The sequence below is a fragment of the Nostoc piscinale CENA21 genome, from assembly GCF_001298445.1.
Taxonomy (GTDB): Bacteria; Cyanobacteriota; Cyanobacteriia; order Cyanobacteriales; family Nostocaceae; genus Nostoc_B; species Nostoc_B piscinale_A.
This window is the reverse complement of sequence record NZ_CP012036.1, coordinates 2,170,334-2,228,004: the sequence shown is the minus strand read 5'-3', so window position 1 is coordinate 2,228,004 and position 57,671 is coordinate 2,170,334. Positions and strand designations below refer to the sequence as shown.

At 40.1% G+C, this 57,671-nt stretch carries 45 protein-coding genes, 1 rRNA gene, 8 pseudogenes and 2 other annotated features (2 of these 56 running past the window's edge); of the genes and pseudogenes, 42 read left to right on the top strand and 12 right to left on the bottom strand.

The annotated features are described in order from the left end of the window. From ACX27_RS09740 to ACX27_RS09685, 13 genes and pseudogenes are all read left to right on the top strand, one after another. A protein-coding gene (locus ACX27_RS09740; RefSeq protein WP_062291452.1) for an alpha/beta hydrolase family protein crosses the window boundary here: on the top strand, positions 1 to 571 show its end. The gene continues 881 nt to the left of window position 1, outside the view; the window shows 571 of its 1,452 coding nt (coding positions 882-1,452); its start codon lies off the left edge, out of view; its stop codon occupies positions 569 to 571. Between the two features lie 99 nt (positions 572 to 670). After that, complete coding sequence (locus ACX27_RS32330) at positions 671 to 835, top strand: hypothetical protein (RefSeq protein ID WP_158507363.1); 165 nt, start codon at positions 671 to 673, stop codon at positions 833 to 835. Then, positions 771 to 1,166: a hypothetical protein gene (locus ACX27_RS09735; RefSeq protein WP_062291449.1), complete on the top strand. Its 396-nt coding sequence runs from the start codon at positions 771 to 773 to the stop codon at positions 1,164 to 1,166. The genes ACX27_RS32330 and ACX27_RS09735 overlap by 65 nt, the downstream gene beginning before the upstream one ends. A 61-nt stretch (positions 1,167 to 1,227) precedes the next feature. After that, complete coding sequence (locus ACX27_RS09730; protein WP_062291446.1) at positions 1,228 to 1,422, top strand: hypothetical protein; 195 nt, start codon at positions 1,228 to 1,230, stop codon at positions 1,420 to 1,422. 564 nt (positions 1,423 to 1,986) lie between these two features. Then, positions 1,987 to 4,500: a phosphoenolpyruvate synthase gene (gene ppsA / locus ACX27_RS09725; RefSeq protein WP_062291444.1), complete on the top strand. Its 2,514-nt coding sequence runs from the start codon at positions 1,987 to 1,989 to the stop codon at positions 4,498 to 4,500. 90 nt (positions 4,501 to 4,590) lie between these two features. After that, complete coding sequence (locus ACX27_RS09720; RefSeq protein WP_062298253.1) at positions 4,591 to 5,025, top strand: element excision factor XisH family protein; 435 nt, start codon at positions 4,591 to 4,593, stop codon at positions 5,023 to 5,025. Continuing rightward, positions 4,995 to 5,354, top strand: a complete 360-nt coding sequence (locus tag ACX27_RS09715; protein ID WP_062291441.1) for a XisI protein — start codon at positions 4,995 to 4,997, stop codon at positions 5,352 to 5,354. The genes ACX27_RS09720 and ACX27_RS09715 overlap by 31 nt, the downstream gene beginning before the upstream one ends. A 242-nt stretch (positions 5,355 to 5,596) precedes the next feature. After that, the gene (locus tag ACX27_RS09710) at positions 5,597 to 7,048 is read left to right on the top strand and encodes a dolichyl-phosphate-mannose--protein mannosyltransferase (protein ID WP_062291437.1); all 1,452 of its coding nucleotides are present in this window, start codon (positions 5,597 to 5,599) and stop codon (positions 7,046 to 7,048) included. Between the two features lie 405 nt (positions 7,049 to 7,453). Continuing rightward, positions 7,454 to 9,758: pseudogene (locus ACX27_RS09705) on the top strand (ATP-binding protein). Beyond that, positions 9,706 to 10,152, top strand: coding sequence for a response regulator (locus ACX27_RS09700; RefSeq protein WP_062291435.1), 447 nt, complete (start codon positions 9,706 to 9,708; stop codon positions 10,150 to 10,152). Before ACX27_RS09705 ends, ACX27_RS09700 begins: the two are co-directional and overlap by 53 nt. 165 nt (positions 10,153 to 10,317) lie before the next feature. Next, positions 10,318 to 11,482 (top strand): annotated as a pseudogene (locus ACX27_RS09695) (sensor histidine kinase). Between the two features lie 76 nt (positions 11,483 to 11,558). Beyond that, the gene (locus ACX27_RS09690) at positions 11,559 to 12,527 is read left to right on the top strand and encodes a glutathione S-transferase family protein (RefSeq protein ID WP_062291432.1); all 969 of its coding nucleotides are present in this window, start codon (positions 11,559 to 11,561) and stop codon (positions 12,525 to 12,527) included. Positions 12,528 to 12,645: 118 nt separating this feature from the next. Beyond that, positions 12,646 to 13,005 (top strand): DUF3592 domain-containing protein, encoded by a 360-nt coding sequence (locus tag ACX27_RS09685; protein WP_235526575.1) that lies wholly within the window; start codon positions 12,646 to 12,648, stop codon positions 13,003 to 13,005. Between the two features lie 39 nt (positions 13,006 to 13,044). Here ACX27_RS09685 and ACX27_RS09680 read toward each other — a convergent pair whose 3' ends face one another. After that, positions 13,045 to 13,563 carry a dihydrofolate reductase family protein gene (locus ACX27_RS09680; protein ID WP_062291430.1) on the bottom strand — a complete coding sequence of 173 codons (519 nt, stop codon included), beginning with the start codon at positions 13,561 to 13,563 and terminating at the stop codon, positions 13,045 to 13,047. 23 nt (positions 13,564 to 13,586) lie between these two features. Here ACX27_RS09680 and menH point away from each other — a divergent pair, with 23 nt between their 5' ends. Next, on the top strand, positions 13,587 to 14,396 hold the full coding sequence (gene menH / locus ACX27_RS09675) for a 2-succinyl-6-hydroxy-2,4-cyclohexadiene-1-carboxylate synthase (protein WP_062291427.1): 810 nt from the start codon (positions 13,587 to 13,589) through the stop codon (positions 14,394 to 14,396). 101 nt (positions 14,397 to 14,497) lie between these two features. Here the strand turns inward: menH and ACX27_RS09670 are convergent, their stop codons facing one another. After that, positions 14,498 to 15,076, bottom strand: a complete 579-nt coding sequence (locus ACX27_RS09670; RefSeq protein ID WP_062291424.1) for a Uma2 family endonuclease — start codon at positions 15,074 to 15,076, stop codon at positions 14,498 to 14,500. 82 nt (positions 15,077 to 15,158) lie between these two features. Further along, positions 15,159 to 15,833 (bottom strand): glycoside hydrolase family 24 protein, encoded by a 675-nt coding sequence (locus ACX27_RS09665; RefSeq protein ID WP_235526574.1) that lies wholly within the window; start codon positions 15,831 to 15,833, stop codon positions 15,159 to 15,161. 207 nt (positions 15,834 to 16,040) lie between these two features. On the opposite strand from ACX27_RS09665, the gene ACX27_RS09660 reads away from it, so the two are divergent. The 16 genes and pseudogenes from ACX27_RS09660 to ACX27_RS09590 all read left to right on the top strand — a co-directional run bounded on the left by ACX27_RS09660 (position 16,041) and on the right by ACX27_RS09590 (position 34,492). Further along, positions 16,041 to 16,886 (top strand): Rpn family recombination-promoting nuclease/putative transposase, encoded by an 846-nt coding sequence (locus ACX27_RS09660; RefSeq protein ID WP_062291421.1) that lies wholly within the window; start codon positions 16,041 to 16,043, stop codon positions 16,884 to 16,886. 84 nt (positions 16,887 to 16,970) lie between these two features. Beyond that, positions 16,971 to 18,023, top strand: coding sequence for a pentapeptide repeat-containing protein (locus ACX27_RS09655; RefSeq protein WP_062291418.1), 1,053 nt, complete (start codon positions 16,971 to 16,973; stop codon positions 18,021 to 18,023). A gap of 200 nt (positions 18,024 to 18,223) precedes the next feature. Then, positions 18,224 to 19,501 (top strand): adenosylhomocysteinase, encoded by a 1,278-nt coding sequence (gene ahcY / locus ACX27_RS09650; protein ID WP_062291416.1) that lies wholly within the window; start codon positions 18,224 to 18,226, stop codon positions 19,499 to 19,501. Positions 19,502 to 19,797: 296 nt separating this feature from the next. After that, positions 19,798 to 20,304: a HEAT repeat domain-containing protein gene (locus ACX27_RS09645; RefSeq protein WP_062291413.1), complete on the top strand. Its 507-nt coding sequence runs from the start codon at positions 19,798 to 19,800 to the stop codon at positions 20,302 to 20,304. 129 nt (positions 20,305 to 20,433) lie between these two features. After that, entirely contained in the window at positions 20,434 to 20,901 is a 468-nt protein-coding gene (locus ACX27_RS09640) for a hypothetical protein (RefSeq protein WP_062291410.1), read from the top strand. 257 nt (positions 20,902 to 21,158) lie between these two features. Then, positions 21,159 to 22,190 (top strand): FecCD family ABC transporter permease, encoded by a 1,032-nt coding sequence (locus ACX27_RS09635; protein ID WP_062291407.1) that lies wholly within the window; start codon positions 21,159 to 21,161, stop codon positions 22,188 to 22,190. Further along, positions 22,187 to 23,227 (top strand): FecCD family ABC transporter permease, encoded by a 1,041-nt coding sequence (locus ACX27_RS09630; RefSeq protein WP_062291405.1) that lies wholly within the window; start codon positions 22,187 to 22,189, stop codon positions 23,225 to 23,227. The genes ACX27_RS09635 and ACX27_RS09630 overlap by 4 nt, the downstream gene beginning before the upstream one ends. A 155-nt stretch (positions 23,228 to 23,382) precedes the next feature. Next, on the top strand, positions 23,383 to 24,189 hold the full coding sequence (locus tag ACX27_RS09625) for an ABC transporter ATP-binding protein (protein WP_062291402.1): 807 nt from the start codon (positions 23,383 to 23,385) through the stop codon (positions 24,187 to 24,189). A 316-nt stretch (positions 24,190 to 24,505) separates the two neighbouring features. Further along, positions 24,506 to 24,841, top strand: a complete 336-nt coding sequence (petJ, locus tag ACX27_RS09620) for a cytochrome c6 PetJ (RefSeq protein WP_062291400.1) — start codon at positions 24,506 to 24,508, stop codon at positions 24,839 to 24,841. Positions 24,842 to 24,925: 84 nt separating this feature from the next. Next, positions 24,926 to 25,144 carry a tetratricopeptide repeat protein gene (locus ACX27_RS35245; RefSeq protein ID WP_335337783.1) on the top strand — a complete coding sequence of 73 codons (219 nt, stop codon included), beginning with the start codon at positions 24,926 to 24,928 and terminating at the stop codon, positions 25,142 to 25,144. Further along, the gene (locus ACX27_RS09615; protein WP_335337782.1) at positions 25,110 to 25,841 is read left to right on the top strand and encodes a tetratricopeptide repeat protein; all 732 of its coding nucleotides are present in this window, start codon (positions 25,110 to 25,112) and stop codon (positions 25,839 to 25,841) included. Before ACX27_RS35245 ends, ACX27_RS09615 begins: the two co-directional genes overlap by 35 nt. Before the next feature lie 231 nt (positions 25,842 to 26,072). Next, positions 26,073 to 26,312 (top strand): hypothetical protein, encoded by a 240-nt coding sequence (locus ACX27_RS09610; RefSeq protein WP_062291396.1) that lies wholly within the window; start codon positions 26,073 to 26,075, stop codon positions 26,310 to 26,312. Between the two features lie 270 nt (positions 26,313 to 26,582). Beyond that, positions 26,583 to 28,640 carry a TonB-dependent receptor plug domain-containing protein gene (locus ACX27_RS09605; protein ID WP_062291395.1) on the top strand — a complete coding sequence of 686 codons (2,058 nt, stop codon included), beginning with the start codon at positions 26,583 to 26,585 and terminating at the stop codon, positions 28,638 to 28,640. A gap of 317 nt (positions 28,641 to 28,957) precedes the next feature. After that, positions 28,958 to 31,445: pseudogene (hetF, locus tag ACX27_RS09600) on the top strand (cell division protein HetF). A gap of 204 nt (positions 31,446 to 31,649) precedes the next feature. Further along, on the top strand, positions 31,650 to 31,829 hold the full coding sequence (gene psb34 / locus ACX27_RS09595) for a photosystem II assembly protein Psb34 (RefSeq protein ID WP_062291392.1): 180 nt from the start codon (positions 31,650 to 31,652) through the stop codon (positions 31,827 to 31,829). 449 nt (positions 31,830 to 32,278) lie between these two features. Continuing rightward, positions 32,279 to 34,492 (top strand): annotated as a pseudogene (locus tag ACX27_RS09590) (tetratricopeptide repeat protein). A gap of 323 nt (positions 34,493 to 34,815) precedes the next feature. Here the strand turns inward: ACX27_RS09590 and rrf are convergent. Next, a 5S ribosomal RNA gene (gene rrf, locus ACX27_RS09585) occupies positions 34,816 to 34,932 on the bottom strand. A 112-nt stretch (positions 34,933 to 35,044) separates the two neighbouring features. Further along, positions 35,045 to 35,307: a sequence feature (23S ribosomal RNA rRNA prediction is too short), on the bottom strand. 19 nt (positions 35,308 to 35,326) lie between these two features. After that, positions 35,327 to 35,428: a sequence feature (23S ribosomal RNA rRNA prediction is too short), on the bottom strand. 49 nt (positions 35,429 to 35,477) lie between these two features. Between rrf and ACX27_RS09580 the strand changes: the two genes are divergently transcribed. Next, positions 35,478 to 35,849 (top strand): hypothetical protein, encoded by a 372-nt coding sequence (locus ACX27_RS09580; RefSeq protein ID WP_083468707.1) that lies wholly within the window; start codon positions 35,478 to 35,480, stop codon positions 35,847 to 35,849. Positions 35,850 to 36,275: 426 nt separating this feature from the next. Beyond that, positions 36,276 to 36,666 (top strand): annotated as a pseudogene (locus tag ACX27_RS09570) (hypothetical protein). Positions 36,667 to 36,770: 104 nt separating this feature from the next. On the opposite strand, the gene ACX27_RS09565 reads toward ACX27_RS09570, so the two are convergent. The 3 genes from ACX27_RS09565 to ACX27_RS34860 all read right to left on the bottom strand — a co-directional run bounded on the left by ACX27_RS09565 (position 36,771) and on the right by ACX27_RS34860 (position 39,862). Further along, positions 36,771 to 37,118 carry a rhodanese-like domain-containing protein gene (locus ACX27_RS09565; protein WP_235526573.1) on the bottom strand — a complete coding sequence of 116 codons (348 nt, stop codon included), beginning with the start codon at positions 37,116 to 37,118 and terminating at the stop codon, positions 36,771 to 36,773. Between the two features lie 228 nt (positions 37,119 to 37,346). After that, complete coding sequence (locus ACX27_RS09560; protein WP_062291380.1) at positions 37,347 to 39,485, bottom strand: serine protease; 2,139 nt, start codon at positions 39,483 to 39,485, stop codon at positions 37,347 to 37,349. 248 nt (positions 39,486 to 39,733) lie between these two features. Next, positions 39,734 to 39,862: a hypothetical protein gene (locus tag ACX27_RS34860; protein WP_256364389.1), complete on the bottom strand. Its 129-nt coding sequence runs from the start codon at positions 39,860 to 39,862 to the stop codon at positions 39,734 to 39,736. 102 nt (positions 39,863 to 39,964) lie between these two features. On the opposite strand from ACX27_RS34860, the gene ACX27_RS09555 reads away from it, so the two are divergent. The 3 genes from ACX27_RS09555 (at position 39,965) to ACX27_RS09545 (ending at position 45,092) form a co-directional block, all read left to right on the top strand. Continuing rightward, the gene (locus tag ACX27_RS09555) at positions 39,965 to 41,530 is read left to right on the top strand and encodes a P-loop domain-containing protein (protein WP_062291377.1); all 1,566 of its coding nucleotides are present in this window, start codon (positions 39,965 to 39,967) and stop codon (positions 41,528 to 41,530) included. 1 nt (position 41,531) lies between these two features. Continuing rightward, positions 41,532 to 43,787 carry a beta-propeller domain-containing protein gene (locus ACX27_RS09550; RefSeq protein ID WP_062291374.1) on the top strand — a complete coding sequence of 752 codons (2,256 nt, stop codon included), beginning with the start codon at positions 41,532 to 41,534 and terminating at the stop codon, positions 43,785 to 43,787. An 81-nt stretch (positions 43,788 to 43,868) separates the two neighbouring features. Then, a complete protein-coding gene (locus tag ACX27_RS09545; RefSeq protein WP_062298249.1) occupies positions 43,869 to 45,092 on the top strand; it encodes an ATP-binding protein in 1,224 nt (407 codons plus the stop codon). A gap of 308 nt (positions 45,093 to 45,400) precedes the next feature. Here the strand turns inward: ACX27_RS09545 and hemB are convergent, their stop codons facing one another. After that, positions 45,401 to 46,381 carry a porphobilinogen synthase gene (hemB, locus tag ACX27_RS09540; protein WP_062291371.1) on the bottom strand — a complete coding sequence of 327 codons (981 nt, stop codon included), beginning with the start codon at positions 46,379 to 46,381 and terminating at the stop codon, positions 45,401 to 45,403. 297 nt (positions 46,382 to 46,678) lie between these two features. Continuing rightward, on the bottom strand, positions 46,679 to 47,020 hold the full coding sequence (locus ACX27_RS09535; protein ID WP_062298247.1) for a DUF4870 domain-containing protein: 342 nt from the start codon (positions 47,018 to 47,020) through the stop codon (positions 46,679 to 46,681). Positions 47,021 to 47,299: 279 nt separating this feature from the next. Between ACX27_RS09535 and prfC the strand changes: the two genes are divergently transcribed. The 5 genes and pseudogenes from prfC (at position 47,300) to ACX27_RS09510 (ending at position 54,340) form a co-directional block, all read left to right on the top strand. After that, positions 47,300 to 48,928 carry a peptide chain release factor 3 gene (gene prfC / locus ACX27_RS09530; protein ID WP_062291368.1) on the top strand — a complete coding sequence of 543 codons (1,629 nt, stop codon included), beginning with the start codon at positions 47,300 to 47,302 and terminating at the stop codon, positions 48,926 to 48,928. A 322-nt stretch (positions 48,929 to 49,250) separates the two neighbouring features. Continuing rightward, a pseudogene (locus tag ACX27_RS09525) lies at positions 49,251 to 51,463 on the top strand (M48 family metalloprotease). A gap of 779 nt (positions 51,464 to 52,242) precedes the next feature. Continuing rightward, positions 52,243 to 52,722 (top strand): RNA recognition motif domain-containing protein, encoded by a 480-nt coding sequence (locus ACX27_RS09520; RefSeq protein WP_062291365.1) that lies wholly within the window; start codon positions 52,243 to 52,245, stop codon positions 52,720 to 52,722. 537 nt (positions 52,723 to 53,259) lie between these two features. Further along, a complete protein-coding gene (locus ACX27_RS09515; protein WP_062291362.1) occupies positions 53,260 to 53,907 on the top strand; it encodes a TenA family protein in 648 nt (215 codons plus the stop codon). Between the two features lie 72 nt (positions 53,908 to 53,979). Continuing rightward, a pseudogene (locus ACX27_RS09510) lies at positions 53,980 to 54,340 on the top strand (winged helix-turn-helix transcriptional regulator). Positions 54,341 to 54,602: 262 nt separating this feature from the next. Here ACX27_RS09510 and ACX27_RS09505 read toward each other — a convergent pair. The 3 genes and pseudogenes from ACX27_RS09505 to ACX27_RS09495 form a co-directional block, all read right to left on the bottom strand. Then, a complete protein-coding gene (locus ACX27_RS09505; RefSeq protein WP_062291360.1) occupies positions 54,603 to 55,004 on the bottom strand; it encodes a salt stress protein, Slr1339 family in 402 nt (133 codons plus the stop codon). Between the two features lie 100 nt (positions 55,005 to 55,104). Next, positions 55,105 to 55,710 (bottom strand): vWA domain-containing protein, encoded by a 606-nt coding sequence (locus ACX27_RS09500; RefSeq protein WP_062291357.1) that lies wholly within the window; start codon positions 55,708 to 55,710, stop codon positions 55,105 to 55,107. A gap of 101 nt (positions 55,711 to 55,811) precedes the next feature. Further along, positions 55,812 to 56,419 (bottom strand): annotated as a pseudogene (locus tag ACX27_RS09495) (vWA domain-containing protein). A 444-nt stretch (positions 56,420 to 56,863) separates the two neighbouring features. Between ACX27_RS09495 and ACX27_RS09490 the strand changes: the two are divergent. After that, positions 56,864 to 57,139, top strand: coding sequence for a hypothetical protein (locus ACX27_RS09490; RefSeq protein ID WP_062291354.1), 276 nt, complete (start codon positions 56,864 to 56,866; stop codon positions 57,137 to 57,139). A 361-nt stretch (positions 57,140 to 57,500) separates the two neighbouring features. After that, positions 57,501 to 57,671: the 5' end (the start) of a cupin domain-containing protein gene (locus tag ACX27_RS33600; protein WP_235526572.1), read on the top strand. Its footprint extends 228 nt past the window's final position; the window shows 171 of its 399 coding nt (coding positions 1-171); its start codon is at positions 57,501 to 57,503; its stop codon lies off the right edge, out of view.

Here is a 57,671-nt window from a genome sequence, read left to right as displayed (position 1 = left end):
CAACAATATTGAATCGCTACCCGAAGAAGAAAGACCAGAGGTAGTTCACCACATTGCTAAAGGCGATATTGTAGATTTAGCAGGAGGAGAACATCTCAAAGGCACATTTTTTGAACATGATCTAGAAACTTCAGGGTTAGCAAATTTCTCTACACTGGCCAGAATTAAACAAGCACACACATCTCAGCTATTAAATACTGAAGATATCGTCGGCGAAGCAGGTCATGGTAGTCATGCTAAAAATATCACCATGATGGAAAATGCCACTCGTCCTTATACAAAATCTCGATTAGTCGAAGCAGGCAGGATGATGGCACTCAATAAAGGTACTGCCGTTGCTGGTGGCTTGTTGGTTGGTGCGGCTGGATTAGCAGGTACAGCAGTAGAAGTTCCCACCAGATTAGCTTACACAGGTTTGAAAAAAGCCGGAAGTGCGATCGCCTCTGGTGCATCAATAGCCGGAAGTGCTATTGCTTCTGGTGCATCACAAGTTGGAAATGCGATCGCCTCTGGTGCATCATCTCTTTATGAGACTGCCACTAATTTCTTCTCTAAGAACAACCAAGAATAATCCGATAGCCTTCCTATTTGATATATAAACAAGGTAGACAAGGAAGACCTGGGAGATAGATATTTGTAAACCATTTATGATTGCTATATGAGTAGTTATATGAATGACCCATTAATATTTGAGCGTCATTTTAGTGACAAACTTGAGATATCATTAGAAATTCCTCAAACTTGGCAAAAAATTGCCAATCATCATTTAGATGAGCAAACCGAAGGATATTTTTATCCTACACAATCGACACATAATCCCCAAATTTTTTATTAAGAAAATTGTTATACCAGAAACAGAACAACACGAACAAAACTTTATAGAACTTGCCGATGAATTACTACAATTATCCTTACAAAAATTACAGCCAGAACAGTTTGAAAGAATTTCTCAAACACAAACAAAAATTGATAACTATCCAGCGAGATTAGATATTTTTGTGTTTCAACCACCTGATGTTGAACTGCCAATTACACAATATCAAGTTTGTTGGCAATGTCATCAACTTGTCTATGGATTAGTTGCAATGGTAGAGTCAACCGCAGAATTAGAATATTTACCAATTGTCGCCACAGTCGCAGGTTCGATTAACTGCCAAAAAACATAGATAGCTTTGATTGCATATTAAAGAGATTTTTGATTTTTTAAATTGTTTGAAGGAAAAAAAGATGTTTACATCTTCGGTATTTAAGACTAAAAAATATCAATTTTGGCAGCAAAAGATTTTAACAACTTGTGTTTTCAGTATTATCCTCGGTATGAGTCAAACAGCACTAGCTGGATATGAACCACCGAAAGACCAAAAACCCCCGACAGGCCATTCAGATTCATCTGGTGTCATATTATGTCCGGCAAATCAGTGATGATTCAACACATCTGTGCAGAAAGACAAAACTCTTTCTCCCCCTGCTCCCTACCCCCTGCGGTCTTTATGATCAGTCTTTTACCGGACATGATATCAGGCTAGGATGCAAAACTAATAATATGCGATCGCCATCACTAATCATCGGTTCTGCTACTCCTCGTATGCAAACATCCAACAGTTTTACCGCTTCTAGTCAGCCACGGCGAAATCAAACTCGCTAACTTCATACTTTATGAAAACAGTGCATCTATCCCAAACCTTACTAGAGATGTTGCAATGCAACGTCTCTTTATTTTTCTTTACATTCTTTCTCATAGTCTGAGAGAGTTACGAATGCTTGCAGTACTTGGAGAAATTGTAGGCAATATCTTAAGGAATGCTGCATATTGTACCCAAAATCTGAATTTATTTGTTATCGTGATCCCAAAGGAATTATTAAGCACCAACAAGATAGACCAGACGCTAAATCAGCGCCGAAATGCCTGGTGGGTGCGAGATATGAAATTAATCACTAAAATTAAAAGCTCATTAATTCAGAGTATCTATTGGGGAGGTAACAATTATGGTTACAGCATCTCATCAACCTTTGTCTTCACTTTCTAAAGAACAATCGCTGATTCTTTGGTTTGATGAAGTAGGAATTAAAGATATACACCTAGTAGGTGGAAAAAATGCCTCCTTGGGAGAGATGATTCAACAATTAACCCCCAAAGGTGTGAATGTGCCAATGGGGTTTGCAACTACAGCTTATGCTTATCGTTATTTCATTCAATCAGCAGGATTAGAAATAAAGTTACGTCAACTTTTTGCAGACTTAAATGTTGATGATGTGAACAATTTACGCGAACGTGGAGAAAAAGCGCGATCGCTATTATTGCACACACCATTCCCCGAAGATTTACGCCAAGCTATAGCCCAAGCCTACGAAAGTTTATGTAACAAATATCAAACCCAAACAGATGTTGCAGTTCGTTCTAGTGCCACTGCGGAAGACCTCCCTGATGCGAGTTTTGCCGGACAACAAGAAACTTATTTAAATATTGTTGGTGTTGATGAAGTAATTACAGCTTGTCATAAATGTTTTGCTTCTATATTTACTGACCGTGCTATTTCTTATCGTCATACAAAAGGATTTGATCACTTTAATGTCGCTTTATCAGTTGGTGTCCAAAAAATGGTGCGTTCTGATTTAGCCACATCTGGTGTGATGTTTTCTATTGATACCGAAACCGGATTTAAAGATGCAGCCTTAATCACCGCCGCCTACGGTTTAGGAGAAAACGTCGTCCAAGGTGCAGTTAATCCCGATGAATATGTAGTATTTAAACCAACATTAAAAACAGGTTTTCGTCCGATTTTGGATAAGAAATTGGGCAGTAAAGAAATCAAAATGATTTATGTGTCAGCTTCCGAAATTGATTTAGTTGCTTGTGCTGCTGACAACGCCCATACATTAACAGTTAAATCAGATGATAATTGCAAGTTAACCAAAAATGTCCCGGTAGCGGAAAGCGATCGCACTCAATTTGCCCTAAATGACGCAGAGATTTTACAATTAGGGCATTGGGCTTGCGTCATCGAAGACCATTATTCCCAAGTCCACGGTAATTACACACCAATGGATATTGAGTGGGCAAAAGATGGGATTAGTAATCAATTATTTATTGTGCAAGCACGTCCCGAAACTGTGCAGTCACAGAAAAAAGGCAATGTCTTACGGAGTTATCGCTTAGTCTCAAGTAAGGAAACTCCACTCCCACTAGTAACTGGACGCGCCATAGGTGAAGCCATCAGCCAAGGTAAAGTGAGTGTCATTGTCGATGTTCACAACATTGATAAATTCCAACCGGGGGATGTGTTAGTTACCGAGAGAACAGATCCCGACTGGGAACCAATTATGAAACGCGCCAGTGCAATTATTACCAATGCGGGTGGTCGTACCTGTCATGCAGCGATTATTGCACGAGAATTGGGCGTGCCGGCGATCGTGGGCTGCGGGAATGCGACACAAGTCTTGCAAAATGGGCAAGAAGTCACCGTTTCTTGTGCTGAAGGCGAAGACGGTAAAGTTTATCCTGGCTTGTTACCCTTTGAAGTTAAAGAAGTCCCCTTAGAAAACTTACCCCGCACCCGTACTCAAATTTTAATGAATGTTGGTAATCCCCAGGAGGCTTTTAGTTTATCTGCAATTCCCAACGACGGCGTAGGTTTAGCACGGACAGAATTTATTATTGCTAATCAAATTCAAATTCATCCAATGGCGTTAATTCACTACAACCAATTGCAAGATGAAAAAGTCAAAATTCAAATTGCGGAAATCACCGCACTTTATCATCATAAACCACAGTATTTTGTAGATAAATTAGCCCAAGGTATAGCCAGAATTGCTGCCGCATTTTATCCCAAACCTGTGATTGTGCGGATGTCGGATTTTAAGAGTAATGAATACGCCAATTTATTAGGTGGTAAACAATTTGAACCAGGCGAAGAAAACCCGATGTTGGGTTGGCGTGGTGCCGCACGTTATTATGATGAAGGTTATAAAGCTGCTTTTGCCTTAGAATGTCAAGCCATCAAACGAGTCCGGGATGAAATGGGTTTAACAAATGTTATCCCGATGATTCCGTTTTGCCGCACTCCCGAAGAAGGTAGGTTAGTATTAGCAGAGATGGCAAAAAATGGCTTGCAACAAGGTATAAATAACTTGCAAGTTTATGTGATGTGCGAGTTACCAAGTAACGTAATTTTAGCAGAAGAATTTGCCGATGTCTTTGATGGTTTTTCCATTGGTTCTAATGATTTAACGCAGCTAACCTTGGGTTTAGACAGAGATTCCGCCTTAGTAGCGCGATTATTTGATGAACGCAGTCCCGCCGTGAAGCAAATGGTAAAAATGGCCATTGAAGCCGCCAAAAAACGCCACCGCAAAATCGGTATATGCGGACAAGCACCAAGCGATTATCCAGAATTTGCTCAGTTTTTAGTCGAACAGGGCATTGATTCTATTAGTTTAAATCCCGATTCAGTTTTAAAGACAATGCTGGAAATTGCCAAGGTAGAAAATCCTGAGTCTTGAGTAAAGCAATAAAGTTGAGATTGTAGAGACGTTGCAATGCAACGTCTCTGTTGTAAATTGATGAAATCATCAATAGAATTAGCTCAAGTCATGCCAGTTAGAGACCGTTACCATCAAAACGTCAAAAACGCCTTAATTAAAGATGGCTGGACAATTACTGATGATCCCTTTCATTTGAAATGGGGGAAAAGGGATATGTACGTTGATTTGGGTGCTGAAAAACTGATTGCTGCTGAAAAGGAAGGACAGCTAATAGCAGTTGAGATTAAAACATTTCGCAGCGTGTCAGATATGACTGACCTCGAACACGCACTAGGACAGTATTTATCCTATCGCTCTGTCATGACTAGAACCAATCCTGACCGCGTTCTTTATCTTGCGGTTCGTGACCAAGTATACGCTGATGTCTTTGATGAGCCAATTGCTAAACTTTTGGTAGAGGATTACAAAGTTAATGTCGTTGTCTTTAACCTAGAACAAGAGGTTATTTTCCGATGGATACCCTGGAGCAATACAGACAGCTAATACGAAATATTTTAATTGAACATACAAAAACTCCTTTCAGTACTGGTGACATTCAATTTGAAACAGTTTTTGATAGTGAACAAGATCGTTATCTGGTAATGATTTTGGGACGAGAACCTGCGTATGATTTTTCTCCGACTGTGACTAGACGTGTTCATGGTTGTCTGATTCACGTTGATATTATTGATGGTAAGATTTGGATTCAGCGTGACGGTACGGAAGACGGAGTAGCCGCAGAACTCGTCAATGCTGGCGTACCGAAAAATCAGATTGTGTTGGGGTTTCGGTCTGAGGAACTGCGACAAGATTCAGAATTTGCGATCGCCTAGTACAATAAGGCAAAAGTAAAAGGTCAAAAGGAAAAAGAAATAATAGTGATACCACAAGCTTTTTAGCAATTTCTTATGGTCACTGAGCGTAGTCGAAGTGTGATTGGTTTATTTACGCCTAACTGTACTAGCCTAACATTCAGTACTATTAGGGTGGGCAATGCTCACCCTAAAAATTTTTCAACAGAAAGCAGGACAAAGGGGAAAATAACAAAAGACTATTGACTGATGACCATTGACTAATGAGTAAAAACTGGTTTCGCATTGGGTTAGTGAGTATCTTTTTACTCTCACTCGCTGTCAGGTTTTGGGGACTAGACAGGTTTAACACCTTAGTCTTTGATGAAGTTTATTACGCTAAGTTTGGTAATAATTATCTCACCCATGTTCCGTTTTTCGATGGTCATCCACCATTGGGAAAACTAATCATTGCTCTCGGTATTTGGCTGGGTAGCCATGTAAAATTTTTGTATGAGAGTGTGAATGGACTTACGGGTTCACTGCGATCGCCTTGGGATTATCGTTGGATTAATGCTTTTTTAGGTTCATTTATCCCTTTATTAAATGCTGGCATTGCTTATCAATTAAGTTCCCGGCGTAGATTTGCTTTGATTGCTGGGTTATTTACTGCTGTTGATGGCATTTTTATTGTTGAATCCCGCTATGCCTTGATTAATATATATATAGTGATATTTGGTTTATTAGGGCATTGGTTGTTTCTTTTAGCCTTAAATAATCAAAAGCAAAAGCGTAAATTATTTTTAATTATTTCTGGGATCGCTTTTGGTTGCTCAATTGCGACAAAATGGAATGGTTTATTTTTTCTAGCTGGCGTGTATTGTTTGTGGCTATTTGCTTGGATATGGCAAATAATTGGCAGAAAAATTAATCATAATTCTGAAGAAGTTCATCAGCAAGCTGGATCACCACTACAAAAACTAACTCAAATCTATGCTTGGCAAATAATATTATTTCTAGGAGTTTTGCCACTGATTGTTTATAGCTTGATTTGGATTCCCCATTTACAACTAGATACCAAATACGGATTTATCGAAGTTCACAAGCAAATTTTGAGTTTTCATGAACGGTTGGGGGGAAATAATGCTAACGTACATCCCTATTGTGCTGCTTGGTATAAATGGCCATTGTTAATCAGACCAATGGCATATTATTACAAAACAGCCCACAGTATTCATGAGCCATTACCTGTTTTGGGGCCAGATTTACCTGCTAATGCTGGGAAAATTATTTATGATGTTCATGCGATGGGCAATCCTTTTTTATGGTGGTTTAGTGTTGCTGCCATGTTGTTTTTAATCGGAATGCTCATTGTCTCAATGGTAATGTTTTTGCAGCAGAAAAAACAATTCACCTTACCGAAAAACTTTACTGTTGATACATGGATTGCCTTATACTTAGTGGTAAATTATGCCACTAACCTAGTACCTTGGATGAGGGTATCGCGGTGCGCTTTTATTTACCACTATATGACGGCTGTGGTATTTGCATTTTTAGCGATCGCTTGGTTTGTAGATCAATGCCTACGTAGTTATTATCGTCCATTGCAAGCGATCGGTGTCGCCCTTTCTGTAATTGTTTTGGCGGCTTTTGTGTTTTGGTTGCCCATTTATTTAGGTTTACCACTGACAAACGAAGCTTATCGCCTACGTATGTGGTTTAACTCTTGGATTTAAATCTAAAATACCTGTCACCTGTCACCTGTCACCTATTTCCTCCCTTAATACTGCTACATATATGCAGGGTAGCTAATCACATCTTTTTTACATTTCTTATCTGTATTTATCGAGCCTGACTGTTAGACTAAAAACGCAAGTTAAGCTAAATATAAAGCTAAGTAACATAACAGAGGTAGCAAAAATTAAGTATCGAAATATCAGAAATGATGAAGAAAAATAAAGAAAAAATTTTATAATCAATCATTCTATTTTTTTACTGTAAGAATTTCGTAATTACTAGATTTATAGAATCACAATTATATTAGCTTACATCTAGGAAGTGTCATAAAGTTATCCACACTGTATGTAACACCTATATACAGCCTACTTTTGATGCTCCCTAGTATAGAGAGGGGAATCCTAATGGAATTAAATTTACAACTTCCTAGCATTAATGTTACTAGCTTAAAAGAAGCACCAATTCATACTTCTCGCCAAATCCAGCCCCACGGAGTATTGTTAGTTTTGGCAGAACCAGAATTACAAATCTTACAAGTTAGTAATAATACCTGGGCTGTGTTCGGGATAGAACCCGAAGCAATGTTGCAAAAGAAACTCGAAGATTTATTAGACTCTTATCAACTAGAAAGAATTAAAGCAGGATTAGCAGAAGCTAATCTGGAGTTTATCAACCCGACAAAACTTTGGTTCCGCAAAAAAGGTGATGAATACATCGTTTTTGATGCAGTTTTTCACCGCAACTCAGAAGGGTGTTTAATTCTAGAACTAGAACCAGCATTTTCCCAAGAAAATATCCCATTCTTAAGCTTTTACCATCTAGCGAAAGCTTCTATTAACCAGTTAGAAAAAACTTCAAACCTGCGAGACTTTTGCCAAATCATTGTTCAAGAAGTGCGTAAGGTAACTGGTTTTGACCGGGTAATGTTATATAAATTTGATCATGATGGACATGGTTCAGTTATTGCCGAAGAAAAGCTAGAAACCCTAGAGCCATATTTAGGTTTACATTATCCCGAATCAGATATTCCTAAACCAGCTAGAAAATTATTTGCATCTAATTCTATTAGAATTATACCGGATGCAAAAGCCGAACCAGTACAACTAATTCCCGCCATCAATCCAGTTAGTCAGCGTCCTGTAGATTTAACCAATTCAATCTTAAGAAGTCCTGCGGCTTGCCATCTGGAATATTTACATAATATGGGTGTGGGTGCTTCTTTAACTATCTCTTTAATTAAAGACCAAAAACTCTGGGGATTGATTGCTTGCCATCATCAAACACCGAAATTTGTCTCTTATGAATTGCGGAAAGCCTGCGAATTTTTAGGACGAGTGATATTTGCAGAAATCTCCGCCAGAGAAGAAACCGAAGATTACGACTATCGGATGAATTTGACACATATTCAATCGCTATTGATTGAATATATGTCACAAGAAGAAAACTTCATCGATGGTTTAGTCAAACATCAGCCGAATTTGTTAGATTTAACCAGCGCCCAAGGTGCGGCTGTTTGTTTCGGCGATCGCTGTACACTTATAGGTGAGACTCCCGCTGAAGAAGACTTGAGTTTTCTAGTGCAGTGGTTAAAAAATAACGTCGATGAAGAAGTCTTCTATACTAATTCTTTGCCGGAAGTTTATCCCGATGCCGAAAGGTTTAAAAACGTTGCTAGTGGTTTATTAGCAATTCCAATTTCTAAACGCAATTATGTTTTGTGGTTCCGTCCCGAAGTTATTCAAACAGTGAATTGGGGTGGTGATCCCCATAAAGCATTTGAAGTTAGTCAGACAGATGGCGATGTGCGTCTGTGTCCCCGCAAATCTTTTGAATTGTGGAAAGAAACAGTAAAGCTGACTTCTTTACCTTGGCAATATGTTGAAATTAAAGCCGCGTTGGAATTGCGAAAAGCAATTGTGAATATTGTCTTGCGCCAAGCCGATGAACTCGCTCAATTAGCCCAAGACTTAGAACGTTCTAACGCTGAATTGAAAAAGTTTGCCTACGTCGCTTCCCATGACTTGCAAGAACCACTCAATCAAGTAGCGAATTATGTGCAGTTGTTAGAAATGCGCTATAACGAAGAACTGGACGAAGACGCTAAAGAATTTATTGGCTTCGCCGTTCAGGGTGTGAGTTTAATGCAGACTTTGATTGATGACGTACTAGCATACTCCAAAGTCGATACTCAAGCGATCGCATTTCAACTAACTGAAGTTGAAACCGCCTTAGAACACGCCCTCAGCAACTTACGACAGCGCATTGCCGAAACCGGTACGGTAATTACCTATGATCCCTTACCCACAGTCATGGCTGGTAGTACCCAGTTGATGCAACTATTCCAGAACTTGATTGCTAACGCCATCAAATTCCGTAGCAACCAACCACCCCGTATTCACGTAGGTGCAGAAAGATTAGAAGATGAATGGTTGTTCTGGGTACGCGATAATGGTATCGGTATAGATCCCAAATTTAGCGATCGCATTTTTGTCATCTTCCAACGCCTACACACCAGAGACGAGTATCCTGGTACGGGTATGGGTCTAGCTATTTGTAAAAAAAATTGCCGAATGTCATCGAGGTCGCATCTGGGTAGAATCACAACTTGGTGAGGGAGCTACCTTCTACTTTACAATTCCAGTTGGAGGGCGCGAGCGTGAGCGTAGAAACGGAAGACAAGCCCAAAACCATCTTTTTGGTCGAGGATAATAAAGCCGATGTCCGCTTAATTCAAGAAGCATTGAAAAATAGCTCAGTCCCGCACGAAGTCGTGACGGTGAGAGACGGAGTGGATGCAATGGCATTTTTACGCCAAGAAGGTGAATATGCTGATGCTCCCCGCCCCGACCTGATTCTGCTAGATTTAAACTTACCTAGAAAAGATGGTCGAGAAGTCTTAGCAGAAATTAAAAACGACCCACTACTTAAACGCATCCCGGTAGTCGTGCTGACAACCTCAAAAAACGAGGATGACATCTTTCACAGCTACGACTTACACGTTAACTGCTACATTACAAAATCTCGTAACCTCAGCCAACTGTTCCAAATCGTCAAAGGTATCGAAGATTTTTGGCTATCTACCGTTACCTTACCGTCAGAGTAAGTTAAAAGGCAAAAGTAAAAATAAGTTAAAAGGTAAAAGTAAAAAGTAAAAAGAAAGAATCAGAAGTAAAGCTTTATTCTGCCTTTTACCTTTTACCTTTTGATTTTTGCCTTTTACCTTTTACCTTTTGCCTTTTCCATTCCCAGGGCTTGAAATAAAAAAACTATGGCTGGAAGCTTAGTAAAAATCTTGTTAATTGAAGACAATCTGGCAGAAGCTAGGTTATTGCAAGAGTTTTTGCAGCAAGCCGACGCTAAAGAATTTGTGCTAGTTCATGTCAAGCGATTACAAGAAGCACTCAATAAACTCAAAAGCAGCGATTACGACATCATATTACTAGACCTGACTCTACCCGATAGTCAAGGATTATCATCTTTGCCAGTGTTGATTAATTGTGCGCCTAGCGTGCCAATTGTGGTACTCACAAATACAAATGACGAAGAACTGGCAATTGAAGCAGTCAGAGAAGGAGCGCAAGATTATTTAGTCAAGCGTCACGTCAATGCTAATGGCTTGGTTCGTTCTATCTGTTATGCGATCGAGCGTAAACAGCTTTTAGAAACATTACGCCAAGTTAATCAAACATTACAAGTGCAAGTTGAAGAAAGCACTGCGGAACTGGTGAAAGCTAACGAAATTAACCAGTTCAGATCAGAATTAGTTTCGATGCTTTCTCATGATATTCGTCAACCCCTGAATACAATTCTCTTAGCCGCCGGACTACTCCAAAATAACGAAGATAAATTAACTCAAGAAAAAAAAACGCAATCATTTACAAATGATTCGTGTAGCTATCAAGAATATGGCGCAAATGTTAGACGAAGTGTCTTTAATTGGCAGGGCTGATTCTGGGAAATTTCAATGCGACCTTGAGCCATTAGATTTAGAAGCATTTTGTAGTCAATTAGTTGATGAAGCGCAATTAAATCTCAAAGAAAAGAATTTAACTCTCGTCTTTGCCAGTTATGGAGAATTAATTGAAGAAGCTGTTTGGGATGAAACACTACTGCGCCACATTTTAGGCAATTTACTGGGCAATGCCATTAAATATTCCCTACCTAATGGCAAGATTCAGTTTGAACTCATCAGTCAAGAAAACTCAGTCATGTTTCGTTTTCAAGATTGGGGAATTGGTATTCCTAAACAAGACCAAAAGCGCATGTTTCAACCTTTCCAACGTGCCGAAAATGTCGGGAGAATTCCTGGTACTGGCTTAGGTTTGGCAATTGTAAAGAAGTGTGTAGATGCCCATAACGGCGAAATTATGCTCAACAGCGAAGTGGGAGTCGGCACAACTTTTATCGTTACTCTACCTTTGATTAAGCTGTAAACACCAAAAATCTATAATTGCAAAAGTCTGTTAAACTATCGCCAAATCATTCCATCAATTAATACAGAGAAAAAATATGGCATTAGGTAGATTAGTTAACGGACAATGGACAACTGTCTGGACAGAACGAAATGAGAAAGGCGAGTTTCAGCGAATGCCCACACAGTTTCATCATAAAATTACCGCAGATGGAGCTAGTGGATTTAGGGCAGAAGCCGATAGATATCATTTGTATGTTTCTTTGGGTTGTCCTTGGGCGCATCGTACTGTTTTATTACGTGCTTTAAAAGGGTTAGAAAAAGTTATTGGTCTTTCTATTGTTGATCCTGTAATTAGTGAACAAGGATGGAAATTTTCGGATAAACCAGGATGTATTCGAGATAAAGTTAATCAAGCTGATTATCTTTGGCAAATTTACGCCAAGACGAATCCAACTTATACCGGACGAGTCACGGTTCCAGTACTGTGGGATAAACATACAAACAGCATTATTAATAACGAATCTCGGCAAATTATCCAAATATTAAATACAGAATTTAATTTTTTTGCTGAGAAAATGGTTGATTTTTATCCCAAATCGCTGCAAGCTGTCATTGATCAAACCATCGATGCTATTTACCAACCGATAAATAATGGCGTATATCGCGTTGGTTTTGCCACAACCCAAACGGCTTACGAACAAGCCCTAAAAGAATTATTCTTGGCTATGGAACATTGGGAAAAAGTTTTAGGTAAACAGCCATATCTCTGCGGTGAAGAAATTACCTTAGCAGATTGGTGTATATTTACGACTTTATTTCGCTTTGATTTAGCATATTATGGTTTATTTAAGTGTAACTTGAAGCGGTTAGTCGAGTATCCCAATCTCTGGAATTATTGCCGGGAGTTATATCAATATCCTGGTGTGAAACAATGGTGTAATATTAGTCATATCAAACAACTGTATTATGTCGGTCTACCAGAATTAAATCCTAATGGAGTGATGCCTGTAGGCCCCCTAATTAATTTTGACTTACCTTATAAATGCCGCGATCGCCAAATCTAGATATTTTGCTCAAACCTAAAATATATGCAAGATCCAGAAGTCTCCTTTTTTCGTATGTTTGGTTCTATATTTGCGGGGATTGGTAGTATTTTTTTTGATCATAGGTATCATCATTGCTATGGATACTCGCAGTTTCCATAAAAATTCTATTCCCGCCCAAGGAACTGTTGTGGAAGTAGTCAAACATAAATCTAGAGATAGTAAAGGGCGTTATTCTACTATTTATTATCCAGTCATCAAATTTACAGCAAATGCTGGTAAAGTCATAGAATTTGAAGCTAATAGCGGCAGTAACCCCCCAGCATATTCTCCAGGCCAACAAGTAGAAATTCTCTATAATCCCCAAGAGCCAGAATCTGCGATAATTAATTTTGAGCCAGATTTTTGGTTCTTACCTACTATGTTTATTGGGATGGGTTCACTGTTCGTTTTAATTGGGGGAATTCCATTAGTAAAATCATTCCTACCTAGAAGATAAAACAAAGAGCGATCACTGACAATATTAATTTTAACTTACTTAACTTTTCACGTTATACGTAATTTGCACTAACCCTGAGTCATAATTTTTCACATTTCGCAAATCAAGTTTTTTAGCGATACTTGAGTCATTGATAATTAATGGAATACCACTGCCTAAAATAATTGGATGAATTGATAGAATTATCTCATCAATCAAATTATGCTTTAAAAAATAATGGATTGTCTGCGCTCCGCCAACTAACCAAATCAAACCACCACTAGATTGACGCAAATTTGCCATAAAATTAGCCCAATCATTATTGATAAATATTGCGTTATTTTCTGCTTTACCTTGCAGAGTATGAGAAAGTACAAAAACTTCTTGTTCACTGTATGGATATTCTTCAAAACCCAGTACTTGCTGATAAGTCTTATGACCCATAACTAATGTATCAACTTCAGCAATAAACTCAGAGTAACCATAGTCTTGGTCTGTAAATAGCCAATCTATTTCTCCCGATTCTCTAGCAATATATCCATCAATACTAGACGCAATAAATAAACTAATTTTTCGCATAAAATTTGTGTAAATTTAGTAGTATGTCAGAAAATTATAAATTTCACTATCAGTTAATTAACCATCCAAATAAACCATATATTATTTTTCTACATGGTTTTATTGGTAGGCTAGATGAATTCGACGAAGTTATCAAACTCCTAGGTACAGAATTTTCTTATCTTACTATTGACCTTCCCGGACATGGTAAAACACAAGTATTTGGTGGAGATAAATACTATAGCATTGAACAAACTGCTCAAGCTTTAATTAATTTATTAAATGAATTGCATATACCCAAATGCTTTTTAGTTGGTTATTCAATGGGTGGAAGATTAACTCTATACATGACTTTACATTTTCCTGAGCGTTTTGAAAAAGTTATCTTAGAATCAGCCTCTCCAGGTTTAGCTACAGAACAAGAACAATTAGAAAGAATTAAAAAAGATGAGCAGATAGCCAGAAAACTTTCAAGATGTATTTCTAAAGATGAATTTCGAGAATTTTTATTAAACTGGTATAATCAGCCAATTTTTGGTTCTATCAAAAATCATCCAGCGTTTGACAGAATGTTAGCAAGTCGATTACAAAATCAACCACTTGAATTAGCTAAATCACTCAGAATTATGGGGACAGGTAGTCAACCTGCATTATGGCATAAACTCAAAGATAATACAGTGCCTTTGCTTTTACTAGTAGGTCATAATGATGAGAAATTTATCAATATCAATACAGAAATAGCGATAAAATGCACAGTTGCTAAATTAGAAATAATTAGTAACTCTGCTCATAACATTCACTTAGAAAATACTCTAGAATTTGTGCAGCATATTCAGGAATTTTTAGCAATATAACTTGATTTATATAGCCTTTTCTAGTATTTTGATGTAAAAAATATCCGCGTCTATCCGCGTCAATCTGCGGTTAATTACTCTTTATTTATCCGGTAATCTCTTTAAGACAAAATTTTTTGCAGATTGATGACAAATCCAGATAATACATTTTCACCAGAAAGAACTTGAGGCGATTTTAAAACTTCCACCTCTCGTCCTGGACGATATATTTCTACTTCTTGTTGTTTGCGATTAAATAACCAACCTAATCGGCAGCCATTTGCCATATATTCAGTCATTTTAGCTTGAATTTTTGCCAAAGAATCAGATGGTGACATAATCTCAATCACAAAATCTGGACACAAAGAAATAAACCTCTCTCTTTGTTCTTTAGTCAAAGCATCCCAACGAGATTTTTCTACCCAAGAAACATCAGGAGAACGGTCAGCACCATTCGGTAAAGTAAATCCAGTAGAAGAATCAAAAACTTCCCCAGCTTGCGTTTGTTCATTCCACAAAGCAACTTGCAGAATTAAATTAACATTACTTCTACCTGTTTCTCCTCCTGTTGGAGGCATAATAATTAATTCTCCCTGAACATTGCGTTCTAATTTTAAATCTGGATTTTCTGTACATAGGCGGTAAAATTCCTCTCTGGTGAGTTTAATTACAGAATCAAGATTTAATGTTAGTGCTGTCATTGGAAGATTACCATTTTTATTTATTTACTGATAAATTCAAGACCAATTACACATCTTCATATCAAAATTGAAGTGAGTTTGCTTAAGGCGTTGGTGCGACATTTACTGATGGTGGTTGATTAGCTGCGGCTAATTCTTCTTTTAACATTTTCTGATAAATCTTAGGTAAAGAATTACTGATAGAATTTGTTTCGATGCCATATCCTAAACTTGTCCAAGTCGGAGATAAACGGCGTAAAACATCATTTATTTTGCCTTGACGCAAAAGTTTAGAAATATCAATACCCCAAACTTGATTATCGTTTAACCAACGATAAACTACTACATCTTGAAATTCTGGTTCAAAACTATAAGAAGTCCAAAACACCATTCTTGCTGGGTTGGGATGATAGCGTGGTGCAATATTATACCAAGTAGTATTGATGATTTGATATCTGCCTGCTGCTGTAGAACAATTACCTGTGTTTGGCCCCGTAACGATGGTGACGCAGATTTCTGGGTGACGACTTAAGTCTGTAACTTGTTGTCCGCCATATAACAGAGAGTAAGGACGGTTCCCATTAGCTTCACTGGCGGAAATGGTTCGCATCAAGGCGCGAATATAGGGGTCGCCGCCTTTCATGACTAGGGGTGGTTGATTATCATTAAAGACAGGATCAGAAGGCGATCGCAAGTCTCCAAAGATATACCACTGTAACAAGCATATAAAAGCCAGTAGCGCCGCGATCGGCCCAATTAATTTTTCAACCCCTTTCAATTCAAACTTTTCCAGAACCCGACTCCTCACTTGACTTTCTTCAATACTAACTAATGCAACACTGGTTACATAATGAACTTGTTGTCACTGATTGGCGACTCTTATCTGATGGCTTTATGTTTGATTTTTAACGATAAATAAAATAATATTAATCAAAAATACGCATTTAAATCTAAAATAATGAATATATATGGCTAATACTAATCTATGCGTCGAGATTCAATATTTTACAAACTATTTCAACAATCTCCTACACTGTTATTTCAATTATTAGCAACACCACCCAGCAATGCAGAAGCATACCGATTTGATTCAGTAGCCGTCAAAGAACCGAAATTTGAAATTGATGGTGTGTTTCTCCCGCCAGAAAATCAAGGTGCAGGCGTTGTTTACTTCTGTGAAGTGCAATTTCAAACAGATGAACAGCTTTACGAAAGAGTATTTGCTGAGTCTGCACTCTATTTTTACCGCAACCGTGCCAGATTTAGTGATTGGCAAGCAGTCATAATTTATCCATCACGAAATACAGAACAAAGTGATCTTCATCCACATCGCTCATTCCTCAACGGTGGACAAGTGCATCGGGTGTATCTGGATGAATTAGGTAATATTCGCTCTTTACCAATATGGGTGGCGTTAATGGTGCTGACAACGCTAGAAGAAAATCAAGCGCCAGAAGAAGCGAGATATCTTTTAACTAGAACTCGCCAAGAAGTCACAGAGCCAGGGAGTCGCGCCATAATAGAGATGATTCTGACGATTATGGTGTACAAGTTTGAACAATTAACTAGAACAGAGGTTGAGTCAATGTTGGGAATTACGCTCAAAGAAACGAGAGTTTACCGAGAAATTAAAGAAGAAGTTCGAGAAGAACTGACAGAAGCAACAACATTTAATCTGATTACTCGACAGCTAACCAAGCGGTTTGGCGAACTGTCTGAGGAAATTCGCTCTAAAATTGCTGGTTTGCCTTTGCCTGTTCTGGAAGAGTTGAGCGAAGCATTGCTAGATTTTACCAGTTTGGCTGATTTACAGGCTTGGTTAGACCAGTGATAGTTTGAACTTGCTAAACTGTATTGTTTTATGCCTTAGTCTCGACTCAGTAAATAATTACGCCTAAAAAATCCTAGCCAAATTATGACAAAACCTAGCTTTGGTAGAGAAAAGAGGAAAATTACCATCACTACCACGCCAGAAGGTATTGAAAGAGCAGAAATATCTTTAAAAGCTTATAAATTTGATTCAAAAACAGACTTTGCGAAATCTCAACTTTTATCTCGTAGTGTGGTGACGAAATTTTTTGAATGTGAACCAATTCAGATTGATTCTTTTACAAGAATACGTGAAGGATTAAGTCTTGATTGGCGAGAAATTGCAGGAGTAACATCTGAGGAATTAGCTCTTATTTCCGATACTAATGATGATATCGAGCAAATAGATCGCCGAGAAATTGAGATAGAGGAAAAACAAGTTGTTATTGCATTTCACGGTGATGTAAATTCAGTTGAAAATTTAATAATTCTGCAATCAATTTTACGAGAATATGCAGGATATACTATAAAAATTAATGATTTTCAAGTTGGTAACATTAATTTATCTATACAAGTTTCTGAACAAGATATTGAATGGCTTGTATATCTTTTGAATTCAGGACAATTAACTCAAATAAACAAGTTTCCTACTGAAGATATCAAAATTTTGAGCAAGCGTTCCAATAAAGCAAAATGGTCTTTAGTAGAGAAAATTGCCAAACCCTTTGTTACTCATAGAAGTTTCTACTTGAGTGATGTCAAGCTGAAAGGTATTGACCTAAGTGATGCTGACCTGAGTAATACCGATTTAAGCGATGCTGACCTAAGTTATGCCGACCTGAGTAACGCCGACTTGAGCAATGCCAACCTCAGCGATGTCAGTCTATGCAATGCCAACCTCAGAGGTATCAACCTGTCAGGTGCCAAACTATGGAATGCTAAACTGTGGTTTAGCGACCTGAGTAATGCAGACCTGAGTAATGTAGACCTGAGTAATGCAGACCTGAGTTATACCGACCTGAGTAATGCCAACCTGAGTAATACTGACCTGAGCAATGCCAACCTGTTCGATGCTAACCTAAGCAGTGCTAACTTAAAAGGTGCCAACCTAAGCGGTGCTATTCTGAGCGATGCCAACCTGAGCAATACTAAATTTTAATTAAAAAAGTGCAAATGTCATTGGTGCGAAAGGTCTTATAGAAGATATTAAAAGTATCTAGAGGAGCGGAGGGGCAATTTTTAGCGATCGCCCTCCAATTCTAAATCCGAACTAAACAACCCAAAAATTCTAGTCGTACAATAAACTAATAAAGTGCGTAACCGATATTTACGTACATTTTTTACGTTTTTGAGGAACTTATGACCGCAACTTCTCCCCGATTAAAGCACGAGGTTAAAGACCTCGCCCTCGCTCCCTTGGGAAGACAGCGTATTGAATGGGCTGGACGGGAAATGCCAGTTTTACGGCAAATCCGCGATCGCTTTGCCCAAGAAAAACCTTTTGCTGGCCTGCGTCTTGTGGCTTGCGCCCACGTCACCACCGAAACAGCACATCTAGCCATTGCACTCAAAGCTGGCGGTGCAGATGCAGTTTTAATTGCAAGTAACCCCTTATCAACTCAAGATGACGTAGCTGCTAGTCTCGTTGTTGATCATGAAATTCCCGTTTTTGCAATCAAAGGCGAAGACAGCGAAACCTATAACCGCCACGTTCAAATTGCTTTAGACCACCGTCCTAACATTATTATTGATGATGGTAGTGATGTGGTAGCTACCTTAGTTCAGCAGCGTCAACATCAAATTGCTGATTTAATTGGGACTACCGAAGAAACTACAACGGGAATTGTGCGCTTACGGGCGATGTTCAAAGATGGTGTTCTCACCTTCCCGGCTGTGAATGTTAACGACGCAGACACCAAACATTTCTTTGATAATCGCTACGGTACAGGACAATCAACCCTCGACGGCATTATCCGGGCGACAAATATTCTCTTAGCTGGCAAAACTATTGTTGTTGCTGGTTATGGCTGGTGCGGTAAAGGTACAGCATTACGCGCTCGTGGTTTGGGTGCAAACGTCATTGTCACCGAAATTGACCCCATCAAAGCAATTGAAGCTGTCATGGATGGCTTCCGCGTTTTACCGATGGCTGAAGCTGCACCCCAAGGTGATTTGTTTATTACCGTGACTGGTAACAAGCACGTCATTCGCGGTGAACATTTCGATGTGATGAAAGACGGTGCGATCGTTTGTAACTCCGGTCACTTTGATATCGAACTTGACCTGAAATACTTGGCTAGTCAAGCTGAAGAAATCAAGCTAGTCCGCCCCTTTACCGAACAATATAAACTGAAGAGTGGTAAATCAGTGATTGTTTTGGGTGAAGGACGTTTGGTCAACCTCGCCGCCGCCGAAGGACATCCTAGCGCGGTAATGGATATGAGCTTTGCTAACCAAGCGTTGGCTTGTGAATACTTGGTGAAGAATCAAGGTAAATTGGAACCTGGTTTGCACTCGATTCCTGCCGAAGTAGACCAAGAAATTGCGCGGTTGAAGTTGCAAGCTATTGGTATTAGCATTGATTCCTTAACACCAGATCAAATTGAGTACATCAACTCTTGGACTAGTGGAACTTAAACTTAGTGTTAAAGTTTAAGCGATAGGATATGTTGACGGGATAGGTTAGCCTATCCCGTTTTGGTAATATCAAATTTCAATACTATTAGGTTGGTGCAGGCACACAATATATATTGCGCCGTAACCCAACACCAAATCATGATATTTTGAGGCAATATTTTAATAGGTAAAATAATTGCAGCGTCAATTTTACCCTTGGAATTAAGATATTTTTGTAGTTGAAAGTTTGTTGGGTTTCACTTCGTTCCACCCAACCTACGCAAGAGGCGATCGCACTAATATCACTAGGCTATAAAATGCTAAGTAAAACGATTGAAAAATATCTGAAATTATTCAAGGATTCTTCAACACCCACTGAATCATCAAGACTTTTAAAGGAGATGAAAAAGGAATTGGAGATATCACCTCCTTCAGTTAGCGAAGTAATTCAGGAGTTGGAAAAATATGCTTCAAATCCAGATTATCCTGTGGCTTCGTTGGTCATGATGGCAGCATGGAGTAACCTATCAAAAGATTACACACCTATACTTTGTCAAATCCTCAATGATGAGAGTAATAATGGTCTTCATGAATCAGTTATTGAACTTTTAGATGGATTGCGTGATGAAAGAGCAATTCCTGCATTATCCAAGGCATTGACATACCGATGGTCTTATGATGAATGGCTCAATGTGCCAAGAAAGTCTCTCCTAGCATTAGCAGAAATCGGAACTCCTGAAGCGAAGAAGATTATAGAGTCAGCGGCTCAATCCCCTGAAGAGCTAATTAGCGAAGATGCAAATTTGATATTAGAAAATTGGTAAATTGATTAATCAACCGAGTATTGGCAATGGTAAAACTGTAACCACTATACTCAACCCTTACCAAATTAACAGTGACAGATAATCAGAGTGCAGTTACAACTGACACTATACAAATACAACCTTAGAAAAATGAGTGAAAGTACATCTTTAACACAGCAGTGGTTAGCTGAAATTCAAGCACTCAAACGCCAACTGGCAGAACAAAGAGTTGATTTAGCAGCGGCTTGGGAAAGTGCCGAAAAATGGCGCAAACTCTACAATACAGAAGCAGAACAGCGCCGGACAGACGCGCATTTATTTCAACAAACGATCGCATCTCTCAAAGCCAATATTCACAAACTCCAAGGTATTGAAGCCGCAACACTCGCTGACGGTAAAGCAGTTGAAGCTATTCAAGCTGAAATTACTCAAATCCATACTGTGGAAGAATTGCAGACAAAATTGATTGCCGCAATTAAAGAACGCGATCGCCTATTACAAGCTTTGAAAACTGAACAAGAAAGCCACGCCCAAACTCGCAAAAGTCTTACCACCGCCTTGGGTGATGCGATTGATAGCTTGGCACGAGAACGCAGCGCCGCAGAACAAGATAGATGAAGAGCCAGGAAAAATCAAATTATTAGCCCTTGGTTGATGCGATCGCCCTTTTAACTCCAAGAGTTGAAAAAAATTACCAATAAGTATAAAGTATGATTTGGAAACTCATTGCTCATATTGAGCAATAAAGCCGTGTATCTAAGAATACGCGGCTCAATATTTACTAAAAATTCTCAATTAAGATGTTGTAATTGCCAATATCAAAGCAAACACAAATAGCTTACCTAAATGACGATATTTTCCATTAATCCAAGAGCATGACAAAAGCAACCACAGCATCACCAATAAACTGGCATAAACCCAAAATATCGCCATTCTTGGGGCTGATTCTGGGCATACTGATTCTGCTGGTTTGCTTGGTGTTTAGTGTTACTTTAGGTGCGGCAGAAATACCAATAAATAAGATTTTGGCATCCTTCATCATCTTTGATGGTTCTTATGAACATTTAGTCATTCAGACAGTGAGATTACCGCGATCGCTCATCGCGTTGCTGGTAGGATCAGCATTGGCAGTTGCGGGCGCATTAATGCAAGGTTTGACACGCAACCCCTTAGCAGATCCCGGAATTTTGGGTATTGAGTCAGGAGCCGCATTAGCTGTAGTCGCCACAACCTTTGTCTTTGGTAGCTCTTCCTTAAATGTTTTAACACTCGTAGCTTTTTTAGGTGCAGGAGTGACAGCAATGTTAGTCTACCTGATTGGTTCCTTGGGCAAAGGCGGAGCCACCCCACTGAATCTCACCATTGCAGGCGCAGCAATCACCGCCCTGATTTCTTCCGTGATGACGGCGATGCTCATAGTTAGCCAAAGAACCTTAGAAGAAATTCGATTTTGGTTAGCTGGTTCACTAGCTGGTCGCGATATCAATATATTATTGTCAGCATTACCTTTTGTCGTGATTGGCTTAGTAGTAGCTTTTGCCCTGGGTAGACAAATTACCACCATGAGTCTAGGTGAAGATGTGGCTAAAGGCTTGGGTCAACAGACGGGTTGGGTAAAAATTACGACTGCCATCAGCGTAGTCTTACTGGCGGGAAGTTCTGTATCTTTAGCTGGGCCAGTTGGCTTTATTGGCTTAATTGTTCCCCATATTGTGCGGTTTTTTATCAAAGCTGATTACTGTTGGATTTTGCCTTATTCCGCAGTCTTGGGTGCAACTTTACTGTTAATTGCAGATATCGCGGCGCGTGTCTTACTCAAACCCCAAGAAATACCAGTAGGAGTTATGACAGCCTTGGTTGGCGCACCCTTTTTTGTCTACTTGGCTAAATCGAAGGTAAGAAAATGAAATTGGATTGGCTTGTATTCCGTTCTGAAACGATATCTTTGCGGATTGACCGCCGTGTGCCACCAATGCTGTTATGTTTGGCAGTGGCGGTTGTGGTGGCGATGGTGATGAATTTAGGACAAGGTGAATATCCGATTTCTCCCTTAGATATCGTCAAAACTGTATTGGGTATAGATACAGGCAACCCAGATCATGCTTTTGTGATTGATAATCTGCGTCTACCCCGTACCTTAGTAGCTGTCATGGTGGGAATGGCACTGGGGGTTGCTGGGACTATCTTTCAAGGCATCACACGCAACCCATTAGCTGACCCCAGTATTATTGGGATTAATGCAGGCGCAGGTCTAGCGGCAGTTGCAATAATTGTACTCTTACCAACAGCACCCATTTACGCCTTGCCCTTATCAGCCTTTGGCGGTGCTTTATTAATGGCTGGGTTAATTTACTCTTTAGCTTGGAACAATGGTAGTTCCCCCGTTTTGTTTATTTTAATGGGCGTGGGGTTGTCGGCGATCGCCAGCGCATTCACCAGCTTAATGATTACCTTTGGCAATATTTATAGCGTCAGTGATGCCTTGGTGTGGTTAGCGGGTAGTGTTTACGGACGCACATGGGAACAAGTCTTTTCCTTCTTACCTTGGTTAATCGTTTTTGTCCCAATGGCGTTGATCCTAGCCAGACATTTGAACGCCTTAAATTTGGGGGATGATGTCGCCAAAGGTTTAGGAACTCGTGTGGAATGGCAACGGGGTTTACTGGTGTTAGTTGGTGTTGCCTTAGCTGGTGCAGCAGTCGCCACAGCAGGAATGATTGGTTTTGTAGGATTAATTGCACCCCATATCGGCAGACAGTTAGTAGGTACAAATCATCAAGGCTTGATTCCTATCTCGACATTGTTGGGAGGAATGTTAGTTGTAATAGCAGACTTTCTAGGAAGAACTATGTTTGCACCTATTGAAATTCCTTGTGGCATTGTGACGGCTGCCGTCGGTGCGCCTTATTTCCTCTATTTGTTAATTCGGAATCGGAAGAAATAGTTTTGGAGACTAGTACAACAAGGCAAAAATAAGAAGTCAAAAGTAAAAAATCAACTTATATCACAAATTTTTCATTAACTTGAAATGGTATCTTTATTTCGGCTACGTTGTACTAGATAAAATCTGATTTTTATTAATTTAAGATGGTAAAAAATATGAAAGGCTTATCAACGAAAAGTTTATCTTTGGCTTATGATGGTACGCCAATTATTCGTGACCTAAATTTGACAATTCCCAGCGGCAAAATTAGTGCTTTAGTTGGTGCAAATGGTTGTGGTAAATCCACCTTATTAAGAGGTTTAGCCAGACTTCTAAAACCTTATGGTGGTAAAGTTTATCTTGATGGTCAATCTATTTTTAATCTTTCTACTAAAGAAGTAGCCCAACAATTGGGAATCTTGCCGCAAAATCCCTTAGCGCCTGAAGGGCTAACTGTCAAAGATTTGGTAGGACAAGGACGTTATCCTTATCAAAACTGGCTACAACAATGGTCAGAAAAAGATGAAAAAATTGTCCAACAAGCACTCGAAATTACAAATTTATTAAATTTAGCCAATCGAGCCTTAGACACTTTATCGGGCGGACAAAGACAACGTGCTTGGATTGCAATGGCCTTGGCACAAGATACAGATATTTTACTACTAGATGAACCTACTACTTTTTTAGATTTAGCACATCAAATAGAAGTCTTAGATTTGTTATATGAATTGAACCAGCATCAAGGAAGAACTATTGTAATGGTGCTGCATGATTTAAATCAAGCTTGTCGTTATGCAGATTATTTAGTGGCTGTCAAGCAAGGAAGAATTTTTACGGCTGGAGAACCACAAAATGTTATGACAGAGGAGATGGTACAAGAAGTATTTGGCTTAGAATGTCGGATTGTGCCTGACCCAATTATCGGAACACCACTGTGTGTTCCTATTGGGCGTAAGGGTATGATCTTAAGTCCTGGTAGTTAGTTATAATTCCATACATCTGTGCAGAAAGACAAAATTCTTTCTCCCCCTGCTTCCTGCCCCCTGCGGTCTTTATGATAAGTCTTTTACAGGACATGATATGAGAGGCTTGATCTGCAACCAATTGCATACTGATTGTGAGTATAGCAAGAGTGCGATCGCTGATTTGTAGATGAGCTTTTCTTAACTACTGAAATTCGCTATTCACAATCATTACAAAGAAGTTTGACAGCCTGTCTTTTGACGAAGGGAATTTTATCAATTGACAATTATGAATGATATCGTCCGAAATGTACGTTGGTTTCAGAGAGAACACTCCATGAAAAAAGTTATTTCCGTTTTGCTGTTAGGCATTGCCATCTTCACTTTTGCCTTCAGCACCCCAGCTTTAGCAGCTGACACCGACAACGGAGCTAAAGTATTTAGTGCTAATTGTGCTTCTTGTCATGCAGGCGGTAAAAATTTAGTTAACGCTGCCAAGACCTTGAAAAAAGACGATTTAGAAAAGTATGGTATGTACTCAGCAGAAGCCATTATCACTCAAGTCACCAAGGGTAAAAATGCCATGCCTGCTTTTCAAGGTCGTCTAAAACCTAATCAAATTGAAGATGTTGCTGCTTACGTATTAGCACAAGCAGACAAAAGCTGGAAGTAGAGTATAGATTAGTATAGTCTTACAAACTGCGGGGCTAATTGTCCCGCAGATTATGTTGTTTTGCCGAAATTGTCGATGATAATTATGACTAATTTTTGGCGGTTTTTATTCAGTTTGCTAGTTGTGTTTTCTTTGACTTTTGCTAGTCAGTTTTTATTTCCCTCAACATCCCTCGCTCAAATTGTCCCTAGCGAGTCTGTGGATTTTGGTGTGTTGCAGATGCAGCAAGACAACTATGAAGCAGCTATAGTTCACTTTAATCAAGCAATTGCCCAGAACAGAAAAAAATGCTGTAGCCTATAGTAATCGTTGTTTGGCTTATCTTCATTTACAAGATTACCATCAAGCGATCGCTGATTGTACACAAGCAATAAATTTTTCCCCAAATAATGTGGAAGCTTATCTGAATCGGGGACTAGCCCATTACAGACAAGGTAATTATCTCAGTGCGATTGACGATGATAATTTAGCCATCGCACATAAACCCCAAGATTTTCGCGCCTACTATAATCGTGGTGTAGCGCATAACGCAATTGGTGATCACACCTCTGCAATCACCGATTTTAATTTGGCAATAACACAAATTCCACCAGTAGCCAATATATTCTTTGCAGATATTTACAACGATAGAGGTTTAGCGCATTTTCAGTTGCATAACTTAGATGCCGCAATGCAAGACTTTAACTTAGCGATTCGCTTCAACGCAGATGATTACCGAGCTTATTTTAACCTTGGTTGTGTCTGTGGTCGTAACGGAGACAACACCGCCGCCGTCAATCATTTTTCGGAAGTGATTAGATTAGATCCGAGTAATGGTCAAGCTTATTTGAATCGCGCCATAGCTCAGTATTATCTGGGGTATAATCAAAGAGCGATCGCAGATTTAAATAAAGCATCTGAGTACTTTGAACAGCAAAACCAAAAAATTGCCTACGAGAAAACCAAAGATTTACTCCATCGTTTGCAGCAAGAAGTTCAACTTGCAATCCAAATAGGTTAGTTCAGCCTCATAAACAGGTAATTTATCCGTTGTTGTAGAGACGTTGTATACAACGTCTCTACAGCATTTCAGTATGGTATATTTTTTATTGAATCCTAGACAAAAACATTGTAATTATGTCCATTTATTATATTTAAAAATATTGAATTTATCTCATTATTTTGCAAGCATTAAAATTAGACAAAACATAAATTCATTGGTCTGATATTTGCAAATCAAGGAGCAAAGCTAATGACAAATATTACAATTAATCAATTAAATATTCTTGGTTATGAATTGTTTAATGATTCTGAAAGCTTTCTTGACGGACTAAATAGCAAAGAAATACTATCTCTTGAAGGTGGTTTTTATTCAACACCGTCTGGATTAAGTGCAGGCTATAGTGGTTTTGGTAGCTATGGTGGTTTCGGCGGCTTCGGTACCTATGGTGGTTATGGTGGCTATGGCTTTGGATATAATTCCTTCTGTTAGGTGTTAATTCATGAGCAAGTTAATTAACTAGAAGAGTAATGATGATTACTTTTCTAGTTTTTTTTCTGAGTTTGAATAAATTTTTCAGACTAATAATATAGAATCCTAATATTTGCTTGATTCATGAATATTTGATGGGAAATATGACAAAATGTCTTTTGACAAGATTTTACAGTAACAGTAACAATACCTAGTAGTAATTATTGTTACTTGGTGTGAGACGAGAAGTGAAAAAAAAATTGTTGGCTACTAGTTGCTTTACCTAATTTACTGATAAATCTACCTGCTGAAGCCATTGATACTGAAATTCAACAGCAAGCTGACACAGAATTAGCTCCAGTAACTTTAACTATTTCTGACTTACAAGACATTGATTTACCGATTACTCGTGCTGAATTATTAACTCAAGAAACGAGTAATGAGAATGATATAGAATTTAAACAAGAAACTCCGCCAGAAGCAGAAACCCAACCTGCTGATAATGCAGATATTTCTACAGAAGTCATTGGAGAACAAGATACTTTCTCTGGCTCTACACCTGTTTATGTAATTGAAAAAGAAGAAATTCAAAAACAAGGTGCTACTAGCGTTGCAGATGTTTTAAAAAGATTACCTGGGTTTGCGATTAATGATGTAGGTCATGGCGCAGATATTCATACAGGCACATATTATCGAGGTGCTTCGATTAATCAGTCTGTATTTTTAATAAATGGCAGACCGATTAATAATAATATCAACACTTATCACGGCACAACCGATTTAAATAGTATTCCTGTCGAATCCATCGAACGAGTCGAATTATCTAGTGGTGTCGCGTCTACTTTGTATGGTTCCTCAGCTTTTGGTGGAGTGGTGAATATTATCACCAAAGAAGGTTATGGTAAACCTAAACTAACTGGTAGTATAGAATATGGCTCTTTAAGCTTAAATAATCAACAAACTAGTTTTAGTGGTTCTGTTGGGGCGGCGAGATATAATTTCAGCTTTGAAAGATTTTTTACAGATAACCGTTATCGTGTGCCTGTAGGTGCAGCTAATAGAGATGCTCAAGGTTTCTTATTCAATGCAGATACAGCGACAAGTACTTATTTTGGTAACATCGGCATAGATTTAAATGCACGCAATACCTTAAATTTAGATGTAACTGCTTTGAGTAGCCGCCGAGGTTTAGTTTATTTTGGTTTCCCGCTACAAAGAGACCGTTTAGACCATGATGGCTTGAATATTGGTTTATCTTGGAAAGCTCGGTTAGGAAATGGCGATCGCTCTAATTTAAGCACTACCATTGGTTACAATCAAAACTATTTCAGCACCTACGGGCCAACAGGTAACTTTTATCGGACAGGGGCTTTAGATACACAACAGTTTTCTGCCAGAGTAGACCATGAGTGGCAATTAGGCCAAAGCAATAAATTACGCTGGGGATTAGATTTAAAAAATACTAACTTAAACGGTGATGTTTTAAGTACCAGCCCTCTGCGTATTGCTAATAATGAAACCGAAAACCGAGATTTATTAAACACAGCTTTATTTGCTGTCAATAGTTGGAATATCAGCAAAAATTTTCAACTCGATTTAGGACTCAGACAAAACTTTGATACAGAATTTGGTAACTATCTTAATCCGAGCGTCGGCTTGCGTTATGCCCTCACCCCCACACTTGCAATGCGGGGAAGTTGGGCTGGCGGACAACGCAACCCCGGACTAGACCAGTTATATGTTTATGACACAGTGCATGGTTGGGAACCAAACCCTGATTTAGAACCCGAAACAGGTTCGAGTTGGACTGCGGGAGTAGATGTCAAATTCACAGACAATTTAACTGGACAGTTTACTTATTTCGGCAGCAGTATCGATAATCGTCTAGGTGTTGTAGCTGGACGCTGGGCAAATATTGGACTAGTAGATACCAACGGTTTAGAAGCAGCCTTACAACTCAGACTCAATTCTGGCTGGTCAACTTTTCTCAACTACACCTACACAGATGCTCAAATTAAAACAGGTACAGAAAGAGGCTTGCAGTTGGGTTTGATTCCCTATTCTTTACTACAAGCTGGTGTTGGGTATCAAAATTCTGGTTGGCAAGCTAATTTATATATGACCTACAACAGTGGTGCAAGACGAGCCTTGTTTAATAGAACCGGCGACCAAATTACAGATTTTGCCCCATCCTATTTCAACTTAGATTTTAGTGGTCGCATCCCTGTAGCTGGCAATTTAGGATTAACAGTTTACTTAGAAAACTTACTGGGTGAGCAATACGAGCGAGTAAATCGCATTTATAGCCCTGGATTTACCTTTCGTTTGGGGTTAAGCTCAAGTTTATAGACTAGGACTTACGTACAAAGATTGTCTGTAAAGATTGGGTTTAGGGGTGTGAGGGTGTAGGGTAAGAATTGTCTTCTACCTCTTGCCTGCCCCCTTTATGACCAGTCTTTTACCGGATACGATATTTAGATGCTGCGCGGAGTTAGCGAAAAATGTTCTCCAGTTGTCATAATGGGGAATGAGCATTGTTTGAGCATGAAGATTTAGTGTAGGCCTATACTAAAATTTAATGTTCAAAAACAAAAATCCGGGTTTGGGCATCTATTGAGTATGAATGAGGGTTTGACAGCTAAAAATACTGAAATTGCGTTACTTGTATGGAATTTCACATTTCCGTAACTCCAGTAGGGCAGAATGACTACTTGGTGCGAACGGAACAAGTCGCGCCTGGGGTGCCATTGGCAGAAGAACTAGTGACATGGCCTGTAGCTGATTGGTTAGCAGCCGCAGGACATCTCATGAATGACCCATTACAGTCAGTGTTACAGGGTGATGCGATCGCCAGAAACTCTGTAAACTTGGTGGCATTGGGTCAGCAATTTTATAATGCTCTGTTTCATGGCACTCTCAGAGATAGCTGGATTACTGCTCAAGGCATTGCCCAAAACCATCAACAAGTACTGCGCTTGCGGTTAGGTCTCAAGGACAATAGATTAGCACGTTTACCTTGGGAAGTCATGCACGCAGGCGATCGGCCTTTAGCTACCGGGCCTTATGTGGCGTTTTCACGCTACCAAAGCGGCATTCTCAATACTGGTCGTCTACCATCCAGGAATTTACCACAATTATCCGAAGATGGGATAGTGCGCGTTTTAATGGTGCTGGCATCTCCTACAGACCAAATGCGGTTGGGTTTGTTGAAACACGAAGCACTCAGACTACAAGCCGAATTACACCGTCATGCGGCTCGCACTATTGACAGTAGCATTCCCCTACCAGAAATTGAACTGACTATTTTAGACCAACCAGGCAGAGAGGAATTAACCCAAGCCCTCGAACAAGGTAGATACCAAGTTCTGCATTATTCTGGTCATAGTAACTTAGGCCCCAACGGTGGCGAAATTTATCTTGTTAGTAGCAGAACAGGTTTAACCGAAACCCTCACTGGCGATGACCTAGCCGGGTTACTCGTCAATAATAATATTCAAATGGCTGTGTTTAACTCTTGTTGGGGAGCATTCACCGCCACAACTGACGCAACAGAAGACACTGGCGAACGTAACCTCACCGAAAGTTTAGTCCGTCGTGGAATTAAATGCGTTTTAGCAATGTCAGAACGCATCCCGGATGAAGTCGCACTCACCCTCACCCAGCTTTTGTACCGCAACCTCAGTCAAGGGTATCCGGTGGATTTATGTGTGAGTCGAGTGCGTCAGGGATTAATTTCGGCTTATGGTTCCCACCAAACTTATTGGGCTTTACCAATTTTGTATCTGCAACCCGAATTTGATGGTTTTCTGGGGACAGAACTTTCGACTTTTACCAGTACAGAATCGCTGACGGAAAGTAGCCGCAGTATCAAGGCAACTTCTACCACAGCTTACTCTGCGATGACTGATGAAGCACAGATATCTTTACCCATTGATGACATGATGCCGGACTTGGGTAATGGGGCTGGAGATTTAGACTGGTTGGGTGAAGAGACTTGGGGCGATTTAGTTGATGAAATTGAATATGATGATCCTAGTTATGCAGAAGATTCGGCGATCGTTTCCGATTTATTTCGCCAGCTAGATCAGCATTCAGCCAACAACAATAGTCAATCACCACTGACAGGTGATGTACCATCACACCACAACGAACATATTTTTCCGACGAAACAAATCAGTAGTGAAGTTACAGCCATTAATCAACAAGGATTATGGGGAAGCAAGAACACAACGCCCCAGGAAACTGCACCGAATCAGGAAAAAGAGTGGAATAACTCTCATGTGACATCGCTACCCACATCACCATCAAAACGTCGCCGCTTGGATGCACGGATCATTTGGGGTATTGTGGGTGCAGGTGCGATCGCTAGTGTGATTGGTTTTGGTTGGTGGTGGCAAACTCGACGCGCACCAATGTTTGCTGATATCCCCAAAATTCCCGTTCAGCAATCTTTATCGAGCGAAATTAATCCCAAAATCAACCTGCAAACTAGTCCCACAGGGGTGATTGCAACTAGCGCCACCGAAAAATTAACCCAAGGAGACTTGTCGGCTGGGTTGGCAGCTGTGGAAGAATTATTAAATCGTGGCGCACTACAATCTGCTCAAACTGCCTTAAATGTTGTGCCGATAAAACAAGCTAATAATCCTGCACTCAACTTTTTTTAAAGGCAGACTAGCTTGGCAGTTAATTCAAACGGGAGATAGAAAATATACTATTGATGATGCCCGCCGTTTTTGGGAAACGGCTGTGAAAGCTGAACCCAACTCAGTTTTGTATAACAATGCTGTGGGATTTGCTTATTATGCAGAAGGCAATGTTACCAGAGCTAATGATGCGTGGTTTAAGGCACTGAATTTAGCTTTAAATCAGCAAAAACCTGCCTATAATGCGTCAATTTCTTTGCAGAACGCTCCATTGCCTCAAGATGCTTTGACTTCCTACGCTGGTTTAGCATTGGGATTGTATAAATCAGCACGCTCTCAACCTGCATCAAAGCAAGAGCAATACATGAAAGAAGCGATTAAACTGCGTCAATTGGTGATTTCTCAAGACCCAGTAAACTTTCAGGTAAATAAATTAAGTAATAATTGGTTGTGGACAGAAGCCGCAATTACTGATTGGCGATCGCTCCTGCAACAAAAAGCAGAGTGACAATAGCAGGAAGCAGAATAATTTTAGATTTTAAATTCTGGATTTTAGATTAAGAAAAGCCAAGAAACCCCTAAACCCAGTCCTAAACAACAATCTTCGTGAGTAATTCCTGAAAATGTAACAATTTGTCTCTGAAAGTGAGAGCAGAACAGATAAATATTTGTAACATTAAATAATAATGTTCAGAATTTAAGGAATTACTTCATGCCCTACACGAATGAAGAAGGTGGTCGTCTTAACAATTTTGCCCAAGAGCCAAAGGTGTATCGAGCAGAACCTCCAACAGCAGAACAGAAGCGTAACTACATTATCCTCGGTGTCGCCGCGACAGTTTTAGTCGGTGGCTTAATTTTTGTTGCCTTCTCGGTTTCTAATCTCAGTTAAATATAGCAGGAGGACGACAGTCGCTACAACGGGGAGAACCCCCGCAACGCGCTGTCTCCAGAAGGCAGGAGGCAGGAGGTAAAAGTATGACTATGCCTGTCATTCAAGCTTTCAAATTGTCCTAACATATCTGACTATCGCTTTAACATTGTTTTTGGGAAAAAATTTAATTTTTGGTCGTGTGCAGGTTTTCATTGTCAGGGGAACCTGTTTTTTCTTTGTCATGTCAACAGTCTCAAGTCAAAATATTGCTGCGTCGAGACATGAAATTTTAAGTTTGTGCTTGACAATTGCCGTCATAGTTAAATAACGTTCAGTTAAGAAGAATCGCAACTAGGTAAGCCACTTGCATGGTCATCTATGGCTATGGGAAGATTACCCCGGACTAGATCAACCTAATTGCACCTTTGATCCGGTGATGTACAATGTTTTTTGGCTTTTGAGCCACCATGAGCGTGAATGATTCAGCACACCACGATAATTTTGCTTGGAATCGGCAAGTATATCACCGTTTGAAGCTTGCCCTGAGTTTGGGCTTAAGAAGACAACTTTTTTTTAGCAGTATGTGACGATTTACAGCTGCGAAATCAAGTAGCAGCGAGATTGCACTCCACTTTGGCTTATCCAGTTGGGCAAGTTTTATATCAACCCCAAGATGGACAGGAAACTAGCAGCACTCCGGCTTATCCGCGACTAGTAACTTTGCGGTTAAATTTAAATGAGCCTAATCCTGTAGCCCAAATCAATCAATGGTTGGCTAGTTATCCGCCGCCCATTGTCGGTGCATCTCCAGATAACCCTGGCAGGCCTTTGCCAATACCGACATTTCAAATTGTCGGCGTAGAACAGCTAACTAAGCAACCCGTAGCCGTTCAACGGTTATTCTTACATTATCTGCGCCTTTGCGAAGAGGCTTTTTCTAGTCAGGAATCTAGCGGGTTTCTTGAATCGAGTGTACTGTTGTGGGTATCGCGTCCTTGGTTGTCAGCTATTCAGCAGTCAGCACACCAGTTTTGGCGTTGGCGGACGGGGATATTTACGTTTGCCGGAGAACCTTCACCCGCCAAACGTAATGTCAATTATCCCGAACGTGTTTCTAATTCCCAAAATTTGGATTTTGGGAATTTAGAAGGGACTAGTGTCAACGAATCAACAATTGATACTCCACCCACAGCCCCACCGCCCACAGATCCTAAATTTGGCAAAAATGGTCATGGTACAGTTCCGGCGGAAACACCAGCAAAGCGGGTTAGTAGGGTTCTAGAAATTCCGCCACCACCGCCGGGATTTGTTAAGCATAAGTCACAACCAGCTGTTCAAGTTAGTGAAATTGCTGCTCCTTCACTGTCTTCTTTATCACATATTAGCCAGGAGTTAACAGAGTTAGTCTTAGCAACAATTAATGCCAAGGTTAATCAAGAAGAAGAGGATAATTGGCAGCCGCAACAAATTTTGTTAGCCATTGAAGAATTACACATCAAGCAAGCTGCAAAAGAAGAGTTGGCAGCAGCTTATCATCAGTTGGGTAACTTATATCGCCTGCGGATTGAGCAAGGAAATTCCACCCTAGAAAACTTGATGGTGGCAATTTTGGCTTATCAAGAAGCGATCGCCTATGATGAAACATCACCACAATTACCAGATATTCTCAATGATTTAGGTACATTGTATTGGATGTTGTACCGCACACCGCCCAATGTTGAAGCGGGACAAACTTACATTGAACAGGGAATTGAGTTTTATCAGTTGGCGTTGAAGATGATTTCACCGCAGACTCACCCAGAAACTTATGCGCGGGTGCAGAATAATTTGGGAACAGCTTACGGTGATTTAGCAAGATTTTCTCACCCTGCGGAAAACTGGCAACAGGCGGTTATAGCTTATACTGAAGCCTTGGCTTACCGCACTATTGAAATGGATAGCTTGAAATATGCAGCTTGCCAAAATAATTTAGGTACAGCGTACTGGCATTTAGGGCAATATAATCAACCAGTAGTGCATCTGAAAAAAGCGATCGCAGCTTATAACCAAGCACTCGCTCATTATAATGCCGAACAAGAACCACTCAAATACGGGATGATTCAAAATAATATCGGCACAGCTATTGGAATTTAGCCCAATACGAACAACCCGCCGACAATCTTCAGCAAGCTATTGATGTTTATTGCGAAGCTTTAAAATATCGCACCGCCGCCCATGTTCCCAGTGCTTGCGCCGCCACCCAAAATAATTTAGCCACAGCTTATTGGCATCTGGCAAACTTACCGCAAACCACAAAAGAACGCAAGCAAAAGTTACTCAAATTATCAATTATTGCTTACGAAGAAGCCATTGCATTAGCGCATTCTTTGAATGGAATACCATTAAGCTTTGATTTGTTTGCTGCTCATAATAACTTAGGATTAGCCCATTATCAATTAGTTACAGATAGTTATTTTAATGGCGATAAACCCACGCGATCGCACCACTTAGAAATAGCACTAGATCACCATTTGCAAGCCTTAAACGGATTAAGTAAACAACCAGAAGCTTATCAAACAACCTTTGCTTATGTAGTCAAAACAATCCGCGCCTTCCACAACGAATTAGGCATTCAAGGACAAAATTTGGCTTTATCAAAAGTACCTGGTCAATTATTACCAGAAATTTTGGCAAAGTTGTAAATTTGAGATTTAATACATATCTTGCATTTAGCCCCGACGAATGGAATTCACACGCCAGTGAGGGAGTCGGCAAAGCCGCCCAACGCACTGGCTCGGCTATAAAAACAAAATCCGCCTACGCGGACTAATACCATTTTGTTGGCTACGGCTATATCACAATTTTTCTCAAGATATCATACTTTGATGTTGAATTACGGCGCGATATATCTTTGCCGTGTTGTTTTCAATATTTCTTGTGTTGAAATCTTAAGAGAGGAGAGAATAAATACTAAAAAGCTCCTTAGTATAATGTTAGAACTAAGGAGCTTTTAGTGGAAAAAAAGACCTGGCGCCGAGCAATTGTGGCAGGAGGCGACCCTCCAACTATCGTAGCCGCAGCAGCGTTTCACCTCTGAGTTCGGGATGTATCAGTGTGGTTCCACCGCGCCATAGGCACCAGGAAAGACAGTGAACAGTGGGCAGTTATCAGTTATCAAACAACTGTCACCCATTCAGAAACCCTGAAGACTGCAAGAAACGCGATTTACCAAATAAATGTTTGAGGTCAAGCCCTCGGTCTGTTAGCACGGCTCGGCTACATACATTACTGCACTTCCACCTACCGCCTAAGAACCTGTGTTCTACAGGTGACCTTACCTACTTAAAGTAGTGAGAACACTCATCTTGAGGTGGGCTTCCCACTTAGATGCTTTCAGCGGTTATCCGCTCCGCACTTGGCTACCCAGCGTCTACTGTTGGTACAATAACTGGTACACCAGCGGTGCGTCCTTCCCGGTCCTCTCGTACTAAGGAAGGCTCCTCTCAATGTTCTAACGCCTGCACCGGATATGGACCGAACTGTCTCACGACGTTCTGAACCCAGCTCACGTACCGCTTTAATGGGCGAACAGCCCAACCCTTGGGACGTACTTCCGCCGCTCGGTCGCTTCAGTCTGAGAGTTCTCACGCCTCTGCCCTGAGAGTCTTAGCCGACAAACTACCAGAGTTGTTACCAGAAGCTCTGTCCGCCGCTCGGTCGCTTCAGTCTGAGAGTTATCGCGCCTCTGCCCTGAGAGCCTTAGCTGACAAACTGCCACCTGAGTTTTTCCCAGAAGCCCTGTCCGCCGCTCGGTCGATTCAGTCTGAGAGTTATCGCGCCTCTGCCCTGAGTTCCTTAGCGTCTAGTCTGTCACAAATGCCATATGCTGAACTTTTGCCTCTTTGGCAAGAGACAATTCATTACTTATCTCTCCACACTCGCCCTAATTTACTATCCGATATTAAGGCGTTGTTTCCAGTTATCTTTGCATTAGGTGGTGAAGCAGCAACGGCAGAAGTTGCCCGTGCAATTATGGATGTGGCGCGTTGGTGGCGGTGAGGTTTGAGAAAAAGTTGCTCACAGCGTTATATTCCATTGTTTACTGGTGTGCGATCGCCTAGCCCACTACAACAATGCACTACTAACCCTACCTCATCCATAAAGAACCTTAACTCATTTGCCACTAACGACGTAAGGTTTCTTATTAACCCTACCTCATCCATAAAGAACCTTAACTCATTTGCCACTAACGACGTAAGGTTCCTTATTAACCCTACCTCATTCATAAAGAACCTTAACTCATTTGCCACTAACGACGTAAGGTTTCTTATTAACCCTACCTCATTCATCAAAAACATCTACATCATTACATAATATTACTTAAGCTGATTGTTCTATAAAATACTAATTTTTGTGATTTTTCCTGAGCCAGATTACAGCTAATTTGAGACAAGCTAACACTATCATCATTACAGGAGTACATCTATGCCGCGTGCAAAACGCACATCTCGCATACTTGCAAAAGCTCAACTTCGAGCTTCTGGACTAAAAGCAATTGATCCAAACATTGATTTTGGTGATAATAATAGCTTGGAATATATGCAGCAACAAATTGATCAGTTAACTGCCAAAATTGATACTCATAACACTGCATTGGCAGTACTGGATGCTTCTAGAACTGACATTGAACGGCTAGAAAAAAAACTTAAGTACCCTTTGTGAAAAAATGCTGCTGGGAGTTGCGTTTAAATATGGTAACGACAGCAGCGAATATGAAATGGCTGGTGGTGTTCGTAAAAGCGATCGCGTTCGCAAAAGTACAGTTACTCGCTTAAAATCTGCATCACCAGAAACTGTCAGCAATAGTAAATCTTAAAGAATAGGTGATAGGTAATAGATAAAATAAAAAGTTGGGTGATGCTACTATCTACCCAACCTTTTATTCTCAGCGTAAGATTTACTCTCATGCTTGCGACTGACTTAGCAGCCACAATTTATCGTAATACCAAGCTGGGTTTTCTTGCCTTCAGTGGCGTAGCCATCACGTTTCCACCAATCAAGACCACCAATCAGTTCCCGGACTTCAAAACCCAAAGTCAATAATTTGAGTGCTGTTTTAGTCGAAGCATTACAGCCAATACCGTCGCAATAGCAAACATAAAGTCGTGACTTATCCAGCATCTCAGTTGAGTTGAAACAGATTTCTTTGTGTGGTAGGTTCAATGCGCCTGGAATATGTTCTTCAGCAAAAGCTGCTGCTGAACGGCCATCAACAACAGTTATCGCCTGTCCTTGATTGAGAGCAACGTATAGATCCCATGAATCCATCTCATACGCAAGTTTACGTTGATAGTGCGCCATTTGATCTATGCTCATGATTGTGTCCTTGCTAAGAGGGTGTTTAACAAGTAGCTGATTGTGATTATTAGCACTTCTTGATCCCCCCTAACCCCCCTTAAAAATGGGGGAAATATTTCAAAGTCCCCCTTTTTAAGGGGGATTTAGGGGGATCTAAAATGTTTTGCTACCGATGAGAGGAATTTTAAAACATCCTTGCTAACGCTGACGTTTTCTAATTAGTTCTAATACTTGCTGATAAGCGGCTGTGTTTCCTTGCATTTTATACAAATTAGCTGCCGTTTCCAAATCACTGATACCTGCTTGTTGTTCGCCTAAATCATACCGAGCTAAACCTCGGTTATGGTAGGCTTGGGCATAGTTAGCATCAATGTTAATCGCTTTATTATAATCAGCGATCGCACCTTCTAAGTCTCCCAAGTTTCTGTAAACATTGCCACGGTTATAGTAAGCAAAGACATAATTAGGGATAATTTTCAAAGCTTGATTGTAATCGGTCAAGGCTCCTTGCAAATCATTGATATCATACTTTGCATTACCGCGATTATTATAGGCGTAAGCATAATTCGGATTAATTTTAATTGCTTGGGTATAGTCTGCGATCGCGCCTTGCTTATTGCCTAAATCAAAGTAAACATTACCGCGATTATAATAAGCTTCAGAATTATTAGTATTGCTCTTGATGGCTTGGCTATAATCTGCAAGTGCCTTTTGCTTTTCACCTAAATAATAAAAGGCGTTACCTCTACCGTTGTAAGCAGCCGAATAATTAGCATTGAGTTTAATTGCTTGGTTATAATCTGCGATCGCTGCTTGTAAATCTTTCAAATCAGAGCGAGCATTACCGCGATTATAATAAGCTTCGGCATTATTCGGACTAGTTTTTAAAGCTAAAGTGTAATCTGCGATCGCCCCTTGTTTATCACCTAAATAATAACGAGAATTGCCCCTACCGTTGTAAGCCGAAGAATGATTAGGATTGATTTTCACAGCTTGAGAATAATCTGCGATCGCTCCTTGATAATCACCTAAATCATAGCGGGTATTACCACGGTTATTATAAGCAAAAACATAGTTAGGGTTAATCTTAATCGCTTGATTATAATCAGTTATTGCCCCTTGCTTATCACCTAAACTAGCGCGAGTATTTGCCCGATTATAATAAGCTTCTGCATTACCTGGATCAACTTTAATCGCTAGATTATAATCAGCCAATGCCCTTTGCTTATCGCCCAAAGCATAGTGAGCATTACCACGATTATTATAAGCAGAAGAATAATTAGGATTTAATTTCAAAGCTTGGTTATAATCAGCCAGCGCCCCCCGCTTATCATCAAAATCATACAGAATATTGCCACGATTATAGTAAGCAAAAGCATATTCAGGATTAATTTTTAAAGCTTGGTTGTAATCTTTCAGAGCGCCTTGCTTATCACCCAAATAATAACGCGCATTTCCCCTATCATTGAAAGCATAAGAATACTGAGGATTCAGGCGAATAGCTTGATTGTAAGCTTCTATTGCTCCTGGATAATCACCTTTTTTATACTTATCTCCGCCTTGAATGTAAAAATCATCTGCCTTTGGTTCTTTAGAAGTTGGTTGTGTCAACGCGCCGACTCTTGTACCTACCTCAGCTTTTGGTAAAGTTCGCAGAAAAGTATTAATCGGAATACCCAAATTAAAGCCAGTTTTGATAATTATATCGGGATTTTTATCAGAAATTTGATAATTTTCGGCGGTATCACCTCTACCGTGAATCCCCACTAACTCACCTTTGTCATTCAGCACCGGGCCGCCACTCATCCCCGGCAGCGTGTCGTTATTGTAAACTAAAGCATAACCATCGCGCAGGGCTTTAGAAGCGTTAGCCGTAACCCGCCCTTCTACAAAATTGTAAATTGAGATAGAAATAGCCGCACTTGGTCGAGGAAACCCCGCCACATAAGATGTTGCACCTTCACTAATGTCATCAGAGTTACCTAATTTCGCTACAGGATAAGTTTTGCTGCTGGTAAACTGCCCAATAGCTAAATCTACTCCTGGCATCTTTTTCACCGTGTCGTACTTTAATTCATAACGGCTATCATCAGGAGTGACAACTGCATATTTATCTGGATTTTCGAGGACGTGTTTAGCTGTTAATACCGTGTAAGTATCACCCTCGCGGCGAATAATTACCCCAGAACCAGAACCATTTTGATTTTCAATCAGCACCGTCATCGCTTTAGCAATTTTGCTGACTTCTGTTGAAGAAAGGGCTACTGCCATTTGCGGTTGCACAATAGCAACTGCAACGCCAATCAGTGCGGGTGTTAATAAATAATTAAATTTCATAACGATTTTGCTATGGTTGCGGTTAGTAATTGCTTAAAAGTATATTGATAATTTTTTTATACCATCCTCATGGTGCTGAAATGGGCGATTGTTGAATTCTTATCATAGAGTTTAATGTTTTTTAATTAGCGATCGCCTTTGATACGTGAAACTTTCTACTGGAGAACATGAAATTTGAGTCTCTGAGGTCGAAGCTTGAGGTTCTGAAGTTGAAATGAAAAAGCGATCGCTCCACCTTTTAGGATATTTTAAAAATAATCGAGCGATCGCACCTCACCAAAAACAATCACAACACCTCTAGCGTTCTTCTCTGCGCCTCTGCGCGGCAGTCGCTTCAAGTCGGGAAACCCGCCCAACGCGCTGCCTTGCCTCTGCATGAGATAGCTAAAGCAGTAATATGGCTTAATACAGGCTAATTTGCACTATCTTTCGCTAAGATAAGTTAAAAGGTGGAAAAATTATCTCTATCCATAGTAAAAATGAGTATTGACCCTGTAGTTAATGCCCTTAAAAGTCTTGCTAAACCTGCGGCTTCTTTAGTTATTAATCAAGCTCAACGTAAAGAAAGCGTAGTTAGACTTTTAAAACAATTCAATTTTGATCCAATACAACCACCCAGAGATGTTGATGGCGTTTATGTTTATTCTTTAATTAAGTATGGTGTAGATAAGCCAGAAGCAATTTTAAATCTTTTTAGAGAGAAAGAAATTAAAAAGGCTTTTTGGAGTGCTTATACTTCTAACAATCCCTTGGGTTTTTACAAAGAAGTAGAAAAGTTTTTGCAGCAAAAAAATTTAAAAGTCGATATTCAACGATCGAGAATTGATCTGCGATCAGAGTTAGAAGAGTTTGGCGAAAAATTTATTGAAGTTGCTAAAGAAAGTTGCTCTACTGATTTTCAGCCTTATCCTGAATGGAATTTAGACGAGTATCCCACAGAATTTAAGTCATTAATTAAAGAAAAAATTCGCTCGTTTCGCGGTCGCCAATTTGTATTTGACACATTTCAGAAGTTTCGCAACCAACATTCTAGAGGTTATTTTACTGTGGTGGGTGATGCAGGGATGGGGAAAAGTACCATTGCTGCTAAATACGTCAGGGACAATAAATCACCATGCTATTTTAATATTCGCTCCGATGGTCGTAATCGTGCCGAGCTATTTCTAGAAAGTATTCGCAAACAATTAATTAAACGTTACCAGTTGCAAAATGTCGAGAAGGCTAATTTAGCTGATTTATTAGAACAGGTTAGCAAAAAACTACCTGCTGGTGAACATCTGGCAATTGTAGTTGATGCACTCGATGAAGTAGAACAAGAAACAGGCGGAAATCTTTTAGATTTACCAACGGCACTTCCTGAAAATATCTATTTTTTCCTAACTAGAAGACCATATACTATAGATAAAAAACGCTTGTCAGCACTAGATGTCCCGACAGAAGAGCTAGATTTAAGGGCAAGTCAGTATGCTAGTTTAAGCCTTAAAGACATTAAAGAATATATTTGGTTCTTCTTAGATATTGATCCAGACTATAAGAATGCAATTAGACAATGGATTCAAAACCGCAATATTTTTGAGCAAGATTTTGTTGAGCAGGTAGCAACTAAAAGTGAAAATAACTTTATGTACCTGCGTTATGTTTTGCCAGGAATTGCTAAAGGTGAATATAATAACCTAAGTCTAAGGCAATTACCCGATGGTCTACAACAATATTATCAAGTCCATTGGGAGCGGATGAAAATGGATGACGAACTCCAGAACTTAAAAGTATTTATTCTATTTATTTTAGTGGAGATTGGCACACCAATTCCCTCCGAAATGATAGCGGCTATTGCCAAACAAGAAGAATATCATGTGCAATTAGTTTTAGATGAGTGGGTTGAGTACTTGAAGCTGCAAAATATTAAAGGAGAAAACTGCTACAGCATTTATCACGCTAGTTTTTTAGACTTCTTGAAAGGAAAAAGGGTTTTAGATTCTAGACGAAAGTTATTTCAAGAAGTTAATCAAGGCATTACAGAATACCTGATCAGGGAGATGGCGTGAGATGGGAGAATTGGCAAATAAGTTAGCGGAAAAACCTTACAGTTTTCAAACTGCTTACTTGCATAGTTTAGCCTCAAGCTCAGTGAAGTCAGGAAATTTGGAGAAGTATTACCAAACTCTAACTGATTTTGATTTTCTGGAGGCAAAAATTAACCATCCTGATTTTGGAGTGCAGCCGCTCATTGAAGATTATAATTTGCTCACAGAATCAACAGAATCAAAGCACACAGAATTTCCTTCAGAAAAAATCAAATCACTAGAATTAATACAAGAAGCACTCTCACTATCGGCACATATTTTAGCAGAAGATAAAACACAACTTGCAGGGCAATTGTTAGGGCGCTTGTTGTACTTCAAAGAAATGCCAGAAATTCAGTCAATGCTGGAGGTTGCACAGTGCTGGAAAACAAAACCCTGGTTACGACCTCTTACACCTAGCTTAATTGCTCCCAGTGGGCCATTACGACGCACCCTAAATGGTCATAGTGAACCAGTGTGGGCAGTCGCTATTACCCCAGATGGAAAGTACGCTATTTCAGCTTCTGGTGACTGCACTCTCAAAGTTTGGGACTGGCAAAAGAGAGAAGTTGTACATATTCTAAATGGTCATAGTCAACCGGTTTATGGAGTTGCCATTATTCCAGATGGCGAGTACGCTATTTCAGCTTCTGTTGACCGCACACTCAAAGTTTGGAATTGGCAAACTGGAGAAATTGTCCGCACCCTAAAAGGTCATAGTAACAGCGTGTCGGCAGTTGCTATTACCCCAGATGGTAAGTATGCAATTTCTGGTTCATTCGACCTTACCCTCAAAGTTTGGAATTGGCAAACAGGGGAAATTGTCCGCACCCTAAAAGGTCATAGTAGCAGCGTGTGGGCAGTTGCTATTACCCCAGATGGTAAATATGCAATTTCTGGTTCATTCGACCGTACCCTCAAAGTTTGGGACTGGCAAACAGGGGAAATTGTCCGCACCCTAAAAGGTCATAGTGACAGTGTGTCGGCAGTTGCTATTACCCCAGATGGAAAGTACGCAATTTCTGGTTCATTCGACCGTACCCTCAAAGTCTGGGACTGGCAAACTGGTGAAGTAATTCGTACTCTCAGTAACCGTAGTCCAGACCGTGATAACACAATATGGGCAGTCGCTATTACTTTAGATGGGAATTATATAATTTCTGGCTCACGCGACGCTAATTTCTTAGTCTGGAATTGGCGAACTCAAGAAGTAGTGCGTACCCTAAAAGGCCATAGTAACTCAGTACTTGCTTTAGCCTTGACTCCGAATAATAAGTACGTGATTTCTGCTTCTGCTGATGCCACACTTAAAGTTTGGGACTGGCAAATCAATGAAATCGAACATATCCAAAATGGTCACACTTTCTGGGTACGAGCTGTTACTACAAACCCCGATGGAAACTACGCAATTTCAGCTTCTGCTGACAGCACACTCAAAGTCTGGAGTTGGGACACTGGAGAAGTGGTACGTACTCTCAATGGTCATGATAGTTGGATATATGGAGTTGCCATTACTAGAGATGGCAAGTATGTAATTTCTGCTTCTAGTGACTACAGTCTAAAAGTCTGGAATTGGCAAACTGGAGAAATTTTACGTATTCTCATTGATGAGAGTAGTGGGGTAAGTGCAGTCGCTATTACCCCAGATGATAAGTATGCAATTTCTGGCTCATTCGACAGCACACTCAAAGTCTGGAATTGGCAAACTGGGGAAATTGTCCGCACCCTCAAAGGTCATAGTAAAGGCGTGTCGGCAGTCGCTATTACGCCAGATGGTAAGTATGCAATTTCTGGTTCATCTGACAGCACACTCAAAGTTTGGAATTGGCAAACTGGGAAAATTGTTCGCACCCTAACAGGTCATCTTGAATCTGTAAATTCAATTGCTATGACCCCCGATGGTCAATACGCGATTTCTGCTTCTGATGATAGTACCCTCAAAGTCTGGAATTGGCAAACTGGGAAAATTGAACTAACCTTCAACGGTCATGGTAATCAAAATGTGCGTGTAGTCGTCGTGACCCCAGATGGCAACTACGCAATCTCTGGTTCACATGACAATGGACTACTCAAAATTTGGAATTGGCGGACAGGAGAAGTAATCGCTACTTTCACTGGAGAGATTACAATTAGTTCCTGCGTGGTTACACCCGATGGTACAAAAATCTTTGTTGGGGAAGCATTAGGAAGGGTACATTTTTTGAAGTTGGAAGGAAGTCCCTTGAATTTAAAAAAGTAAAGTATAATACTTTTTCGCAATTCCTGAACTAATATGTTAGCGAACCGTCTTAGACAAGCAGCTAACTATATTCTCATAATTATGAATTCACCACCTACACCGCACACTACTAATCATCCCAGAGGACACCCTACGGAGTTTGAGCAAATTATTAACGCAAACAGCCACAATTTTATCGGGCGGAATTTTGTCTTCGCGGCAATTAATGAATTTATTCGGCGCTATCAGCGCGGTTACTTTACTATCATTGGCGCACCAGGTAGCGGTAAAAGTGCAATTTTAGCTAAATATGCCCTAGATAATCCTGATGTTGTCTATTACAACGTTGAAGTGGCAGGTAAAAATCGTGCTGAGGAATTCTTAAAAAATATCTGCACGCAATTAATAGAGATGTTTACAATATCTCTAGATAACCAACCGGAAAACACTACACAAGGGAGTTGGTTTTTATCTTTGCTACTTCAGCAAATCAGTGATGGGTTAGCATCCAATCAAAAGTTAGTTATTGCAATTGATGGCTTAAATTTTATTGACCGCAATAGTCAATCTCCTGGTGCAAATTTGTTTTATCTCCCGCGTTATCTTCCTGATGGGGTTTATTTTCTCCTTAGCCGCCGACCATTTTTGCCAGAAAAGTCAGGTTTGTTAATTGAAGCACCGTTCCAAAGTCTTGATTTAGCAGATTATGAGGCAGAAAATCAAGCGGATATTCAGGCTTATATTCAAAAGTACCTAACCGCAGAAGAGATCCCCCCAACCCCCCTTCAAAAGGGGGGCAGTATTTCTCCTCACCAGTCAAGTAACTTTTTAATTGACAAGGAAGGCAACGTTCCCCCCTTTTTAAGGGGGGCTAGGGGGGATCTCAAATCTTGGCTAAGTAATCACCATATCAGTGAGCAGGAATTCTGCACCCGCCTCACCACTGAATCGGAAAATAATTTTATGTATCTCAGTCAAATCATAAATGCGATCGCTGATAATTTCTACTCTGAACCATTCCAATACAATCAACTCCCTCCAGGTTTAGAGACATATTATCAGCAGCATTTACAAACAATCATGCCACCAGAAGAACACTCAGAATTTAAGCTTGCGGTATTGAATGAATTAGTCAAGCAGCAACAACCAATATCAGCCGCCGCAATTGCTGAAATTCTAAATACAGATGAATTTGAAGTTGAAGAAGTTCTAGAAAACTGGCTAGAGTTCTTGCAACAAGAAAAAAACTCAGACAACACCTATTACAGTCTTTATCATTCCCACTTCCGCGACTGGTTAAGTAGACAACTAAGTAGGTCATCGTGAATATTTATTATCATGATAAGGCAGGAGGCAGAAGGCAGGAGGCAGGAGGGAAGAGGGTTTAGGGCAACTTTACTTTTAGTTATATACTTCGTTTTTTTATGCCTTTCTACTTAATAAAGGATAAAATTTATAAACCTGGCAAAATTCAAATTAGTATTGACCGAGTTTAACAATATTCCAATTCTGACACCGCAAGATTTTCTCAGTCGTTATTCCCCGATTTAAAATAATCCCACGCCCAAACACCAAAACACAAAGAAATACTTTGCGCCTTTGCATTTTGGCGTGAGATTTCCACAAGAAAGTACTTACCGCAACCATCTAGCTGCATCTTTGGCATGGTAAGTTAAAATCAAGTCTGCACCAGCACGCTTAAAGCCGGTTAAAGTTTCCATAACTACACGTTCTTCATCTATCCAGCCATTCAAAGCCGCAGCTTTAATCATGGAATACTCACCGGAAACGTTGTAAGCTGCAACAGGTAAGTTACTTGCTTCCTTCACGCGCCAGATAATATCCATGTAAGCCAATGCAGGCTTAACCATGAGCATATCCGCACCTTCGGCAATATCTAATTCAATTTCTTTAATGGCTTCCCGACTATTTCCAGGGTCCATTTGATAAGTTCTTCTGTCGCCAAATTGGGGTGTGGACTCAGCCGCATCGCGGAAAGGCCCATAGTAAGCCGAAGCATACTTAGCAGCATAAGACAAAATGGGTGTATCTTGGAAACCAGCTTCATCTAATGCAGTCCGAATTGCATAGACAAAACCATCCATCATTCCCGAAGGCGCGATGATATCTGCACCAGCTTTGGCTTGAGAAACGGCGGTTTTCTGGAGTAATTCTAAGGTGGGGTCATTGAGGACTCGTCCGGTTAAATCACCCACTTGTAAGTAACCGCAGTGACCATGACTGGTGTATTCACACAAGCAGGTGTCAGCAATTACAATCAAGTCTGGCACTGATTCTTTAACAGCAGTTGCAGCTTTTTGGACTATTCCGCAATCATGCCAAGCACCAGTAGCATCAGCGTCTTTATCTTCGGGAATGCCAAATAAAATGATGGCGGGAATGCCTAAGTCGTAAACTTCTTTGGCTTCTTCCACAATTTTGTCTACCGATAATTGGTAGACTCCGGGCATAGATTTAACTTCCTTGGCAATTCCGTTACCTGGTACAGCAAACAGGGGGTAAATTAAATCATTAGTTGTAAGGATGGTTTCACGTACCATCCGACGCAGTTGGGGGTGGCTACGCAAACGACGGGGACGTTGTATGGGAAACATAGTTTTTGTCAAGGAAACGATGTAATGGACACAAGTCAAAGCGGCACAAAAGTAGAGAAAAACTCTACTACTGTCAGACAAACTACAAACAGTGCTTAACTGTCCTTTGCCCTACTCTTGATGAAGCTGTGGGGCAATTTTGTATTCTACAACTTGGTTGCTACTTCATCTAGCTAACAGTTTGGGCAGAGAGATATTAATTTTTAATTCTGAGCTAAAAACATTAAACCGCAGAAAGTTTTGCAAATGTTTTTATTAACAATGTTCAAGTTTTTATTAGCAATTAACCTGACTGTGTTATATAACACGGAAAATGAAGGGATAGCGGAAGGGTTGGTCTGGCTTGGTAAGCACACTGGCGATCGCCCAAATTGTTAATCCCCAATGCAGCGCATATCCAAGGAATACTAGAGGGAATAACAAACCAAAAGTTAACCAGAGCAATGCTGTAATAATAATTCCATAAATCCAAACATTCAGGTGAAAATTAATAGATTCTTTGGCATTTTCTAGGACTACCGGATCATTCGCAATGAATAGCATAGCGATCGGTATCCCCACAGACATAAAAAGCGTACTGAAGAAAATCGCTCCGTGACACAAAGCAGAAAAAATCTTGCGTTTATCTGGGTCGTACATGCTTGTTTCCTTTGAGGGGTTAGGGGTAGGGGGCAGGAGGCAGGAGACAAGGGGCAGGGGTACAGGGTGCGGGGGGACAAGGGGGCAAGGGAGTAATATTTCTATTTCTACCTTGTCTCCCCCCTCTACCTTGTCTCCCCTCTCTACCTTGTCTACTCCCACTCAGCACTCTTTGACCCTATCACGAGCCTCGTTGTTTTAAGATTAAAAGACTTACTAAAGTAGAGAAAAATTAAGTTAAGTAAATTAACAAGGGTAAGTAATACATTTAGGTCAATTATGTCAACTGAAATTCAGTCAGAACTTTATCAAGCCGTAGAACAGCGTCGCAATTTTGCGATTATTTCTCACCCTGACGCGGGGAAAACGACGCTGACAGAAAAGCTACTGTTGTACGGAGGTGCAATTCATGAAGCTGGTGCGGTGAAAGCGCGGCGGGCGCAGCGCAAAGCTACTTCCGACTGGATGGCGATGGAACAGCAACGCGGTATTTCGATTACTTCGACGGTTTTACAGTTTGAGTACCAAAACTGTCAGATTAATTTATTAGACACCCCCGGACACCAAGATTTTAGTGAAGATACTTACCGGACTCTGGCTGCTGCTGATAATGCGGTGATGTTAATTGATGCGGCGAAAGGTTTGGAACCGCAAACCCGTAAATTATTTGAAGTATGTAAATTGCGGGGTTTGCCGATTTTTACTTTCGTGAATAAACTCGACCGTCCGGGTAGAGAACCTTTAGAACTGTTAGATGAAATTGAACAGGAACTAGGGTTGCAGACTTATGCTGTGAATTGGCCGATTGGGATGGGCGATCGCTTTAAGGGTGTATTTGATCGTCAGCAGCAACAAATTCACTTATTTGAACGCAGCGCCCACGGTAGCAAAGAAGCCCGTGATACTGTTGTTGATTTGGGTGATGCCAAAATTGAACAGCTGCTAGAAGAAGACTTGTACCACCAACTGAAAAATGATTTGGAACTGTTAGAGGGAGTCGGCCCGGAACTAGATTTGGAATTAGTGCATCAAGGCAAAATGACCCCAGTGTTCTTTGGTAGCGCCATGACCAACTTTGGCGTAGAGTTATTCCTCAAGTCTTTTCTCGACTATGCCCTAAAACCAGGTGTTCACAATAGCAGCGTTGGCGAAGTTCCGCCCACATATCCTGAGTTTTCTGGTTTTGTGTTCAAATTGCAAGCCAACATGGATCCAAAACACCGCGATCGCATCGCATTTGTCCGGGTCTGCACTGGCAGATTTGAAAAAGATATGACAGTCAATCACGCCCGCACAGGCAAAGTCGTACGTTTATCGCGTCCGCAAAAACTCTTTGCCCAAGAACGGGAATCGATTGATGTCGCATATCCAGGTGATGTCATCGGCTTAAACAATCCCGGCGTATTTGCGATCGGCGATACCATTTACACAGGGCAGAAATTGGAATACGAAGGAATTCCCTATTTTTCACCAGAACTATTTGCCACCCTCAGAAATCCTAACCCCTCAAAGTTTAAGCAATTTCAAAAAGGGATTTCGGAATTGCGCGAAGAAGGTGCTGTACAGATTATGTACTCAACTGATGAAGCTAAACGCGAACCAATTTTGGCGGCGGTGGGTCAGTTGCAATTTGAAGTGGTGCAGTTTCGCCTACAGAACGAGTATGGCGTAGAAACAATTCTCGATTTATTACCCTACAGCGTCGCCCGTTGGGTAGAAGGTGGTTGGGAAGCTTTGAACAAGGTGGGACGTTTATTTAACACCACCACAGTCAAAGACAGTATGGATCGGCCAGTGTTACTATTCCGCAATGAATGGAATTGCCATCAGTTACTAGAAGACCATCCCAATTTAAAATTAAGCGCGATCGCCCCGGTATTTTATGGTCAATCATCAGTGGAATCTTGAAAAAGAATGCAGAAGTCAGAATACAGAATTCAGAATAAATTCATTCTGACTCCTGACTACTGAGTTCTAGATTCTGACTCCTGAATCCTATTTATCGGGTATAGTTGATGTCCACGGCATCGCGGGGTCGCGTTGTTATATCACCGTGGATCAAAAGTCAAAAGCTAAAAGTGAAAAGTAAAAAGAAAATCTTATATCTAAAACGTGAGGCGCAGCAGTCTAGAGACTGGTGAGCGACTTTGTTCTTCTTTACTTTTGCCTTTTAAATTTTTACTTTTACCTTATTCTGTCAGTTAGCAGAGATTGGAGTGCCAGAAATTCTATGCCTTCACGCGCTGAATCATCTTTGGAGGCTGGTTTAACTGCCCTCAAGCAGGGAGATTACCAAACAGCGATTGCTCAACTCGAACCTGTGGCTAGTAGTAAAGGCAATAGCACTACTAGCTTACAAGCTCGTGTTGGGTTAGTTATGGCTTATGCCCGTACTGGTGAAGCCCGCAAGGCGATCGCTTTGTGTCAAACTCTCAGAGACAGCCAAAATCCCCAAGTTCAAGAGTGGGCAGAACGCGCTCTGACACATTTAACAAAACGTAAAAAAAACAAAAAAAAGTATCTTCTCAAACATCCAAACAACCGACAAACTCCGGCAATTCATCGGCTGTGTCATCCAGACGCGCCCAACAGCCTGTGCTGGAAAAAACAGCACAATCAGGGAATTATCAAAACACTTTCATCGAAACGCCTGTAGTATCACAACATCAATTTATAGAGTCGGCTGAATATACACCAACTCAGCGATTAAATATTTACTGGCGACAAGCAAAACGTGCCAAAGTCTGGCAACCTCTACGTAAACCAAAATTACTGCCCTTACGGTTAAAAGCCTTGGGAACTCTGGTGGCTTTGTTTTGGGTGGTAGACTTCTTTTTCAAGTTAGCAATGGTCTCGGTAAATGTAATTTTATACAAGTTGCCGTATTTGGAACCATTGCAACTTTTCTACCGCGACCCCAAGCTGGTGGTAATTGGCATTTTGATCATCGCCAGTGGGCTTTCCCCTTGGTTACTCGATTGGTTACTAGGGCGGTTTTGTAGTCAGCAACCGCTATCAAAAGATGTTTTACACAGCCGCAGTCGAGAAACAGCCAGAGTGCTGCAACGTTACTGTCAGCAAAAACGTTGGCAATTACCCCATTTGCGAATTATCCCCATCAATACACCCATTGCTTTCACTTATGGCAATCTGCCCCGCAATGCCCGAATTGTCGTTAGTCAAGGGCTATTAAATCAACTGGCAGATGATGAAATTGCCGTGATTTATGCAACTGAGTTGGGACACATTGCCCACGGTGATTATTTAGTGATGTCATTGGTATTGCTGGTGACTTTGCCGATTTATCGCTTATATCAGCAAATATCTCAGTGGGGAAACAATGTTCCTCCTGGTTTTTGGCAGTGGCCGTTTAATATATTTTCCAGTTTGACTTATGGATTGTGGTGTTTATTGACTGGGACAGCTTTATGGTTGTCGCGCTCACGTCATTATTATAGCGATCGCCTAGCAGCCGAAATCACTGGTAATCCTAACGCCTTAATTCGAGCTTTCTTAAAAATTGCGATCGGCATTGCCCATGACATTCAACAAGTACAACACACCAATTGTCAGATCGAAAGCTTGAATCTGCTCATGCCTATCAGCTATCAACAAAGTTTATCTTTGGGTAGCATTGCTGGGCATATTCCCTTTGAATCAGCCTTGATGTGGGATTATCTCAATCCCTATCGTCACTGGTTAGCCATTAATAATAGCCATCCACCCATCGGCCAGCGCATTCAATGGCTGTGTCAAATCGCCCGTCACTGGCACATAGAAACTGAACTGCATCTCACCAGCGAACAGTTTATTAAAACTACACGCCAATCATTCTTACTACAAATCTCTCCCTTTTTAGGCATTCCCGTAGGTTTTGGCTTTGCGGGTTTGATTTGGCTGAGTTGGCAAACAGCTTTTAGTCTCAAATTTTTAAACTTGAAATGGATTTATGAAGATTGGAATTTTGTCAGTGGTTGCCTACTGATTGGTTTTAGCATTGGCTTGGTTATTCGGATGAATAGTTTTTTCCCGAATCTCAAAACTGCAACTGGGCAAGCTGATCAAAGTTTACCGAACTTGTTAGCCAATCCATCTGCCATCCCCATTGATAGCACTATCGTTTGTCTGGCTGGCAAATTACTAGGTCGTCCCGGTACAGCCAACGCTCTCGCCCAAGACTTAATCTTACAATCCAGCACAGGTTTAGTGAAGTTACACCACGTTCCTTGGCTATGCTTAGGGCAGAAAGTCCAGCTGCAAGATTTGATTGGTAGGCAAATTACTGTCACAGGCTGGTTTCGTCGCGGCGCAACACCTTGGCTTGATATCCACACCGTCCAAACTCAAACAGGAACCACCATTTCCAGCCCTCATCCCATTTGGTCTACCATCTTAGCCGTAGCCGCCCAAGCTTGGGGTGCTTATATTTTTCTCATAGGCTAGTACAACAAGGCAAAAGTAAAAAGTTAAAAGTCAAAAAGCTGAGAACACAAGCTTTTCACTAACTTGAAATGGTATCTTCATTTCCGCCGACCTGTACTAGTCAGATTTGAATAAGTTGGGAGTAGGTTCAAAACCCATACACCCGTACACCCTTAAACCCATCCTCAACAGACAACCTTTATGCGTAACTCCTGCAAAAACAAAACTTGCAATATTTCTTTACAAATGTTACATTTATTAACAATATATTTAACAACCAGCATAACTTAGCATCCCTGCTAAGTAATTGTTGTTAGATGCTTGCGCCAATGCCTCTTTTATCCTCCCAACACAGCAGCAGCTAGACCAGCCAATGGCTGGTTTTTGTTTCAGATATTCGCTCTTGAGAAAAAAAATGTATTTTATGTTACTATTGATTGGCAATATCATCGGAAATGTGTGTTCTGAACTAGCTACGTAGAAGATACCGTGATAATGTAAGGAATGGTGTTGAATTCTGCGGGCAAGGACATCAAAAAACAATGTTTACTGTGGCAGACAGTAGGCTAATAAATTTACAAATTTTAGAATTAAGGTGGTATTAACTGAGCGTTGTATGCGCTTTTGTAATATACAAGCTTTATCCAAACGAAAAACTGTATTGTATAAGTTGACAGTTTGGAGTAAAAAAAAATTGGTTTATGGCAAATTTAATCAAAAGCATCTATTTAATTAACAGCCAAAACCAAGTGATTGTTCTCTTGCCTTGCTTCGTTCATTAAACTCTGGAGGTATAGTTCATGTCCGTTCGCCTATACATAGGCAATTTGCCAAAAGAAGAAATAGATCGCCAAGACTTGCAAGCGGTTTTTGCAGCTGAGGGCGATGCTGTAACCACGAAATTAATTAAAGACCGGAAAACTGGTAAATGTCGTGGTTTTGGTTTCTTAACCGTCAACAATGACGAACAAGCTGATCAAATTATTGAAAAATATAATGGTCAGTTGTTCAAAGATACCCCGATTAAGCTAGAAAAAGCATTGCCCCGTACCAAGGGTGATGAAGGCGATGAACAAGCGCCAAAAGCTGCCAGCAACCCCACTCCCAGCAGCAACAAAGAAGGCAATCGCCGTGACAAAGGTTCTAAGAAGTCTAAGCGTAGCGGTGGTGGACGCGAAACTACTACCACAGCAGACTCAGATGCAATTCGTCCAGATCCCCGTTGGGCATCTGAACTAGAAAAGCTGAAGCAGATGTTAGCGGCGCAAACCACAAATTAAAACTAGCAATGGAGAAATTAAAAATTAAAAATCAAATTTATGGTTTTTAATTTTTAATTGTCCACAAGTCTTGACTTTGCGAATCAAAGATTACTGGCAACTATAATTAACAGAGCGTAAAAGCACAACAGCTTGTCCTGAGACATAGCCAGTGCTGTTTGGTAGTAGAGTGACTAAAAAACAAGCTACACAGAGTTCGGTTTGACTAAAGTTTGTCCAAATCTTCCAGAGTTCCGAACCGCTAGTGTGAGGGACATCAATACTCTGAAACCAGGAGAGGCGTAGTCTTAATTATGTCTCTCCTGGGTTTCTTTACAAAGCAAATCTTTTGGTAAGGGTGGTGTAATTTAGTTCATCAACAGATGATCTGTAACCTCTCACCTGTGATGAAATTTAACTCAGTGTTGCATAAGCATTGGCAATTACAATACATACGTGTCACAATCAATTATGGAAATATTACTGAACTGCTTAAGCAGTCTAACCGGAGGCAGATGTATCTTCTGCCTCTTTCACTGTATGGACAACAAATGACTAATGACTTTATCTCATGAATTATGGGTGGCAAATCAAGATTTAGGGCAAGCCTGTCTAGACCATCCTTTTGTACAAGGTATCGCTGATGGTACACTTGAACAGTCTAAATTTGCTTACTATGTGGGACAAGATGCTTTTTTCTTAGAAGCTTTTGCCCGTGCCTATAGCATCGCCGCAGCTAAAGCACCAGACTGGAAAGGTTTTCATATATTTCACAATTTAGTCGATGGTGTTTTAGGCGAGTTACAACTACATCAAAACTATGCAGCCAAGTGGGGAGTCAATTTACACTCTGTAGAACCAGGCGCAGGTACCCGCCGTTACACAGATTTTTTGTTAGCTACAGCTTGGAGTAGTGATATTGGGATAACTGCTGCGGCGATGTCACCTTGTATGCGTTTGTATGCTTTTTTGGGGGAACAGTTAGCTTGTAATGGTATTCCCCATCATCAATATGCAGATTGGATTCGGACTTACAGCAGTGCAGATTTTCAACCACTAACCCAGCAATTAGAAAGTTTAGTTGATCATTACGCCACAAATCACGCTTTGGTTCATTCAACTTACCGTTACGCTATGCTGTGCGAACGTGATTTTTTTTGCAGCTGCGTGGAATCATGGGAGTCTGGTTTGATTTTTTGTAAGTAAATGAGACAAGAGAGGAAGATGTTTCTAAATCATTTAGGATAACTATATATAAATACTGACTAAAAAGTTACTATGAAAGCAGAAGCAGAAAGCGAGCGCAGGTTAACTTGTGAAGTAGAAACTACCCTCAAAGTAATTGGTGGACGCTGGAAAGTTTTAATTATTCGAGAATTAATAACTGGTGTCAAACGTTTTGGTGAATTGCAACGCAGTTTACCGGGAATCACGCAAAAAAATGTTGACTCAGCAACTTAGAGAAATGGAAGAAGATGGCATAGTACATCGACAAGTTTATGCTGAAATCCCTCCCAAAGTAGAATATTCACTCACAACTTTAGGCGAAAGTCTAAAACCGATTCTTTATGCAATGCACGACTGGGCTGTTGAACACTTGCAACAGAATTCAAGAGTTATAATTAGGAATTCAGATTAAGAATAACTTAGGATATTCTAATTATTTAGGGACAAGGAAGACAAGGCAGACAAGGAAGGTAGCAGTTTGGTTTAGTAAACAAATTTAGATAATTTATTTTTTAGATTACCATCCATGAATGATGTTGTTGATGTTGTTGGAAATGTCAGCAAAAACTCTCAATGAATGACTATAGCAATCCTCAATGATTTACAAACATATCCCTTCTTTATCCACCCTGTCCTCCTTGTCTCCCTTGTCTGTATTGTTAACAATGCCATATTTAATTAGTCTGTAAATATTCAACTGCTGCGGCTAATTTCGAGGGGTAGCCTTCAGCAAATTTCTCAAACCATAATCCTTCGGGAGAGAAAGGATCTAATTTATCTAACCATTCTTTGGCTTGGGTTTGCAAAATTTCTAATTGTTGAGCTTTGATTTGTTCTTGGCGGATACGTTCTTGTTCTAGTTCTTGCTGTTTTTGCAATTCTTCGGCTGCTGCTTGGGCCTCGACATCAGCTTTTACCTCCGCCAAAATGTTATCGATAATAGATTGTGATTTAGACTGTGGTGTAGAAATGAATGATGGAACTACATCTGGTTTTGGCTGTTGTGGTGTAGATGTTGGCTTGGCGGGATCATATTCCGCTTTGATTTGAGCTAATAGTTTATCAATAGAGTCCATTTTTGTTACTTTTATTTGTGAGCGATCGCTAAAATTAAAGTTAACCGCAGATGCACAGGAATGCACGCGGATAAAATAAGTATAATGCTGAGTTTTTAACCTAATCGTTAATAGCGTTGAGCAACACTTCAGACAAACTTAAATCTTCCATATCTTCCATTGTAATGGTGTCACAGATATCGAATTTTGCCCCAGCACTTTGCAGTTCATCATCTAATACTTTCAGAAACCGAGTTGCTTGGGGATCTGTGCCAACTTGAATAAAGGAAATTCCCAGTTCTTCATCTCTATCCATCCGCCGAGAAGCTTCGATAATGACTCGCATTACTGCTTTGCGATCGTCTGGTTCACCATCAGTTACTACTAAAATTGTATCGCCATTGGGCTTTGCTGTACCCGCAGCTTTCCGTTGAAAATAATCATCAGTAGCGTGTTTTAAAACTGCGGCTAAATCGGTTGTTCCTGATGGATCATTTTCTTGAAAAATTTGTGTAACTTTACTAGTAGTGACATTGTCATAACGCTTAAATCTTCCCGAAAACACATAAACAGTAATCCCATCGGGGTCAAATTGTTCACATTTACTAGCTAACGCTAAAGTAGATTCTTGGGCTGCAACCCAGCGACTTCTTCCACCTTTTTGGTCTGGGGTTGCCATGCTACCACTTTTGTCAATAATTAGAGTATAATCTCGGCTGTCTAGCATAATTAAGTTCTCCAATTAGTTATTAGTTATTGGTTATTAGTCATTTGGCATTTGGTAAAACTAAGAAATTTACTAATCATTAACCATTGACTATTAACAACTCAATCGGTAATTGCATTCATCAAGACATCAGCAAGGCTCATTTCTTCTAAATCGTCTAAAGTGATGGTATCGCAGATATCGAATTTTGCACCAACACCTTGCAATTGATCATCTAATGCTTTGAGAAACTTTGTGGCTTGAGCATCTGAACCTACTTGAATTAGAGAAATGGCTAATTCTTCATCTCGTTCCATTTGCCGAGATGCTTGAATAATTACTTCAAATACGGCTTTGCGATCGTCAGGTTCACCATCAGTAATTACTAATATTGTTTCACCGTTGGATTTTGTTTTACCAGCGGCTTTACGTTGAAAATAATTATTGGTTGCGTCAAGGAGTACACCAGCCAAGTTGGTAGTACCAGCAGGGTCATTTTCTTGAAAAATCTGTGCAACTTTAGCTGAAGTCACATCATCATAACGCTTGAATCTGCCAGAAAATACATATACAGTGATGCCGTCAGGGTCAAATTGTTCGCATTTTTCGTGCTAAAGCCAGAGTAGACTCTTGGGCTATGTCCCATCTACTTCTACCACCTGCTTGATCAGGTGTAGACATACTACCACTTTTTGTCTAAGATTAATGTATAGTCGCGATCGCTCATCATATTTTTCCTCGCAAAATTGTTCTCTTGTGCTACTAGTCTAGTCTACGAGTCTTGTAATTCGGCAAGCCTTTTAGGTATAAATTAACAGAATTACTAAGTATTATGAATGATGTTATTTTTTATAACACAGTATTTTTTGATTCCCAGATTTTCAGGATACTCTGGCTGAAATCAAGCGTTATTTGGTAGAAGTTTGTAGTTACTAAAATCATCTATCTCCGGGATAGTAAATTACATCTCCCACCCGGACTAAATGCAAATAAATCATCTAATCTTGTGCTATTTAAATGAGATATCTCTATCAAAAAGTAGATGAGAATTTTCTCATCAGTTATTCATATTTTTTTCATCCATAAATTCAAGTATAGACATTAAGGAAGAAACAAGAAATTTCAGCTTGCTTTCTGACTATTAGTCTATCTTGTACTTAATAAAGAGTTGCACATGAATCCTAAAATTATTCTTGGTTTACTCGTCGGTGCTAGCTTCGGCTTGTTTTTATCTGTAGGAAGTCAATTGGTTCAAGCTGCTAATCTTGCCTCAAAATCTGAGTTAAAACCTACATCTTCTATTGAATTTGGTGTAGTTGACTTAGTAGGTAGCGAATCTGCTGAACTCATCTTAGCGGATAATAGTGAGCGCAGACGTAACCGCAATAGTAACAGCAACAGCAACAGTAATAGCAATAGCAATAGTGACAGTGGAGATGACGATGATTAGCATTTGTGACTAAAAAGCTAATCATAATTAAGTTGACTTAGAATTAAATTTCTAAGTTTGGTAATTTTGTCAGGGGCATTGATTGATATAGCAATTCTAAATAATTTACCAACATTTCCGTGATTTCTTTTTTTTATATATTAAATAGAACTGCTATATTCTGCCCATTTATTATTAATAACTATATTGGTGATTTGAAAGCGTTTTTTTGACAATATTAATGTAATATGAGAATTTTACAAGAACTACTATCAGACTTGCCATTAGATAAACTCTTTACAGATTTCTGGACAAAAAAAAGCAATTCATATTTCAAGTGATAATTCTCAAAAATGGCAACAATTTTTTTTCGTGGGAAGATTTGAATGAACTACTGAATTATCACAAACTCAAAGAACCAGATTTACGCTTTTCGATGAATGGCAAATCTTTGCCAGAGACACGTAATAGGCAAGAGTGGAGCGATCGCCTGCGTCAAGGTGCTACACTAATTATCAACGGTGTACATCATCGAATTCCGACTGTAGCAGAA

What these genes read in the sequence shown, in the direction of transcription:
- ACX27_RS32330 (WP_158507363.1), top strand. Translation starts at nt 671, where the DNA reads ATGAATGACCCATTAATATTTGAGCGTCATTTTAGTGACAAACTTGAG.
- ACX27_RS09735 (WP_062291449.1), top strand. Translation starts at nt 771, where the DNA reads ATGAGCAAACCGAAGGATATTTTTATCCTACACAATCGACACATAATC.
- ACX27_RS09730 (WP_062291446.1), top strand. Translation starts at nt 1,228, where the DNA reads ATGTTTACATCTTCGGTATTTAAGACTAAAAAATATCAATTTTGGCAG.
- ppsA (WP_062291444.1), top strand. Translation starts at nt 1,987, where the DNA reads ATGGTTACAGCATCTCATCAACCTTTGTCTTCACTTTCTAAAGAACAA.
- ACX27_RS09720 (WP_062298253.1), top strand. Translation starts at nt 4,591, where the DNA reads ATGCCAGTTAGAGACCGTTACCATCAAAACGTCAAAAACGCCTTAATT.
- ACX27_RS09715 (WP_062291441.1), top strand. Translation starts at nt 4,995, where the DNA reads ATGGATACCCTGGAGCAATACAGACAGCTAATACGAAATATTTTAATT.
- ACX27_RS09710 (WP_062291437.1), top strand. Translation starts at nt 5,597, where the DNA reads ATGAGTAAAAACTGGTTTCGCATTGGGTTAGTGAGTATCTTTTTACTC.
- ACX27_RS09690 (WP_062291432.1), top strand. Translation starts at nt 11,559, where the DNA reads ATGGCATTAGGTAGATTAGTTAACGGACAATGGACAACTGTCTGGACA.
- ACX27_RS09685 (WP_235526575.1), top strand. Translation starts at nt 12,646, where the DNA reads ATGGATACTCGCAGTTTCCATAAAAATTCTATTCCCGCCCAAGGAACT.
- ACX27_RS09680 (WP_062291430.1), bottom strand. Translation starts at nt 13,563, where the DNA reads ATGCGAAAAATTAGTTTATTTATTGCGTCTAGTATTGATGGATATATT.
- menH (WP_062291427.1), top strand. Translation starts at nt 13,587, where the DNA reads ATGTCAGAAAATTATAAATTTCACTATCAGTTAATTAACCATCCAAAT.
- ACX27_RS09670 (WP_062291424.1), bottom strand. Translation starts at nt 15,076, where the DNA reads ATGACAGCACTAACATTAAATCTTGATTCTGTAATTAAACTCACCAGA.
- ACX27_RS09660 (WP_062291421.1), top strand. Translation starts at nt 16,041, where the DNA reads ATGCGTCGAGATTCAATATTTTACAAACTATTTCAACAATCTCCTACA.
- ACX27_RS09655 (WP_062291418.1), top strand. Translation starts at nt 16,971, where the DNA reads ATGACAAAACCTAGCTTTGGTAGAGAAAAGAGGAAAATTACCATCACT.
- ahcY (WP_062291416.1), top strand. Translation starts at nt 18,224, where the DNA reads ATGACCGCAACTTCTCCCCGATTAAAGCACGAGGTTAAAGACCTCGCC.
- ACX27_RS09645 (WP_062291413.1), top strand. Translation starts at nt 19,798, where the DNA reads ATGCTAAGTAAAACGATTGAAAAATATCTGAAATTATTCAAGGATTCT.
- ACX27_RS09640 (WP_062291410.1), top strand. Translation starts at nt 20,434, where the DNA reads ATGAGTGAAAGTACATCTTTAACACAGCAGTGGTTAGCTGAAATTCAA.
- ACX27_RS09635 (WP_062291407.1), top strand. Translation starts at nt 21,159, where the DNA reads ATGACAAAAGCAACCACAGCATCACCAATAAACTGGCATAAACCCAAA.
- ACX27_RS09630 (WP_062291405.1), top strand. Translation starts at nt 22,187, where the DNA reads ATGAAATTGGATTGGCTTGTATTCCGTTCTGAAACGATATCTTTGCGG.
- ACX27_RS09625 (WP_062291402.1), top strand. Translation starts at nt 23,383, where the DNA reads ATGAAAGGCTTATCAACGAAAAGTTTATCTTTGGCTTATGATGGTACG.
- petJ (WP_062291400.1), top strand. Translation starts at nt 24,506, where the DNA reads ATGAAAAAAGTTATTTCCGTTTTGCTGTTAGGCATTGCCATCTTCACT.
- ACX27_RS35245 (WP_335337783.1), top strand. Translation starts at nt 24,926, where the DNA reads ATGACTAATTTTTGGCGGTTTTTATTCAGTTTGCTAGTTGTGTTTTCT.
- ACX27_RS09610 (WP_062291396.1), top strand. Translation starts at nt 26,073, where the DNA reads ATGACAAATATTACAATTAATCAATTAAATATTCTTGGTTATGAATTG.
- psb34 (WP_062291392.1), top strand. Translation starts at nt 31,650, where the DNA reads ATGCCCTACACGAATGAAGAAGGTGGTCGTCTTAACAATTTTGCCCAA.
- ACX27_RS09565 (WP_235526573.1), bottom strand. Translation starts at nt 37,118, where the DNA reads ATGGATTCATGGGATCTATACGTTGCTCTCAATCAAGGACAGGCGATA.
- ACX27_RS09560 (WP_062291380.1), bottom strand. Translation starts at nt 39,485, where the DNA reads ATGAAATTTAATTATTTATTAACACCCGCACTGATTGGCGTTGCAGTT.
- ACX27_RS34860 (WP_256364389.1), bottom strand. Translation starts at nt 39,862, where the DNA reads ATGCAGAGGCAAGGCAGCGCGTTGGGCGGGTTTCCCGACTTGAAGCGA.
- ACX27_RS09555 (WP_062291377.1), top strand. Translation starts at nt 39,965, where the DNA reads ATGAGTATTGACCCTGTAGTTAATGCCCTTAAAAGTCTTGCTAAACCT.
- ACX27_RS09550 (WP_062291374.1), top strand. Translation starts at nt 41,532, where the DNA reads ATGGGAGAATTGGCAAATAAGTTAGCGGAAAAACCTTACAGTTTTCAA.
- ACX27_RS09545 (WP_062298249.1), top strand. Translation starts at nt 43,869, where the DNA reads ATGAATTCACCACCTACACCGCACACTACTAATCATCCCAGAGGACAC.
- hemB (WP_062291371.1), bottom strand. Translation starts at nt 46,381, where the DNA reads ATGTTTCCCATACAACGTCCCCGTCGTTTGCGTAGCCACCCCCAACTG.
- ACX27_RS09535 (WP_062298247.1), bottom strand. Translation starts at nt 47,020, where the DNA reads ATGTACGACCCAGATAAACGCAAGATTTTTTCTGCTTTGTGTCACGGA.
- prfC (WP_062291368.1), top strand. Translation starts at nt 47,300, where the DNA reads ATGTCAACTGAAATTCAGTCAGAACTTTATCAAGCCGTAGAACAGCGT.
- ACX27_RS09520 (WP_062291365.1), top strand. Translation starts at nt 52,243, where the DNA reads ATGTCCGTTCGCCTATACATAGGCAATTTGCCAAAAGAAGAAATAGAT.
- ACX27_RS09515 (WP_062291362.1), top strand. Translation starts at nt 53,260, where the DNA reads ATGACTTTATCTCATGAATTATGGGTGGCAAATCAAGATTTAGGGCAA.
- ACX27_RS09505 (WP_062291360.1), bottom strand. Translation starts at nt 55,004, where the DNA reads ATGGACTCTATTGATAAACTATTAGCTCAAATCAAAGCGGAATATGAT.
- ACX27_RS09500 (WP_062291357.1), bottom strand. Translation starts at nt 55,710, where the DNA reads ATGCTAGACAGCCGAGATTATACTCTAATTATTGACAAAAGTGGTAGC.
- ACX27_RS09490 (WP_062291354.1), top strand. Translation starts at nt 56,864, where the DNA reads ATGAATCCTAAAATTATTCTTGGTTTACTCGTCGGTGCTAGCTTCGGC.